This is a genomic window from Streptacidiphilus fuscans (assembly GCF_015690355.1).
Classification (GTDB): domain Bacteria; phylum Actinomycetota; class Actinomycetes; order Streptomycetales; family Streptomycetaceae; genus Streptacidiphilus; species Streptacidiphilus fuscans.
Map to the genome: position 1 here is coordinate 1 of NZ_JADPRT010000011.1, position 56,174 is coordinate 56,174.

Below are 56,174 nucleotides of genomic sequence, written 5' to 3' on the forward strand. Positions count from 1 at the left end.
GTCGGTGACGCGGAAGGTTCATCGTCGGCTCCCGCTCTGTGTCGTCGAGGGCGTCGAGGGCGTCGAGGGGCTCGCGGTCGAGGTCGTCGGAGTCGCACCGGCCTTGGGCGGCATGCAGCCGGTGGCGCGTTACGCCGGCACGCTCGCCACGCCCGGGGCGAGGAAGCGCTTGCCGTTGACCCGCTCGGAGACGCCCGCGCGGTCCAGGTACGGGGTGATCCCGCCCAGGTGGAAGGGCCAGCCCGCGCCGGTGATCAGGCACAGGTCGATGTCCTGGGCCTCGGCGACGACGCCCTCGTCCAGCATCAGCTGGATCTCCTGCGCCACCGCGTCGAGCGCGCGGTCGCGGACCTGCTCCTCGGTGAGGACCTTGTCGCCGACCTGCAGCAGCGCCTCGACCTCGGGGTCGAGCTCCTGCTGGCCGGAGGCCCACGTGTAGAAGCCGCGCTTGCCGGCCTTGACCACGCGGCCCAGGTTCTCGGAGACGAAGAACCGCTCCGGGAACGCGGCGTGCAGAGTCTCCGACACGTGCAGGGCGATGGCCGGGCCGACCAGCTCCAGCAGCACGATCGGGGACATCGGCAGGCCGAGCGGCTCGACGCCCTTCTCGGCGACGGCGATCGGCGTGCCCTCGTCGATGATCTGCTGGATCTCGCCCATGAAGCGGGTGAGGATCCGGTTCACGACGAACGCCGGGGCGTCCTTGACCAGGACGGCGGTCTTCTTCAGCTTCTTCGCGACACCGAACGCGGTGGCCAGCGACGCGTCGTCGGTCTGCTCGCCGCGGACGATCTCCAGCAGCGGCAGGACCGCGACCGGGTTGAAGAAGTGGAAGCCGACGACCCGCTCCGGGTGCGAAAGCTTCGACGCCATCTCGCTGACGGACAGCGAGGAGGTGTTGGTCGCCAGGATGCAGGTCGGCGAGACGACCGCCTCGACCTCGGCGAAGACCTGCTGCTTGACGCCCATCTCCTCGAAGACGGCCTCGATGACGAAGTCCGCGTCGCCGAAGGCGGCGGCCTTGTCGAGCGAGCCGGTCACGAGCGCCTTGAGGCGGTTCGCGTTGTCGCCGTTGATGCGGCCCTTGGCGAGCAGCTTGTCGATCTCGCCGTGGACGTAGCCGACGCCCTTGTCGATGCGCTCCTGGTCGATGTCCGTGAGGACGACCGGCACCTGGAGGCGGCGGGCGAAGAGCAGCGCCAGCTGAGAGGCCATCAGACCGGCGCCGACGACGCCGACCTTGGTGACCGGGCGGGCCAGCGACTTGTCCGGCGCGCCGAACGGGCGCTTGCCGCGCTTCTGGACCAGGTTGAAGGCGTAGATGCCGGAGCGCAGCTCGCCGCCCATGATCAGGTCGGCCAGCGCGGCGTCCTCGGCGTCGAAGCCCTTCTGCAGGTCGCCGTCCTTGGCCGCGGCGATGATGTCCAGCGCCCGGTACGGGGCCGGAGCGGCGCCGTGGACCTTGCCGTCGGCGACGGCGCGGCCCCAGGCGACGGCGTCGTCCCAGGCCTGGCCGCGGTCGATCTCCGGACGCTCGACGGTCACGGCGCCGGTGAGGACCTTGGCGGTCCACAGCAGCGACTGCTCGACGAAGTCGGCCGGCTCGAAGATCGCGTCGGCGATGCCGAGCTCGAAGACCTGCTTGCCCTTGAGCTGCTTGTTCTGGGCGAGCGAGTTCTCGATGATGACCTGGACGGCCTTGCCCGCGCCGATCAGGTTCGGCAGCAGCGTGCAGCCGCCCCAGCCCGGCACGAGGCCCAGGAAGCACTCCGGCAGCGAGAAGGCGGGGACGCCGGTGCTGACGGTGCGGTAGGTGCAGTGCAGGCCGACCTCGACGCCGCCGCCCATCGCCGCGCCGTTGTAGAAGGCGAAGGACGGGACGGGCAGGGCCGCGATCCGCTTGAAGACGTCGTGGCCGCCCTTGCCGATGGCCAGCGCGTCGCTGTGCTCCTTGAGCACCTCGACGCCCTTGAGGTCGGCGCCCACGGCGAAGATGAACGGCTTGCCGGTGATGCCGACGGCGACGATCTCGCCGGCCGCGGCCTCGCGCTCGACCTGGTCCAGCGCCTCGTTCAGCTTGGCCAGCGAGCCCGGGCCGAAGGTGGTCGGCTTGGTGTGGTCGAAGCCGTTGTCCAGGGTGATCAGCGCGAAGCGGCCGGCACCCAGGGGCAGGTCGAGGTGACGCACGTGAGCGGTCGTCACGACCTCGTCCGGGAACAGCTCGTGAGCCTTGAGCAGCTGCTCGGTGGTGGTGGTCATCACTTGGCCTCGTTACCGTCGAAGTGCGGGTTCTCCCAGATGACCGTCGCGCCCATGCCCATGCCGATGCACATGGCGGTGAGGCCGTAACGGACGTCCGGACGCTGCTCGAAGCGGCGGGCCAGCTGCGTCATCAGACGCACGCCGGAGGAGGCCAGCGGGTGGCCGAAGGCGATCGCGCCACCGAACGGGTTGACCCGCTCGTCGTCGTCGGCGAGGCCGAAGTGGTCGAGCATGGCCAGCACCTGGATGGCGAAGGCCTCGTTGATCTCGAACGCGCCGATGTCGGCGATGGTCAGACCGGCCTTGGCCAGCGCCTTCTCCGTCGCCGGGATCGGGCCGACGCCCATGACCTCGGGCTCGACGCCGACGTAGGCGTAGGAGACCATGCGCATCTTGACCGGCAGGCCCAGCTCGCGCGCGACGTCCTCGGCGGCGATGAGCGACGCGGTGGCGCCGTCGTTCAGACCGGCCGCGTTACCGGCGGTGATCCGGCCGTGCGGGCGGAACGGGGTCTTGAGGTTCGCCAGCGACTCCAGCGTGGTGCCCGGGCGCATCGGCTCGTCGGCCGTGGCCAGGCCCCAGCCGGTCTCGCCGCCCGCCGGGTTGGTGCGGCGGATGGCCACCGGCACCAGGTCGGGCTGGATGTTGTCGTCGGCGTAGGCCTTGGCGGCCTTCTCCTGGCTGCGGACGGCGTAGGCGTCGCAGCGCTCCTTGGTCAGGTGCGGGAACCGGTCGTGCAGGTTCTCCGCGGTCATGCCCATGAACAGGGCGGACTCGTCGACCAGCTTCTCGGAGAGGAAGCGCGGGTTCGGGTCGACGCCCTCACCCATGGGGTGGCGGCCCATGTGCTCGACGCCACCGGCCAGGGCGACGTCCAGGGCGCCCATGGCGATGCCACCGGCGACGGACGTCACGGCGGTCATCGCGCCGGCGCACATACGGTCGATGGAGTAGCCCGGAACGGACTTCGGCAGACCCGCAAGCAGCGAGGCGGAGCGGCCCAGGGTCAGGCCCTGGTCGCCGATCTGGGTGGTGGCGGCGATCGCGACCTCGTCCACGAGGGCCGGGTCCAGGTTCGGGTTCCGGCGCAGCAGCTCCCGGATCGCCTTGATCACCAGGTCGTCGGCGCGGGTCTCGGCGTAGATGCCCTTGGGGCCGGCCTTGCCGAAGGGGGTGCGGACGCCGTCGACGAAGACGACGTCCCTCGTGGTACGAGGCACGGTGGCTCTCCTCCCAAGCGCCCGTTCGGAGCGGGCACGGTGCGGTCACAGAGGAACGGTGACAGCCGACGGCGAAAGCGGCTCGCTCGCGACTCGCGACTGAACGTCCCGACAGTGATGCTACCCGCCGGTAACCAACTGGCCAAGGAGGGGTGGAGTGAGCTCTGGGTCACTCCCCGAGCCGGGGCACACCGTTCTTGGGTGCGGCGGCGCCGTCGGTGGCCGTTTCCTGGGCGGGCTTCGTGCCCTTTCCGGGGACGACGGCGGGCCGGGGTTCGGCCTTCGCGCCCGCGTAGGCCTGGGCGATGACGGGGGCGACCAGCTCGACCTGCCAGTCGCGCGCACCGAGCGTGTGCAGCGCGTCCGCGACGGTGAGGGGGGTGGCGTACTTGGGCGGCGCCCAGGAGACGCGGCGCACCAGCTCGGGCGTGATCAGGTTCTCCTGCGGCAGGTGCAGCTGCTCCGCGAGCGCGGTGACCGCGGCGCGTGCGGCGGAGAGGCGGGCGGCGGCCAGCGGGTCCTTGTCGGCCCAGGCGCGGGGCGGCGGCGGTCCGTCGTGCGGCGCGGTGGCGGGCGGCAGCTGGTGCTCGGGAAGCGTGCGGGCGATCTCGATCGCCGCTATCCACTGCTCCAGCGCCCGCCGGTGCACGCGCGGGCCGAAGCCCGGCACCGCCTGCAGCGCGGGGATCGACGTCGGCATCACCAGCGCGGCGGCCACGATCGCGGAGTCCGGCAGCACCCGTCCGGGGGAGACGTCACGCTCCCGCGCCAGCTGGTCACGCGCCAGCCAGAGCTCCCGCACGGCGGCGAGCTGACGCCGACGGCGCACCTTGTGCACGCCCGACGTCCGCCGCCACGGATCCGTACGCGGCCCCGCCGGGGGAGCGGCGACGATCGCCGCGAACTCCTGCAGACCCCAGTCCAGCTTGTTCTGCGACGCCAACTCCTGCTCCAGCGAGTCGCGCAGCTGCACCAGCACCTCGACGTCCAGCGCGGCGTAGCGCAGCCACGGCTCGGGCAGCGGACGCGTCGACCAGTCGACGGCGGAGTGCCCCTTCTCCAGGGTCAGCCCGAGCACGTTCTCGACCATCGGCCCGAGCCCGACCCGGGGGAACCCGGCGAGCCGCCCGGCCAGCTCGGTGTCGAACAGTCGCGTCGGCTTCATGCCGAGCTCGGCGAGGCAGGGGAGGTCCTGCGTGGCGGCGTGCAGCACCCACTCGGTCTCGGCCAGCACGGCCCCGAGGGAGGAGAGGTCCGGGCAGGCGACCGGGTCGATCAACGTGCTGCCGGCGCCTTCGCGCCGCAGCTGCACCAGGTACGCGCGCTGCCCGTAGCGGTAGCCGGACGCCCGCTCGGCGTCGATCGCGACGGGGCCGTGACCGGCGGCGAAACGTTGCACTATCGCGGCGAGCGAGTCCGCGTCGGCGACGACGGGTGGGATGCCCTCACGCGGTTCGAGCAGGGGAACCGCCTGCACCGCCTGCCCGTGGGCGGTTTCGCTGGCGCTGTCGATGGCATCTTCACGGGCGTCGGTCACGCCCACAAGCGTACGCCCGGAGCGCGATCCCGCTCCCGCTGACGGAAGTGATGGGCAAGCGGGGACCGTGCACCTTCAGGGGCGCGGGGCTGTGCTGATGCGCGGCTCCTCCCCCTGCCTTCGGCGGGGGGACCCCCAGCGTGGGCGCGACAAGGTGGGGCGCGCTGCCGCAGGTGGTTGCACTACCTCAGGGGCGCGGGGAACTGCGCGAGAAACCACCGTGTGCGGATGGCCCTGACCGTTCGGCCTGCCAGCCGCGTCGGTGGCTTGTCGCGCAGTTCCCCGCGCCCCTGAGGTACCTGCATGGTTCCTCGATTGCCACTGGCGTACGTCTCGGCCCCGCTTGCCGGGGAACGGGGAAAGAAACGTTCCCTCGCAAGCGGGGCCGGGAGTCGGGCTAGTGGATGATGCCGGTCCGCAGTGCGACCGCGACCATCCCCGCGCGGTCGCCCGTGCCGAGCTTGCGAGCGATGCGAGCCAGGTGGGACTTGACCGTCAGGGCGGACAGGCCCATGGCGACACCGATCGCCTTGTTCGACTGGCCCTCCGCGACCAGGCGCAGGACCTCGACCTCACGGCCGGAGAGCTCGCGGTAGGCCTGCGGCGGAGCCGCCTGCGGAGCACCGGGCGCGCCGTTCGGAGCGCCGGGTGTGCCCGCGCCGACCGGCGCGCCCGGCATGCCGGGACGGCGGACGTGGCCGGGGAGGCCGGGCCGGAGCCCGCCCGAGCCGGGCATGCCCGGACGCTGCGGCATGCCACTGCCGACGCGGGTTCCGGTGACGACGTAGCCCTTCACGCCGCTGGCCAGCGCGCTGCGCACCGCGCCGATGTCGTCGGCTGCGGAGAGGGCCAGGCCGTTCGGCCAGCCCGCAGCACGGGTCTCGGCCAGGATCGCCAGTCCGGAGCCGTCGGGGAGGTGGACATCGGCCACGCAGATGTCGCGCGGGGTTCCGACGCGTGGACGCGCCTCGGCGAGCGAGGACGCCTCGATCACGTCGCGCACGCCGAGGGCCCAGAGGTGCCGGGTGACCGTACTGCGGACGCGTGGGTCGGCGATGACCACCATGGCGGTGGGCTTCGTCGGACGGTAGGCGACCAGGTTTGCGGGGTGCTCAAGGAGAACGGACACCAGGCCTCCTGATTGAGGTGCCGGGAAAGGGTCACTGTCTGCTTCGGCACCATCGGTGCCCGGCTTTAGCGAATGATCACGATTGAGTGAGGGGCAATTCGGGCAGTTCGGATATTTTGTTCAACCCGATTGAGCCTAAGTCACCCGTAAGTGATCAAAAGCGGTCGACACGCCGAACGTCTGACCGAAATGTCCGAAATGACAACCCAAGCGTACGCCGAAGCTGACGATCCTTCACCTGATCGCGCAGCGACCGGTTCACGCGCTCCCGCGCGGCTGTCGCCGCGTCGGCATCGGCACGACGCTGCTGACCTGGCCCGATCCCTCGCCCACGACGGGCGTGGCCGGATACGGCACCGTGAGCGGCGGCAGGCCGGCGCACTGGCACAGCAGCTCGCACCACGCACGCAGGTGCGTGCCCAGCCCGAGCCCGGTGACGGCGGCTCCGCTCCCGGTCACGGACGGCATCGACGGCACGGACGGCAGTGACGGCAGCGAGGGGATCGCGGAGTGCGCGGGCGGCACCGGCGTCCACGACGCGCGGATCTCGATCTCGGTGCTGGACGGACGTTCCGACATCGAGCCGAAGTACTGGGAGTAGGCGCGTGAGACCGTGCCGCCGGGCTCGACGTAGGCGCAGCCGAACTGCTCCAGCGCGTCCATCAGCCACGACCAGCCGACCTCGGCCAGCATCGGGTCGTCCGCGATCTCCCGCTCCAGGTCCGCCTGCGTCAGTGAGACCAGCCGGAACTGACCCTGCCAGGCCTCGTGCCCGGACGGGTCGTGCAGCAGGACGAGCCGGCCGTCGGCCAGCTCCTCGCCGTCGACCTCGACGGTGGCGGTCAGGGCGTAGGCGTACGGCGCGAGTCGGCGCGGCGCGGGGGTGTCGTCGATGCGCACTTCGGGACGCACCCGTGTGCTCTTCAACTCGGCCACCGCGGCCCGGAATGCGGCGGGTGCGGTCTCCGCTCCCGTGGTCCCTTCGCCGAATGCGGAACCACCCTCGTACATCGGCCTCCCGCCGTTCACCGCAGCCATGCCGGAAGACTATGCGCCCGGCCAGCCCGCTGAGTGCCGACACCACGAAGGACCCGTGGTCCGGCGTGCGAAGATTTCAGCGTGACCGAGAGCCAGAGCACCCGCCCCGAGAACCTGCCGACGTACGACTCCGCGTTCCTGCGCGCCTGTCGTGGGGAGGAGGTGCCGCACACGCCGGTCTGGTTCATGCGCCAGGCGGGCCGCTCACTGCCGGAGTTCCGCAAGGTCCGCGAGGGCATCGCGATGCTCGACTCGTGCATGATGCCGGAGCTGGTCAAGGAGATCACGCTCCAGCCGGTCCGCCGCCACGACGTGGACGCGGCCGTCTACTACAGCGACATCGTGGTCCCGCTCAAGGCGATCGGCGTCGACCTCGACATCAAGCCCGGCGTGGGCCCGGTCATCGCGCACCCCGTGCGCGAGTGGGCGGACCTTACCCAGCTGCGTCCGCTGGAGCCGTCCGACGTCCCGTACGTGACCGAGGCGATCGGCCTGCTCGTCGCCGAGCTCGGCTCGACCCCGCTGATCGGCTTCGCCGGTGCGCCGTACACGCTGGCCAGCTACCTCGTCGAGGGCGGCCCGTCGCGGACGTACGAGAACACCAAGGCCATGATGTACGGCGCGCCCGACCTCTGGTCCGCGCTGGTCGACCGGCTCGCGGTGATCACGGCCGAGTTCCTCAAGGTGCAGATCGAGGCCGGAGCCTCGGCCGTGCAGCTCTTCGACTCCTGGGCGGGCGGCCTGGCCCCCGACGACTACCGCCGCTCGGTCATGCCGGCCTCGCAGAAGGTCTTCGCCGAGGTCGCCTCGTACGGCGTCCCGCGGGTCCACTTCGGCGTCGGCACGGGTGAGCTGCTCGGCCTGATGGGCGAGGCGGGCGCGGACGTCGTCGGCGTCGACTGGCGCGTCCCGCTGGAGGAGGCCGCCCGCCGCGTGGGTGGCGGCAAGGCGCTTCAGGGCAACCTGGACCCGACGGTCCTCTTCGCCCCCGACTCGGCGGTCCGCGAGAAGGCCGACGAGGTACTCGCCTCGGCGAAGGCCTCCGGCCGCGGCCACGTCTTCAACCTCGGCCACGGCGTCCATCCGACCACCGACCCGGACGCCCTGACGAAGCTCGTCGCCCACGTCCACGAGCGCACGGCGCGCTAGCGCCACCAGGCGCGCGGGGCTCTGACGTGCGGCAACTCCCCCTGTTTCCCGACAAGTTGTCGACAACAGGCCGGAGGCTGCCGCGCTTTCGGGTGCCCGAACGTGGTGTGCGAGAGTGGGCGCATGAACAGCACGACGCCCGCCGCTGAGGCCCCTTCCCTCCCGCACGTCCTCGTGGTCGGCGGCGGAATCGCCGGCCTCGCGGCGGCCGCTCGGCTGGCCGGGGCGGACGGCAGCGCCGCCCGTGCGCGGGTGACGTTGCTGGAGGCCGGGCCGACGCTCGGCGGCAAGCTGCGGACCGGTGAGGTCGGCGGGGTCGCCGTCGACCTCGGCGCGGAGTCCATGCTGGCCAGGCGGCCCGAGGCGGTCACGCTTGCTCGCGCCGTCGGCCTGGCTGACGCCCTGGAGCCGCCGACCACGGCGAAGGCTGCGATCTGGACGCGCGGCGCGCTGCGGCCGATGCCGACCGGGCATCTCATGGGCGTACCCGGGGACCTGGACGCGCTCGCCGCCTCCGGCGTGCTCTCGCCCGAGGGTCTGGCCCGCGCGGCGGAGGACGAGACACTGCCGCGCACCGAGGTCGGCCAGGACATCGCCGTCGGCGAGTACGTCGCAGCGCGCCTCGGTCGGGAAGTGGTCGATCGACTGGTCGAACCGCTGCTGGGTGGCGTCTACGCCGGTAACGCTGATCGAATTTCGCTCAGTGCCGCTGTTCCGCAATTGCTTGCGATCGCTCAGCGCGATCGATCGGCGATCGAAGGTGTGCGGGCGGCACTGTCTGCAGCCGCGAAGGCTGCGTCATCCAAGAGCGCCAACCCGGCCCCGGTCTTCATGGGGATCGACGGCGGTATTGGCCGACTCCCCGTCGCGGTGGCTGAGGCCTGCGGCAAGGCGGGTGTCACCGTTCGCACCGACACCCCGGTCGGCTCGCTCCGCCGCACCGCCGACGGCTGGACCGCGTCGCTCCCTGGAGGAGAGGCGCTGGCCGCCGACGCCGTCGTGCTCGCCGTCCCCGCGAACGTCGCCGCCCGCCTGCTCGCCCCCCACGCGCCGCGCGCAGCGGCCGAGTTGGGGGAGGTCGAGTACGCGGGGATGGCCCTGGTCACGCTGGCGTTCCGCCGCTCCGACGTCGGCGCGCTCCAGGGGAGCGGCTTCCTGGTGCCGCCGGTCGACGGTCGGTCGATCAAGGCGTCGACCTTCTCCAGCAACAAGTGGGGTTGGCTCGACCGGTCCGCCCCGGACACCTTCGTCCTCCGCACCTCGCTCGGCCGTCACGGCGAGGAGGCCGTGCTCGATCACGACGACGCGGATCTGATCGAACGATCGCTGATCGATCTCCGTGCGGCCGCCGGGATCACCGCGCGACCGTACGCGCATACGGTCACTCGCTGGCGTGGCGGCCTTCCGCAGTACCCGGTGGGCCACCCGGAGCGCGTCGCCCGGATCGAGGCGGAGGTCGCCGCGCTGCCGGGCCTGGCGCTGTGCGGCGCGGCGTACCACGGCGTGGGCATTCCCGCGTGCATCGGCAGCGCGTGGCGTGCGGTGGACCTGGTGACAGAAGCACTCCGAGCAGGGGAGACAATGAGCGCATGAGTGAGCACAGCGAGCAGAACGCGCACGAGGCGCAGGGCAGCGAGAAGTCGCAGAAGCCGAAGGCGCGTGAGCTGAACGACGTCATCCGCTACACCCTCTGGTCGGTGTTCCGGCTCAAGGACGTGCTGCCCGAGGACCGTGCGGCCCTGGGCGACGAGGTCGAGGAGCTGTTCGCGCAGCTCGCCGAGAAGGACGTCACGGTGCGCGGCACCTACGACGTGTCCGGCCTGCGCGCCGACGCCGACGTGATGATCTGGTGGCACTCCGGCGACAGCGACAACCTGCAGGAGGCCTACAACCGCTTCCGCCGCACGCGGCTCGGCCGCGCGCTGGAGCCGGTCTGGTCGAACATGGCGCTGCACCGCCCGGCCGAGTTCAACAAGTCCCACATCCCGGCGTTCCTCGCGGACGAGACCCCGCGCGACTACGTCTGCGTCTACCCGTTCGTCCGCTCCTACGAGTGGTACCTGCTGGAGGACGCCGAGCGGCGCGAGCTGCTGGCCGAGCACGGCAAGATGGCGCGCGGCTACCCGGACGTCCGCGCCAACACCGTCGCGTCCTTCGCCCTCGGCGACTACGAGTGGCTCCTCGCCTTCGAGGCGGACGAGCTGCACCGCATCGTCGACCTCATGCGCCACCTGCGCGCGAGCCGCGCGCGTCTGCACGTGCGCGAGGAGGTCCCGTTCTACACGGGCCGCAGGAAGCCGGTCGGCGAGCTGCTCGCCGGCTTGGCATGACGAGGTAGTTGCACCACCTGGGGCGCGGGGCTCTGCTGACGTGCGGCTCCGCCGCGTGGGCGCGACAAGCCACCCTGTGTGGTGAGTCGCTCAGCGAGCAGGGCCATCCGCCCTGGGTGGTTTCTCGCGCAGTTCCCCGCGCCCCTTGGTAGTGCAACTACAGCGACTGCGGTGGGCGCAGCGCTGCGCGGAGGTACGGCTCCCGGAGCGCGCTCGGGCCGCGGAGGATCAGGGTCAGGGTCTGGTCCGCGCCGCGGAAGCCGCCGGCGCGGGCGCGACGCGCTCCCGCGCGCAGGCCGCGGAGGAGGTCCTGGCCCGGGGGAGCCGCCCAGGGGGTGACCGGGTAGACCTCGATGCGCGCCATCAGCAGGGTGCCTGCGCTCAGCACCAGCGGCAGGGTGAACCACGCCGCCAGCGCGGCCAAGCCGATCCTCGCGCCGGTGAGGTCACGCGCGCCCGCCGCGCCCAGCGCGGCGGCGAAGAGGCCGAGGGTGGCCACCAGGGACCAGCGGACGCCCGCGACGGCCTGTGCCAGCGTGTCGCGCGTGCCGGGGGCGACCGCGAGGCCCCAGCGGGTGAGCCGGTCGGCGATCTCGAGGACCGCCGCGCCGTGGGCGACCTCACGGCGCAACTCCTCGGTGCGGCACTGGCCTTCGGGGCCGATCGCGGTGAGGACCGCCGCCTCCAGCTCGTTCTGCGGGTGCGGGCGCGCCACGGAGGTCCAGCCGGTGTGGGCGAGGTGGAGCACGCCCTTGGCCACCATCCGGACCAGGGTCAGGTCGACCACCCGCTCTGGCCCGCCGGCCAGGTACGCCGCGTCGAAGAGGTCGGGCTCGCGCTCCGCGAAACCGTCCTCAGGCGACCTGCCCCGCACGGGCGTGCCGCTGATCGTCGGGTCGATCGCCGCAACCAGACGGCACAGCCTCAGGGCGGAGAGCATCGCCAGCAGGCACGCGGGGACGAGGAACACGTACGCCATGAGCCATAACCAACCTCACGACTGACCGCTGCTCAAGATCCGTGTGCGGACGGATATCCAACCGTGATCGGCGGCCACTGCGACAGCGCAGGCCGATGACCAGGACCGGCAGGGCCGTCGCAGGGAGTGACAGGAAGGCCAGCAGTGGTGGCGGCCAGAACGAGGCGTCTCCGGTCGCGCCCCCGGTGATCGTCGCGTCGGACCAGCGGAAGGTCGCCACCGCCGCCAGGACGAGAGCGAAGATCAGTGCGCCGAGCAGCAGCCGGATCGCGCTCCGGACGGTACGCTTCCCGTCCGTGCTGACGCCGTGGCCCGGCCTTCTCGGCGCGGCGCGCAGTGCCGTCCAGAGCACCCGGGCACCGGCGAGGCCGACCGCCGCGGCGGACGTCAGGAACAGCGGATCGATGAATGGATCGAGGCTCATCGGGACACCCCTCCCAAGAAAGGGAGGAGCCAGGTCCCCCGCACCTGGCTCCATGGGGAGAGCATGTCGGCTGGCTGCGAGCCAAGGAAGACGGCGGCCGCATTCTCAGAGCTAGATTTGAGCTTTCTTTGGCATGTTTCGCGGGTCGCCGCGTCGGCCGGCGCTCACCGTGGGCCGAGGAGGTCCTCCGGGCCTGCGCTGATGCGGTGCAGGCGGCGTCCGGCCCCGGTCATCGCCAGCAGCAGGCGGTGGCCCTCGGCGGCGTCGACGAGCTGCTCCAGGACCGCGGCGCGGACCAGGTCGAAGGTCTCCAGGGTGGTGATCCCGCGTCTGCGAGCGTACCGGGCGGCGTCGCGGTCGTCGGAGATCCAGACGGCGTGGCGGAAGTCGCGGCGGCGGGTGATCAGGGTCAGCGTCTCGGCCTCGCCCAGGTGTTGGGTCGGGCGACGGCGGTCGCCGCCGAAGACCGCGCGGCGCAGGCGTTCGACCTCGGTGCGTTCGGCGGGGTCGCTGATCTCGATCGGCTCGCCGAGACTGCCGCGTTCGGTCAGCCCGGCCAGCGGCGGCAGGTGCCGGGTGGAGAGCCGGGCCTCCCGGGCGACCGCCTCGGACCAGCGACCCCGGCCGTCGAGCACCTTTTCGAGTAACGCGACCCGGTCGACGGCGGCGAAGTTGCACAGGACGGTGTTGTCGGGGAACCACCACTCGGTCATGGCTGGTAGACCAGCTCCCCGCCGTCCCGCTCGACAGCGCCGTCCTGTGGTCGGTCGTCCTGCAGCAGCTCGTCCTCCAACTCCTCCGGTTCGACGCCGAGGAGCGCGGCGAGCGGACGCAGGGTCATCTCACCGGAGCGGAACGCCAGGTAGAGGCCCTCGGCCAGCCGCGCGGGCGGACGCTCGGCCTCGGCGAGGGCGGCCTCGCGCAGGTAGGCGTCCATGGCGCCGACCGCGAGATGGCACTCCGCCGTTGTCCGGCGCCGCAGTCGTGCCTGCTCGGACGCGTCGATCAGGCCGAGCCGCCGTAGCCGGGCCGCGAGCGCGCTGGGGGAGACCCGGAACTCCACCACCAGCGCGGCGAAGTCGACGCCAGGACCGGAGCCAGAGCCAGAGCCGGAGTCAGAGCCGGAGTCGGAGGCGGTTCCCGAGCCGGCCTCGGAGACGAACCGGCGGATGTCGGCCTCGGGCATGAGCAGCGCAGCGGCGAAGGCGTTGGCGCGGACCTCGTCAGGTTCGGCCTGGCGGCCCGGCGCGACCGGGGACTCGGTGAGCGGCTCGGCCGCGTCCCCAGCCAGGAGATGGCCGAGCTCGTGGGCGAGCGTGAACCGCTGTCGGGTCCAGCGGTCGTCCCTGCGGGCCAGGGCGAGGCGCGGCCCGCCCTCCTGCTGCCAGGAGAACCCGTCGACCGGGCCCGGGAGTTCGACGACGGCGAAGTCCACGCCGAACGCCCGCTCGATGACGGAGAGCAGTTCGCCGGTGGGCAGCAGCGCGAGATCGGTGGCCGGCGGCTCGCCTGGGCTCCGCTCCAGCCAGGCCCGTACGGTGGCGGCGAGTTGCTCGCCCTGGTCGTCCGGGTCGCCCGGGCCGAGCTCCGGAAGTGTGGGCATCTCCGGTGCACGGCCGAGGAGTTCGAGGACCTCGTAGGCGGTGGTGAACCGCTCCGCGATGTCGTTCAGGCTGCTGCTGTGCGCGGCGGCGTCCCCACGTCCGGCCACGCCGGCGCGGCTGGGCTGACGGCCTGTCAGCAGCCAGTCCACGGTGACCGATCCGGCCTCGGCGATGACCGCGAGGTCGGTGGAGCTGAAGCGGCGGACCCCGTTGAGGGACTTGGAGAGCTTGTCGGGCGTGATCCCTACGCGTGCGGCGAAGGCGGCGTGGCTCAGCCGGGCCGCCGTGATCACCGTGCGCACCCGCCCGGAGACGGATTCGTCCATGAGTCGACAGTACGACTCGGTTGCGAGAATCGCAATGGGCGAGGTCGGCCATGGGAGGCAAGGCGCAGGACGGTCGCCCGAAGCGTGAAAGGATCAGCGCGTGGCGATGGCGAAGCCGGCAAGGTACCGGGAACTGGCGGCGGCCCTGCGCGCGGGCGTGCTGAGTGGCGAGTACGGCGCGGGCGGACGCCTGCCCAGCGAGGAGGCGTTGGCGGCGGCGAACGGCGTCTCACGCGGCACCGTCCGCCAGGCGCTGGCTCTGCTGCGCACGGAGGGCGTGGTGACCTCCCGTCGGGGCACCCGGCGCGTGGTGCTGGAGCAGCCGCGGCTGCAGAGCTTCACCGAACTGCTGAGCTTCACCCGGTGGGCCCGTTCCATCGGCGAGGAGCCGGGCGGCTCGGTGGACGCCCTGGAGTGGCGTGGTGCGGACGCGACGGAGGCGGCGCAACTGCGGCTGGCCGAGGGTGACCGGGTCCTGGCCGTGCGCCGCTGTCGCACGCTCGGCGGACGCCCGGTGATGGTCGAACGCACCGTCTACACGGAGCCGGTCGGCGCGCTGGTCGCCGAGATGCCGACCGACGCCGTCTCGGTCACCGAGCTGCTCGAATCCCACGGCCTGGTCCTCGCCGACGCCGACCACACCGTCGACCTGACGCTCGCGGACGCCGACGACGTCGCCCTGCTCGGTTGCGAGCCCGGCGGTCCGCTGCTCCGCGAGCGCCGCCGGACCACGGATCCGACGGGCCTGCCCGTCGAGTGGTCCGAGGACCGCTACCTGCCCGACACGGTCGCCTTCACCGTCCACAACTCCCTTGCGGCGACGTCGCTTGCGCGCCTGCGCGAAGCAGTCGGACCGAAGGTCACCGAAGGGCCTGCAGCACCAGCGTCTTGAGCTGCTGCCAGTCACCGCGGACGATCCCCAGCACCGCGCCCGGCATCCGTCGCGCGGCGATCTCGGCCTCGACGAACGCGTCCACGCGGGCGAGGCGGTCGGCGTGGAACCCCGCTGCGCCGGGGTCGACTCGAACGGTCATCCGGCCATTCAACTACCTGCTGGTCGCCAACTCGACCAGCAACTCCCGGAAGTGGTCGAAGGACGGCGTGGGGGCGTCCGGGTCCTTGGCGTCGTCGTCCCAGCGGCGCAGGCGTACCGCGTCGGCGGCGTAGGGGAGCCCGGCGAAGGACGCCGCCTCCGCCGGGTCCATCGGACCGCCCTGGAGCGAGAGCGTGTGCACGGACGCCTCGGAGAGCCTGTCGAGGTACGCGGGCTCGACCGCGCACAGGTAGCGCTTGGCCGCGACGTGGAGGCGGACGGGTTCGGTCACCGCCGGGCCGAACCAGGGCGTGAGCCAGTCGGCGCCCTGGTGGCTGTGGCGGTTGTCGGCGGTCCCGGCCATCAGTTCGCGGCCGTGGATCGCGCCGCGGAAGTGGCCGACGTCGTGCAGCAGCGCGGCGGCGACCAGTGCGGGCGCGGCTCCTTCGGCCTCGGCCAGGGCGGCGGCCTGGAGCATGTGCTCGGCCTGGGTGACCTCCTCGCCGAGGTAGTCCGACGCGCCCTCTCCGGCGAACAGTTCGCCGATGGCGGTGACGATCTGATCTGGCGTCATCTCGGTGGTCCTCATCTCAGTTCTGCTCCTCGTGCGTGCGGCGCAGCACCGCGACGGTGCTCAGCAGCGCGTCCAGATCCGCGTAACAGCCCTGGAGATGCCGGGCGCCGCCGCGCTCGAACGCCGTACGGGCGTGCAGCAGACGGGTGTTGTCGAAGATCAGGCAGTCGCCGGGGCCGAGCCGGAACTCCAGCTGCGCCTCCGGTGCGAGCAGCAACTCGGCGAAGGCGCGGTACGCCCGGTAGAAGGCGTCGGTCCGCGCCGCGGGGAGCCGGAGCGTGCCGAGGGAGCGGTTGTTGAAGCGCACCTCGCGGATCCGGCCCTCGGCGTCCACGTCGATCAGCGGTCGGTGCGCGCTCAGTTCCGTCACCGCGTCGCGGAAGGCGAACTCGACCGGGGTGGTGGTCAGTACGGCGAACGCCTCCGGGTCCTGCTCCCGCAGCCGGGCGGCGACGGCGAATCCGTCGACCAGGCCGGAGTCGCCGCCGAGCGCGTCGTTGACCAGGCAGTGCAGCAACTGCAGCGTCGGCACCGGGTCGCGGTACGGGTTGTCGGTGTGCGGGGTGATCGCGACATTGGTGAAGGCCAGGTTGTTGGGCTGCTCCTCGACGCGGACCTCGAACTGGAGGCCGTAGTTGGTCTCCCGGACGAAGCCGAAGCTCAGGGCCACCTGCTGCACCTGGCCGTCCTCCAGCGGTACGCCGCGCAGCAGGCAGAACCCGAGGCTGCGGACGGCGTCCAGCATCCGCAGCCGCTCGCGGTCGTCGCTGCGGTACGCGTCCCAGGACGTCTCCGGGAGCCGGCCGTCCAGGTCCTCGGCGAACGGCCAGAGCTCCTTGCCGTCCTCGGCGCGAGGGTCGGGCTGGGCTGCGGCGGCGAGCCAGGCCGCGTCGTAGTGCGAACGGTGGCCGTCGGGGGACCAGACGACGTCCCAGCCTTCCGAGCTGTCTGAGCCGTCCCCGCTGCCTGAGCCGTCGCGTCCGGCCTCGGTCCGCTGCTCGGCGGAGGCGATGGCGAGCGAGTCCGGCAGGTCGGTGATCTGGAACAGCTTCTGGCCCGTGCCGGGGTCGCGGCACTCGGCGCAGCCGCAGTTGTCGCGCAGCCACACCGCCGACAGTGCGGTGGGCCGGGGTGTGCGCGTGCGGCCCGTGCCTGCGGCGGCGGTCTCGGCGGCCGTCTCGGTGGCGGTCATTCGGTTCGACCCTCTCTCCAAAGTTGTATAGCCAACTTTGGCCAACGTCCGTCGCGATCGCCAAGAGGGCTCCAGGTGAACGGAGGCTGAACGACCGGAGTCGGGCCACGAGGGGTAGGGTTCGGGCCGGTCCGTCACGTCGTGGACGGTCCGGAGGCAGCTACGGGGAAGGCAGGGGGAACCACATGAGCACGCCCGGCTATCAGCAGGTTCAGGTCTCGGAGATCGCGCGCGGACGTCTGGACGGGTCGCGGCAGGGACGGCCCTGCTTCACCTCGGACCTCTCGGTCAACGAGTTCGTCCTGGTCACCGAGTCGGGCTTCGAGCCGCTCGGCATGGTGATGGGCACCAGCGTCTACCACGTCGGCGTCCAGTACGGCGGCTGGAAGACCAGCCAGGAGCTGGGCATTCTCACCCAGGCCATGTACAACGTCCGCGAGCTGGCCATGAGCCGGATGGAGGCGGAGGCCGCGGAGCTCGGCGCGGACGGCATCGTCGGGGTGACCCTGCGGCCGGTGAACTACGCCTTCATGTCGGACGTCATCGAGTTCTTCGCCACCGGCACCGCCGTCAAGGCCACCGACGGCACCAACTACCGTGCGCCCAACGGCAAGCCGTTCACCACCAGCCTCAACGGCCAGGACTTCTGGACGCTCTGGCAGCACGGGTGGCTGCCGCGCCGCCTGGTCCTCGGCAACTGCGTCTACCACGTCGCGCACCAGACGATGCGTCAGATGCTGTCCCAGGTGGGCCAGAACGCGGAGATGCCGCAGTTCACCCAGGCCCTCTACGACGCCCGCGAGCTGGCGATGGCCCGGATGCAGTACGAGGGCCAGCAGCTCGGCGCGGACGGCATCGTCGGCACCTTCGTCAACGACCACCGCTTCTGGGGCGAGCACGCGGTCGAGTTCTTCTCGATGGGCACGGCCGTCAGCCGCGTCCGGCCGGACGTCAACCCGGTCAAGCCCACCATGACGATGCCGCTCAACCGCTGACGCACCGTCAAAAGTCCAGCTGGACAATACGGCTGCTCTCCCGGATCCGCGATCCGGGAGAGCAGTCGAACGTCACAGCGCCTTGCGCGCCCGGGTGACCCGGACCTCCTCGACCCCCAGCAGGCCGAGCAGCGGGACCTTGGCGCGGCGCTGGTCCGGGTCGACCGTCAGCCCGTCCGTACGGAGCCGGTCGAGCAGCAGCTCCGCCAGCGGCATCACCATGTGCCGCCCCCAGCACCGTTCGGAGACGTGCCCGAAGGGGAGGTAGCCGGGCGTGTGGTCGGGGTCGAGCTCGTCCCAGCGCTCGGGGCGGAACTCGTTCGGGTCCTCCCACAGCGCCGGGTCGCGGTGCGAGAGCAGCGGCAGCACCAGCACGTCGTCGGCCGGGCCGATCCGCGGATCGATCTCCGGGTACTCGGGCGAGGCGCGGCGCAGGATGTTCCAGGACGGCGGCAGCAGCCGCAGCGACTCCAGGACGATGTTGCGGTTCGAGGCCTCGTCGTCGAACGGCGCGCCCAGCCAGAGCGCGTTGGCCACCAGCGTCGAGACGGTGAAGCAGACCGGCGCGGCGGCCCGCCGGTAGATGCCCATCGCGTAGCGGCGGTCCTGGTAGCTGCCCGCCTGCGCGGTCAGCTCGGCGAGGTTGCTGGCGGCCGAGGTGGCCGGGATGCGGAGCGGCAGGGCCGCACCCGCGGCGATCACCGTCCAGGTGAGGATCGGGGTCAGCTCAAGATTGCGGCTCATCAGCATCTTGAGCCGGCCGGGGTCGCCGCCGAGCACCATGTCGCGCAGCAGCATGTGGCCGGTGAGCGGCCATGGGCCGGAGAGGTCCGCGCCCGCCGGGATCGGGTGCGTAAGGGCCTTCCGCACGTCACGGCCGACGGTCTGGGTCACCGAGGACGCCTCGGGACGGGAGATGGACCGGCCGTGCAGCGGCTTGAAGGTCGGCCGCTCGGTCTCGGTGGCGCGCCGTGCGGCGAGGATCCGGTCCGTCAGCTCGTGGCCGGCGACGCCCATGGTGTCGGGTTCCAGCCGGAAGGCGTCCTTGCCGAGGTGGTCGTCGAGCAGGGCGGCCAGGCGCGGCGAGAGGACCGTGGTCCGTCCGGTGGTCAGGGTGGGGGCAGCGGGCATCACGGGTCTCCGGAATTCCGGGAGTTCAGCAGTGCGGGAGTGGCGGTGCGGGTGTGAAGGGCAGGGCCCGCCCCCGGCCTGTCGAGGGGATCGACGGCGCCGGGCGCGGGCCCCGTGGTGCATCACCTCGCAGGGCGTGGGGATGCGATCCGTCGGCTCAGTACCACAGGTACCAGACGCTGGCCTTGAGGCTCTTCTGGGCGAAGACGGCGTTGCGAACGGCGAACAGGACCTTCATCTCTGTCCCCTCTCCCTGGTTGAAACGGGGTGATGCACATTCCGCTTGTGGCGGTGTGTGTGCCTGACGGGGAGACAGGCTGCCCGACCGTGTTCAACAGCCGATCTACGTGCGCGTAGATCGGCCGTAGACGCCTCCTGGGCATGCTCACGTTCAGAACTGGGCAGGGGGCACGGTAGGAACGCCCGGGAAGGAACGGCACACCATGAGCGTCGGCACGCAGGACTGGAACACCATCGTCACCGGAGGCAGCGCCGGTCCTCGGTGAACGGCGGCTCGGCCCGAACAGGCCCCGGAACCCGCGCAGGGACGCGTGCCGCGCGCGTGCGGTCGAGGAGTTGGCGGGCGCTGCGGCGGTCGGCCGCGCTGCCGGAGTTCTCGAACTCGTCGAGTGCTGCCTCGGCATGGGCTCGCGCCCGGTCCGACTCGCCGTCGCGGTAGAGGAGTTCGGCCAGCCGCTGGTGGGCGTGCGCGGCACGGCCGGGCAACGGGGCCGCGGTCCACGCCTCGGCCGCAGCGGTCAGGTGTGCGACGGCATCGGCCGGGTGGTCCAGCGCGTCGTACGCGAGGCCGAGGACGAACAAGGTGTGGGCGGTCCCGGCACAGTCCTCCTCCGCGCGCAGCCGGGCCAGCAGCGGGCGGCACTGCTCCAGCACCTCGTGGGCGCGCCCGGTGCGGATCCGGGCCACGGCGGCGTTGAGCAGGGAGGCCGTCTCCCCGCTCCGGTGGCCGAGGATCCGGGCCAGCGCCGTCGCCTCGCCGAACCGCAGCACGGCCTCCTCGTCCCGGCCCTGCGCGTGGGCGATCACACCGAGGTCGTTGAGCGCCTGACGCAGGATCACCAGGTCGCCGCCGCCCTTGCCGCCGTCGCCGTCGTAGCCGCCCTCGCCGTGATCCCGGGCGTCCTGGGCGTCCTGGGCGTCCCGGCACAGTTCCACCGCGCGCACGGTCTCCGGCTCGGCTTCGGACCAACGGCCGGCGCCTACGGCGATGTTGCCCGCCAGGAACCGCGCCCGCCCCTCCGTGTGCCGGTCCCCGTGTCGGGCCGCTGCCCGAGCCAGCGCGTCGACGGTCTCGGCGAGTTGGCGGCGTCGCACACAAGGCCCGAACGGGCTGAGAGCGATCAGCAGGTTGACGGCTCGGGGGAGCAGCGCCGCGTAGCCGTGGTCGTCGCAGGGGTGAGGGGGGCTCTCGTCGAGCGACTCCCGTGCGACCCGGGCGGCCAGGTCCAGTGCGCCCGGACCCTCGGTCTGCGCCCACGTGCGCGCCTCCGCCGCGCTGCGGAACGACGCGCCGGAACCCGAGCCCGGCAGCGTCACTGCTCCGAGCGCGTCCCGGACAGGATCCCCGGGAACGGCCTGCTCGAACGCCGCACACGCCCTGGACAGCAGGGAGTCCAGCAGCCGCGCCCGCGCCGCGCGCTCCTCGCCCGGAGCGGTGCGCGCGGAGACGCGGCGGGCGAAGTCGCGGAGCAGGCCGTGGTGCCGATAGCGGTTCTCGGCCGGGGACTCCAGCATTGCGACGTCGACCAGGGACTCCAGCAGCTCCTCGGCGTGGGTCGGGTCGTTGTCCAGCAGCGCCGCGGCCGAGGCCAGCCCCAACTCGGCCGCGTCGACGGCTCCGAGCAGGCGGAACGCTGCCGCCTGCGCCTCGGTGAGCTGGCCGTAGCCGAGCTCGAAGGCCGCCGCGACCGCCAGCTCGCCGATCCGCAGCTCGTCGATCCGGCGACGCTCGTCCGTCAGCCGCTCGACCAGCGCCCGCACCGTCCAGGACGGCCGCGCGGCCAGGCGGGTGGCCACGATGCGCACGGCCAGCGGCAGTCGGCCGCAGGCCTGGACCAGCTCGACCGCCGCCTCGCCCTCGGCGTCGACGCGGGCGTCACCGGCCACCGCCCGCAGCAGCCGCAGCGCCTCGTCGGGCTCGAAGACGCCCAGGTCCGGCTGGGCGGTGATGGGCAGCCCGGCCAGCCGCATCCTGCTGGTCAGCACCACCGCGCAGGCGGCCGCCCCCGGCAGCAGCGGGCGGACCTGGGCCGCGCCCGCCGCGTTGTCGAGCACGATCAGCAGCCGCCGCCCGTCCGCCGTGGACCGGAACAGCGCGGAGCGGGCCGTGACTCCGTCCGGCACCTCGTCCGGGGCCAGCCCCAGGGCGCCGAGGAAGTGGCCGAGCACCTCCTCCGGGTCGGCGGCGCTGCCCGTGTTGCCGCGCAGATCGACGTAGAGCTGACCGTCGGGGAAGGCCGCCCGGCTGCGGTGGGCCAGGTGCAGCGCCAGCGCGGTCTTGCCGACGCCGCCCATCCCGGACAGCGCCAGCACCGGCGGCGCGGTCCGCTCCGGTCCGGCCAACGCCGCGCACAGGTCCTCGACCAGCCCGGCGCGGCCGACGAAGTCCGGCTCCTGCGGCGGCAGTTGTGCCGGTACCGGCGGTCGCCTGCGTGCGGTCCGCAGCGCGCCGCCGTCCGGCCGCTCGTCGGTCTCGGCCGTCGCGACCGGGCCCGCCACCTCCCGGGGCGCTCCCGAAACGGACGCGGATGGCGCCGACACGGCTGCGGCTTCGGCTGCTGCGGCAGCTGCTGCAACGGGACAACGGCCGTCCAGGACGGTGGCGTGGATGGAGGTCAGCTCGTGGCCCGGATCGACGCCCAACTCCCGGGCAAGTCGCCGACGTACGTCCTGATAGAGCGTCAGCGCGTCGCTCTGGCGGCCGACCTGGGCCAGCGCCCGCATCAGCAGGCCGTGCATCCGTTCGCGCAGCGGGTGTTCGGCCGTCAGCGCGGTCAGCTCCGGTATGCACGCCGCCGCGCGTCCCAGGGTCACGTCCAGCCCGATCCGCTGCTCGATCAGGCACAGCCGCAGCTCGGCGTAGCGGTGCCGCTGCCGCTCGGCGAAGGGGCCGGGGACTCCGGCCAACGGCTCGCCCTGCCACAGCGCGACCGCCTCGCGCAGCAGGTCCGCCGCCTCGTGCAGGCGCTCGGCGGCCCGCGCCTGTTCGGCGCGGGCGGCGAGCAGTTCGGCCTGTGCGGCGTCGACGGCCTGCTCCGGCAGGTCCACCCGGTAGCCGCCGGAGACGGAGAGCAGGATCCCCGGCCCGCCGTCGGCGGCGCTGTCGCAGCTCAGCGCCTTGCGCCAGCGCCAGGCGTAGGTGCGCAGGATCGACTTGGCCCGGCAGGGCGAGCGGTCGCCCCACAACGCCTCGATCAGCTCGTCCGCCCCGGCCGAGCGGCCGGGACGCAGCAGCAGGGTGGCCAGCATCGCCTGCTGCTGCGGCGTGCCCATCGCCAACGCCGAGGAGCCGCACCGGCCCCGCATCGGACCGAGCACCTGGAACTCGATGGCAGGCACGACCTCGTCCACCTGTCCTCTGCAAGTTGTGCGAGTGAGCAGGGGGTCAGGCTAGTCGAGTTCTGATCAGGTTTCCTTACTGGAATTCGGACAACTACTTCTCGTGAGGGCGCAACTTCAGCGAGATGCTGTTGATGCAGTACCGCTGGTCGGTCGGCGTCGGGTAGCCTTCGCCCTCGAAGACGTGCCCGAGGTGCGAACCGCACTTGGCGCAGCGGACCTCGACCCGGACCATGCCGTGCGTGCGGTCCTCGATCAACTCCACCGCGGACGAGTCGCGCGGGTCGTAGAAGCTCGGCCAGCCGCAGTGCGACTCGAACTTGGTGCCCGAGGTGAACAGCTCGTTGCCGCAGGCACGGCAGGAGTAGACGCCCTCCGTCTTGGTGTCCGTGTACTCGCCGACGAACGGACGCTCGGTGCCCGCCTCACGCAGCACCGCGTACTCGGCGGGCGTCAGCTCCTCACGCCACTCGGCGTCGGTCTTCTCGATGTCGTAGGCCATGATCGCGCGCTCCTTCGGTCAGCCGAGGGTGTCCAGGCGGGACAGGATCTCCGGGCCGAGGAAGGTGACGTCCCCGGCGCCCATGGTGAGAACGAGATCACCGGGCTTCGCGATTCCCGCGACCAGCTCCGGAACGGCCGCCAGCGAGTGGACGCCCTGGACGTCGGTGCCCTTGGCGCGGGCCGACTCGATGACGATCTCGCTGGTGACGCCCGGGATCGGGTCCTCGCGCGCCGGGTAGATGTCCAGCACCAGGACCTGGTCGGCCAGCGCGAGCGCCTCGCCCATCTCCAGGCCCAGCTCGCGGGTCCGGCTGAACAGGTGCGGCTGGAAGACCACGACCACGCGCCCCTCGCCCGCCGCCTCGCGGATGGCCTGGAGGTCCGCGGCGATCTCGGTCGGGTGGTGCGCGTAGGAGTCGATCACCTGGACGCCCGCCGACTCGCCCTTGAGCTGCAGCCGACGCCGCACGCCCTGGTAGCTGCTGAGCGCGGGTGCGAGCTCCGCCGCCGGAATGCCGAGCTTCACGCCTGCGGCGAGGGCGGCCACGGCGTTGTGCGCGTAGTGGCGGCCGGGGACGTTGACGGTGAAGGTCAGCTCCTCGCCCTCTGGGAGTGCGACGGTCACGTCGCTCGTCATACCACGCGGCACGATCTTCAGGATCCGCACGTCGGCGCGCTCGCCCTCGCCGACGGTCACGATCTCGAACTGCCGCCCGGCGACCCGGGAGGCCAGCTCCGCCGCACCCGCGTGGTCGATGTCGACGACCAGAGCACCACCGGGCGTGATCCGGTCGCAGAACGCCTCGAAGGACTCGTAGATCTCGTCCATGGACGCGTAGTTGGCGTGATGGTCCAGCTCCACGTTGAGGACGATGGCGACCTCGGGCGTGTACTTCTGGAAGCTGCGGTCGCTCTCGTCCGCCTCCGCGACGAAGATCTCGCCGGTGCCGTGGTGGGCGTTGCTGCCCGGCTCGTTGAGGTCGCCGCCGATGGCGAAGGACGGGTCCACGCCGAGTGCGGTCAGGCTGACCGCCAGCATGCTCGTCGTGGTGGTCTTGCCGTGCGTGCCCGCGACGGCCAGCGCCCGGCGGCCCGCCATCAACGCGGCCAGCGCGTCGGAACGGTGGATGATCGGCAGGCCGCGCCGCCGCGCCTCGACGATCTCCGGGTTGTCCTCGCGGATCGCGCTGGAGACGACGATGCAGCTGGCCTCCGCCGGGACGTGCTCGGCGGCGTGGCCGACATGGACGTCCGCGCCCAGCTGCCGCAGGGCGAGGACGACCGTGGACTCCTTGGCGTCGCTGCCCGAGACCTGGGCGCCGCGCAGCGCGAGGATCTTGGCCAGCCCGGACATGCCGGCGCCCCCGATGCCGATGAAGTGCGGGGCGGACAGGGGCGCGGACGTTGCTGACGTGGCTGCCGGGGCGGCGGTCATGGTGTCGGGCTCCGAGGGTCGTACCAACCCGGCGGGCCGGGCGTGCGGTCGCCTCGATTCTGCCGTATCGCGCGCGCCACGCGTCGCAGCCACCGCGCGACCTGCGCCGGCGGGGCAGTTGCACTACCTAGGGGCGCGGGGAACTGCGCGACAAGCCACCCACACCGGTAAAGCCCCGAACGTGCAGCGCCATCCGCTCATCGGTGGTTTCTCGTCCCCTAAGGAAGTGCAACGTCCCGTCGTCGGGTCAAGCCTGCTGCGCGAAGAGCTGAAGCACCGGGACCCCGACCTTGTGCCGAGCCTGCGAGGCCCAGTCGCGGTGGAAGAGGCCCTCGACCCAGTGCGGTGCGGCAAGAACGATGACCTCGTCCGCCTCGACCTCCTTGACCAGGTCCTTCAGACCGTCCAGCGGGTTGTGGTCCACCACCGCGCCCTCCGCCTGCGCCGCTCCGTGCTCGCGCAGCAGCCGCAGCGTCTGCTGGAGGGAGGCGTCGGCGGCCGAGAGCGCGTCCTGGCCGTGCGGCTCGTCCCGCTCCTTCGCGGCCTGCTCCAGATAACCGAAGGCGACGTCGTCGATCGCGCGCAGCAGCTCGTCCTGCTTGCCGCGCGGCTGCATGACGACGTGGAACGAGACGGGCTCCTCGCCGTGCAGGGTGGTCACCATGTCGGCGTCGGCATCGGAGAGGGCCTTCTCGATCAACAGTACGGTGGTGAACACGTGCGTCCTTTCGGTTGTCCTTGCCATCGTTCGCGATCCGTCGAACCCGTGGTTCTCCGACCCGTCGTGCATCCTCTCGCAATAAGCGGAGTCTCTTGCTCCGTTATTGCGCAATCTTCACGCTACGGGCGTAGCGAGCAAAGAGGAAACCTTTCTCCTCCAGCAAGCCGAGCAGCTCCATGCGCTCTGCCACGGAGGTCGCGCCGTGCGCGATCCGCGGCGCGTCGCCGGCTGCGATTAGGGGTGCCAGGGTGAGGCAGAGCTCGTCCAGCCGCCCGGCTTCCGCCAGTTGCCCGAGCAGGCGCGGCCCGCCCTCGGTCAGCTGACGCAGCAGTCCACGCTCCGCCAGGGCCGTCGCGGCGCGGGCCAGGTCGACCTCCTGCTCGCCCGCCAGCACGACGTCGGCGACCTGCCGCGCCTTTACCAAACGGTCCGCCGGAGCGTGCTCGGCGGTGACCACGATCGTCCGCACCAGCGGCTCGGTGAAGAGCGGCAGTGTGAAGTCCAGGTCCAGGCTCGCCGTCACCACGGCGATCACCGGCGCGGGGCTCTGTCCGCGCGCCGCGCGGTCGGCGGCGAAGTGCTCCCGGGCGCGGGCCGGACGGTAGCCCTCCGCCCGCACGGTCTGCGCGCCGACGATCACCACGTCGGCGAGCGCCCGCAGGACCCCGAAGATCCGCTTGTCGGCAGGCGAGGAGAGACCCTCGGACAGGCCGTCCAGCCGGGCGGCGCCGTCCAGGCTGCTGACCATGTTGCCGCGCAGCCACGGCCGTCCCGCGCCCACGACCTCGGCGGGATACGCGTAGGCGGCGGCGAGTTGGTCCAGGCTCCACTCGACGTCAGCGGCCCCCGCGCCGGCCTCGGTGTCCCCGGGCGTCTGCGGGGTGAGGTCGGTCACATCGGGGGCGTAAGGAAGCAGTCTGCGCACATGGGGCAGTCTTCCACGCCCCCGCGGACCGTACCCTTGGGACTCGTGTCGCCTATAGCCCTGTCCGAGCGCCGGCCCGTCGTTGCAGCCGAGCGGCTGATCGCCGAGATGGTCCCGCCGCCGCGCTTCCAGGGAGCGCGCTTCGCCACGTACATCCCTGACCCGCAGCAGCCGAGCCAGAGCGAGGCCGTGCGGATCCTGGAGGCGTTCGCGTCCGGCCTGTCGTCGCGCGGCGCCGCACCTGCGGCGAAGAAGCGCTGGTTCGGCCGTTCGACGCAGCCCGCGACCCCGGCCGGTCCCGGCGGCATCTACCTCGACGGCGGCTACGGCGTCGGCAAGACCCACCTGCTCGCCTCGCTCTGGCACGCGACGCCCGGCTCCAAGGCCTTCGGCACCTTCGTCGAGCTGACCAACCTGGTCGGCGCGCTCGGCTTCCAGCAGGCGGTCCAGGCGCTGTCCGGGCACACCCTGCTCTGCATCGACGAGTTCGAACTGGACGACCCGGGCGACACCGTCCTGGTCTCCACCCTGCTGACCCGCCTCGCCGAGGCGGGCGTGAAGCTGGCCGCCACCTCCAACACCCTGCCCGGCAAGCTGGGCGAGGGCCGTTTCGCGGCGTCCGACTTCATGCGCGAGATCCAGGGGCTGGCCTCGCGGTTCCGCAGCGTCCGCATCGACGGCCAGGACTACCGCCACCGCGGCCTCCCCGAGGCCCCGCCGCCGTACGTCGACGCCGAGGTCGCCCAACTCGCCGCGTCCTACGGCGAGGGCGCGTCCCTGGACGACTTCGACGCGCTCCTCGACCACCTCTCCGAGGTCCACCCCAGCCGCTACGGCGCCCTGTTGGACGGCGTGGACGCCGTCTTCCTGCGCGGCGTCACCCCCGTCGCGGACCAGAGCACGGCGCTGCGCCTCGTCGTCCTGGCGGACCGGATGTACGACCGCGAACTGCCGATCGTCGCCTCCGGCGCGGGCTTCGACTCCATCTTCAGCGAGGAGATGCTGGCCGGCGGCTACAAGAAGAAGTACTTCCGCGCGATATCCCGCCTGGTCGCACTGGCCCGCGACAGCAAGCAGATAGCCGCGACCTCCTGAGTCTGCCCGCGGGGCGGATCAGGGGTTCGGGCTCACCGAATGGACGAGCACCAGCTCAAGGCGCGGAATGATCCCGTAGGTGAACATCCCGCCCTTGACCGCGACGGTCTCCAGAGACAGCGGTCCACCGGTGTAGGCCGTCCCGTCCAGGTAGACCGCCTCTGCCATCCTGACCACCTCGGCGACCTTCTCCTCGACTGCTGCCAGGAACGCGAGTGGCGCGCCCCCTGCGACGTGGGTCTTGTCAGGGTTGTAGTCCCAGGCCCAGGTCACTTGCTGACCGCCGCGAAGCAGGTGCGCCAGATGTCGCCGACGATGCTGGCGTACTTGCGGCACTCGTCGACGGTCGTGGCGTTGTGGGCCTCGTACTCGGCCTGGTGATAGGACCTGGCCCGGTCGGGGAAACGCTCGATTTCCACTACGGTCGCCCAGTGCATCAGGAACGCCCGGACATGCGTCGTGTCGTCCGTGCGGAACGTCTCGGTAACGGCCTTGGCCTCGTCCTCGAGCATCCGGGGGAGCTGGTTGGGTGACACGATCGCGAGCGCTGCTTTGAGCGCGGCCGCGCTCAACTCCGGCCGCGAGATGAGCGCGCCTCCATCGGGCGTGGGCACAGTGGTCATGCGTCGCTCCCTGATGTTGTGCCCCAGTGGCACACGGTGGGCCCAGCCTAGTGCTCACCGCTGACATCTCGTGGGTGCGTTCTCCCGTCCGGGAGGGGTTTGTCAGTGGGGGGTCGTACGGTTGGTGCCGTGAGACCCATCACCGATCTTCAGCGGTCCGTGGCGCCTTTCGAGGTCGTCAGTCCCTACCAGCCCAACGGCGACCAGCCCGCCGCCATCGCGGAGCTCGAGCGTCGTGTCCGCGCGGGCGAGAAGGACGTGGTCCTGCTCGGCGCCACCGGCACCGGCAAGTCCGCGACCACGGCGTGGATGATCGAGAAGCTCCAGCGCCCGACGCTGGTCATGGCGCCGAACAAGACGCTGGCCGCCCAGCTGGCCAACGAGTTCCGCGAGCTGCTGCCGAACAACGCCGTCGAGTACTTCGTCTCGTACTACGACTACTACCAGCCCGAGGCGTACATCGCGCAGACGGACACCTACATCGAGAAGGACTCCTCGATCAACGAGGAGGTCGAGCGGCTGCGCCACTCGGCCACCAACTCGCTGCTGACCCGGCGCGACGTCGTGGTGGTCGCCTCCGTCTCCTGCATCTACGGCCTGGGAACGCCGCAGGAGTACGTGGACCGCATGGTCCAGCTCAAGGTCGGCGACGAGATCGACCGCGACCAGCTGCTGCGCCGTTTCGTCGAGATCCAGTACAACCGGAACGACGTCGCCTTCACCCGCGGCACCTTCCGGGTGCGCGGCGACACCATCGAGATCTTCCCGGTCTACGAGGAGCTCGCGGTCCGGATCGAGATGTTCGGCGACGAGATCGAGGCGCTCAGCACGCTGCACCCGCTCACCGGCGAGGTGATCAGCGAGGACCAGACGCTCCACGTCTTCCCGGCCTCCCACTACGTGGCCGGTCCGGAGCGGATGGAGCACGCCATCTCCGGCATCGAGACCGAGCTGGAGCAGACCCTCGCCAAGATGGAGAAGCAGGGCAAGCTGCTGGAGGCCCAGCGGCTGCGCATGCGCACGACGTACGACATCGAGATGATGCGTCAGATCGGCACCTGCTCCGGCATCGAGAACTACTCCCGGCACATCGACGGCCGTGATCCGGGCAGCGCGCCCAACACCCTGATGGACTTCTTCCCGGAGGACTTCCTCCTGGTCATCGACGAGTCGCACGTCACCGTGCCGCAGATCGGCGCGATGTACGAGGGCGACGCCTCGCGCAAGCGGGCGCTGGTCGAGCACGGCTTCCGGCTGCCCTCGGCGATGGACAACCGCCCGCTCAAGTGGGAGGAGTTCGTCGAGCGCATTGGTCAGACGGTCTACCTCTCGGCCACCCCGGGCGACTACGAGCTCTCCCGCGGCGACGGCGCGGTCGAGCAGATCATCCGCCCGACCGGCCTGATCGACCCGGAGATCGTGGTCAAGCCGACGGAGGGTCAGATCGACGACCTGGTCCACGAGATCCGGCTGCGCACCGAGAAGGACGAGCGCGTCCTGGTCACCACCCTGACCAAGAAGATGTCCGAGGACCTCACCGACTACATGCTCGAACTCGGCATCCGGGTCCGGTACCTGCACAGCGACATCGACACCCTGCGCCGGGTCGAGCTGCTGCGCCAGCTGCGCGCGGGCGAGTACGACGTGCTGGTCGGCATCAACCTGCTCCGTGAGGGCCTCGACCTGCCCGAGGTCTCGCTGGTGGCGATCCTGGACGCGGACAAGGAGGGCTTCCTGCGCTCGCCCCGGTCGCTGATCCAGACGATCGGCCGTGCGGCCCGTAACGTCTCCGGCCAGGTCCACATGTATGCGGACCGGATCACCCCCGCCATGGAGCGGGCGATCGATGAGACCAACCGGCGACGCGAGATCCAGCAGGCCTACAACCGCGAGCACGGCATCGACCCGCAGCCGCTGCGCAAGAAGATCGGCGACATCCTCGACTCGCTCGCCCGCGAGGACATGGACACCGCCGAGCTGCTCAGCACCGGCTACCGCCAGGGCGGTGGCGGCGGACGCGGCCAGAAGGCCCCGGTCCCGGCGCTCGGCGCCAAGGCCGCGGCCGCCGCGGGCTCGAAGGACGCCAAGGGCCTGCCCGCGGCCGAACTGGCCGAGTTGATCGGCGAGCTGACCGACCGGATGCACGCCGCCGCGGCCGAGCTGCAGTTCGAGGTCGCCGCGCGGCTCCGTGACGAGGTGAACGAACTGAAGAAGGAGTTGCGCCAGATGCGCGAAGCGGGCCTCGCCTGAGTGCACCGCCTGAGTGATCGTCGGGACTCTCGGGGAACCCGCAGGCCCGTTCGGGTCGTATGGTGCTGTGAGGGCTGCATCGGAGCCGGACGGGCGGCGGTTCCGAGGCTGCGGTTCGCGAACGAGTTCGGGAGGGGCGTGCCGTGTCGGTGAACCTGAGCAAGGGTCAGAGCGTAAGTCTGGAGAAGGACGGCGGAGCCTCGCTGTCCCTGGTGCGTATGGGCCTGGGGTGGCAGGCGGCGCCGCGCAAGGGCCTGTTCGGCACCCGTCGTCGCGAGATCGACCTGGACGCCTCGGCGGTGCTCTACTCCCACGGCTCGCTGGCGGACGTGGTCTTCTTCCAGCACCTGGTGAGCAACGACGGTTCGGTGCGCCACACCGGCGACAACCTGGTCGGCGGCAAGGGCGGTGAGGACGACGAGTCGATCCTGGTCGACCTGCGCCGGGTTCCCGACCGGATCACCCAGATCGTCTTCACGGTCAACTCGTACAACGGCCAGAGCTTCCAGGAGGTGCAGCGCGCCCACTGCCGTCTGGTCGACGAGGCCACCGGCGACGAGCTGGCCCGCTACACGCTCAGCGGCGGGGGCCCGCACACCGGCCAGGTGATGGCCAAGGTCTACCGGGACGCGGTCGGCGGCTGGCAGATGGCGGCCATCGGCATCCCGGCGCAGGGCCGCACCTTCCAGGAGATGCTCCCGGCGATCGAGCAGGCGCTCTGATCAGGCGGTCGGTGCGGGCGTCTGAGCAGGCCCGTTCTCCGGATGTAAAGGATCTGTGAGATAGCCCTCAATACCTCGCGAGAGCTTGGGGTGCGCCGACCTCATCTGCCTAACCTGCCCGAGTCCGTCTGCCACAGACGGACACCGTGCGCCGGTACGCCTTGTCCTGCCCGTCGACGCCGGATCGCACGAGTACCACGGGCCGGAGCGGGGGAACCAGGTAAGCGCCCCGCTGTGCCCTGCGCGCCCACGCGCAGGGGAGGCCGGGGCTTGGGGTGAAGCCGCCGCCGCGCGGCCGGGCCAGCCTTCCGGCCCGAACCCGACAGCTCACCTCGCAGGCGTCGGAGAGGCGCCATGCGACCCACCCTGTCCACCCCTGCCCGAATACTGGCCTTCACCGCCGCGCCCGCCCTGCTGCTCGGCGGCGCCGTCGTGAGCACCCAGGCCGATGCGGCCACGCCGAGCGTCAGCGAGACCGGCCTGACCGCGCCCACCAGCGGCGACACCGCGAGTGCCACCCTCACGGTCCGCTCCACCGCGTGCACCACCGTGCGCAGCATCGGTGTCGCGGTCCGTGACGCCTCCGGCAACAACGTCGACTTCCCGCAGTGGGACAGCAACGCGCGGATCTGCCCGACCGGGCTCACCTTCCACGCCGGCAGCCGCACCTTCGCGCCGGGCCGCTACACGATGATGGGCGCGTACCTGGACGCCGCCGGCTGGCACAACCTGGCCGCCAAGACCCTGACCATCGGCTCCGGCACCACCACGGGCACCCCGACCCCGGCCCCCACGTCGACCCCGACCCCGAAGCCGACGTCGACGCCCACCCCGGCCCCGACCCCCTCGACGCCCGCCCCGAGCAGCAGCCTGCCCGCCGGCGTGGCCACCTCCACCACCCCGGTCTGGGACGAGGAGTTCACCAACCCGATCACCTGGGGCCAGCGCTGGGTCGGCACCACGACCACGTCCTACCAGTACGGCAACCACAACCCGAGCGACAACAAGCTCGACTGGCTCGACCCGAACGACGTCTCCGTCGCCAACGGCGTCGCCACCTTCACCGCCCAGCCGAGCACGCACACCCTGGAGAACGGCCAGCAGGCCTGGACCACCGGTCTGCTCACCACCGAGGGTTCGCAGGAGGGCTTCCAGGTCAAGACCGGCGACTACGTCGAGGCCCGCGTCAAGCTCCCGACCCAGCAGGGCGCCTGGCCCGCACTGTGGACCTGGAAGAACGGCAACGGCGAGATTGACTCGTTCGAGTACCACCCGGACAACCCGAACCTGCTGGAACTGTCCAACCACGTCAACGCGGCGCACGACTACTACACCGACGCGAACGCGATCAAGCCCGGTCAGTGGGTCACCATCGGCACCAAGTACGGTGCCAACTCGGTGGACTGGTACATCAACGGCGTCAAGGTCTACTCCGACAACACCGGCGTGGGCGCCAACTGGTCCGCGTACCTGATCCTCAACCTGTCGCTCAGCGCGGGTCAGTACCACCCGGCCCCGAGCGGCAGCACGCCGATCACCTTCTCCGTGGACTACCTCCGCGTCTACAACTGACCCGAGCCTCCACAACCGACGGAGACACGGGGCAGGCGGCGAACATCGTGGGCGTCGCGTCGGGGACCATGGAGACATGAGTGACGCTCAGCGGCCGGACCGGCGCGCGGGATCGCCCGCCGCCGGGAAGGCCGCCTCCAAACGCACCGGGCGCAGGCCCGGCGGCGCGGACACCCGTGGTGTGGTGCTGGACGCCGCGCGCGCCGAGTTCGCCGCGCGCGGCTACGAGAAGGCCAGCATGCGCGGCATCGCCCGGGTGGCCGGGGTCGATCCCGCGCTGCTGCACCACTACTTCGGCAGCAAGGAGCAACTCTTCCTGGCCGCACTGGACTTCCCGATCGACCCGGCCACCGTCGCGGCGGTGATCCTGGACGGGGACCGGGCCGAGATGGGGGAGCGGGTCGCCCGCTTCGTGGTGGCGCTGTGGGAGCAGCCGGAGGTGCTCGCCCGGCTTCTGGCCGTGGTGCGCACGGTCGTCGCCAGCGAGGCCATCGCCGAACTGCTGCGCGACTTCATGCTCCGCGAGCTGGTCGGCCGCCTCGCGCAGGGCCTCGGCGTCGACCGGCCGGAGCTGCGGGTCGAGTTGGTGATCTCGCAGATCATCGGCCTGGCCATGGCCCGCTACATCCTCGCCGCCGAGCCGATCGCCTCGGCGGACCCGGAGGAGCTGGTCTCCCTGCTGGCGCCGACGATCCAGCGCTACCTCACGGACTGACGCGCGGCGTCCGTCAGTACCTCCGTTCCTTCCCCCAGGTGCTTGACGAGCGGCTCGGCGTGGAGCAAAACTCATCACATGATGAATTCTAGCGCCGCGGCCGACGCCGTCGAGGTCAGCGGCCTGACGGTGGTGCGCGGCGGACGGCCGGTGCTGCACGGAATCGACCTCGACGTCGCGACGGGCTCGGTCACCGGCCTGCTCGGTCCCAGCGGTTGTGGCAAGACGACGCTGCTGCGCTCGATCGTCGGCGTGCAGAAGATCCAGGCCGGCACGGTCACCGTCCTCGGCCGCCCCGCCGGAAGCCCGGAGCTGCGCGACCGCGTCGGCTATGTCACCCAGGCCCCGTCCGTCTACGCGGACCTCGGCATCGGGGCCAACCTCCGCTACTTCGCCGAGGTGCTCGGCGCACCCCGGAGCGATCCGGCGCGGGTGCTGGAACAGGTCGGCCTGGCCGGTAGGGAGAAGGACCTGGTCGGGCAGCTCTCCGGCGGTCAGCGGGCACGCGTCTCGCTGGCGGCCGCACTGCTCGGCTCGCCCCGGCTGCTCGTCCTGGACGAGCCCACGGTCGGGTTGGACCCGGTGCTGCGGCAGGACCTGTGGCAGCTGTTCCACCGGCTCGCGGACGACGGCGTCACGCTGCTGGTCTCCAGCCACGTCATGGACGAGGCCGCCCGCTGCACCCGGCTGCTGCTGATGCGCGACGGCCGGATGCTGGCCGACGACACCCCGGCCGCCCTGCTTGCCGCGACCGGCGCGCCCGACATCGAGTCGGCCTTCCTCGCGCTGGTGTCGGGCGCTGACCGCCAAGACGCCGGGGAGGCCCGATGAACGTCCGCCGTACCCTCGCCACCGCCCGCCGTGTGCTGCTGCAACTGCGCAACGACCCACGGACCGTGGCGATGCTGCTGGTCGTCCCGTGCGTGCTGATCCTGCTGCTCAAGTACGTCTTCGACGGCTCGCCGCAGGTCTTCGACAGCGTCGGCGCGCCGATGCTCGGGATCTTCCCGATGATCGTGATGTTCCTGGTCACCGCCGTGGCCACGCTCCGCGAGCGGACCAGCGGCACACTGGAGCGGCTGCTGACCATGCCGCTGGGCAAGCTCGACCTGCTGCTCGGCTACGCCCTCGCGTTCGGCCTGGTGGCGCTGGTCCAGGGGGTGCTGGCCTTCGGGCTGACGGTGGGTCTGCTCGGGCTCGGCGTAGCCGGGCCGAGCTGGGCGCTGCTGGCCGTCGCCGTGGCGGACGGGCTGCTGGGCATGGCGCTCGGCCTCTTCGTCTCGGCCTTCGCGGCGACCGAGTTCCAGGCCGTCCAGTTCATGCCGGCCTTCCTGCTGCCGCAGCTCCTGCTCTGTGGTCTCTTCTCCCCGCGCGCGGAGATGGGGACGGTGTTGCGCTGGATCTCCGACGTGCTGCCGCTCTCCTACGCGGTGGACGCGATGGACAAGCTGACGCGGCAGTCCGGCTTCGGTGCGGGGGTGGCGGTGGATCTGGCTGTGGTCCTGGGCTGCACGCTCCTGGCGCTGGCCCTCGGCGCGGCAACCCTGCGCCGCCGCACGGCCTGAGGCGGTTTGAGTTGGCCTGAGACGGTCGGGGACGGCCGGAGGCCACGGAGGGCGGAAGGTGACACGCCCGAAACGCACCTGAATCGCAGGTATGACCGAATTGTTCTAGGGTCGGGTCAAGGCGAGGAAAGGGGCACACCATGATGATCCTGGCGATGATCGGCTTCTCCATCGCAGTGATCGTCATCTGCGCGGGCCTGCTGGCCTTCCTGATGGGTGGGTTCAAGTTCCGCGACGAGGGTCGGCCCCGTCGTCGGCGGAACCCCGCATAGGCGGGTTCCGGGACTCGCGGAGAGCCCGGAATGCGCGAGCGCCCCGTCCGGCCGAGCCGGACGGGGCGCCCCTTCACCGCTTCTGACGCACGATGCGGACGAACCGCGATCGGATCAGATCAGGCGACGATGGTGATGTTCTCCGCCTGCGGGCCCTTCTGGCCCTGGGTGACGTCGAACTCGACCTTCTGGCCCTCGAAGAGCTCGCGGAAGCCCTGCGAGTTGATGTTCGAGTAGTGAGCGAAGACGTCGGCGCCGCCGCCGTCCTGCTCGATGAAGCCGAAGCCCTTCTCGGCGTTGAACCACTTCACGGTACCGGTGGCCATAGGTTTCTCCTTTTTCCAGAGTTGATCAGTGACTGCGGAAGCCCGCGGTCACCATGTCGCCGGAATGATCGCCCTGGTCTGGAGAGACCTCAGAAAGCACGAACGCCCGTGATCGCGATCACGGGCGGTGAAGCTTAGGGAACCACGACTGCAACTGCGGGCCAGCCTACAGGATTGAGTACTGCGTCACTCATCGGCGTGGCGTACAGCGCGCTTCGTGGTCGAGTGATCGCCTAGCGTGTACGGTCTTGGCTTGCACGTCCGCAAGAAACAGAAGAGGCAAAGATTATGGCGACCGGTACCGTCAAGTGGTTCAACGCCGAGAAGGGCTTCGGCTTCATCGAGCAGGACGGCGGCGGCGCCGACGTCTTCGCCCACTACTCGAACATCAACGCCCAGGGCTTCCGTGAGCTTCAGGAAGGCCAGAAGGTCGAGTTCGACGTCACCCAGGGCCAGAAGGGCCCGCAGGCGGAGAACATCATCATCATCAACGCCTGATCCCTCGGCCTGCTTCAGGCCGCAGCGTGATGCACGAACGCCCCGTCCCGGCTCCGCCGGGCGGGGCGTTCTGCCTGTGGCAACGCCGCGTTGCTCAGCCCGCGAAGCGCAGGAATCCGTTGGTGGCCAGGCGGGTGCCGTCGGGGAGGATCGCCAGCGCCTCCAGGTCGGGCTGCCGCTCGGCCCAGGCCAGTCCGCGTTCCGGGCCCATGGCGAAGGCGGCCGTGGCCCAGGCGTCGGTGCGGGCCAGTCGGCCGGGGCCGCTGGTGACCAGCGTCAGCGAGAGCAGATCGGTGGCCGCCTCGCCCGAGTGCGGGTCGACGACGTGCGCCCCGCGCTCCGCCGTCCCGGAGGTGGCGACGACCAGATCCCGCCCGGCCAGCACCGCCGCCAGCTCGCCGGACCGTGCCGGATCCGCGATGCCGATCCGCCAGGGGCCGCCGACCGACTGGATGTCTCCGCCGCCGTTGACGCAGTGCTCGGTCGAACCGGCCTGGCAGAGCAGCGCGCAGGCCTCGGTGACGGCCCAGCCCTTGACCCACCCGCTCGGGTCCAGTCGACCGCCCGGGTACGGGGTGAACCAGCCGTCGGTCTCCGTCGCCACCTCGCGGCAGCGCTCCAGCACCTCGGTCAGCTGCGGGTCCGCGTCCGCGAGCGCGAGCTCGCCCCGGGCGACCCGGCTCACCTCGCTCTCCTCGCGGTACGGCGAGAACAGCGCGTCGATCGCGTGCAGCCGCGCCACGGCCTCGCGCAGCGCCTCGCCGACGGCGGGGGAGGGATCGCGCACGGCGAAGGAGAACACCGTCCCCATGACGTGCTCGGCATGGGTGAGCGCGGGGCGAGGACCAGGAGGACCGGACGGCGTGTCCACCGCGGTCACTTGATCCCGGCGGCGTCGAGTGCGCTCTGGAGCGACTGGGCGTAGCCGTTGCTCGTGTACGTCGCACCCGAGACCATGTCGATCTGCGCGCTCTGCTGGGACAGCACTTCCTGGTTGAGGGTCGGGAGCGCGTAGCTGTTGATGTCCATGTCGCGCTGGCTCTCGTTCGGGTACTGCAGCACGTTGACGTTGCTGATCTTCCCGCCGCTGACCACCAGCTGGACCTGGACCGGACCGTAGCGGGTGTCCGCCGCCTGGCCGGTGAAGGTGCCGGACTTGGCGCCGGACGACGAGGAGGAGCCCGACGTGCCCTTCGTCGAGCCGCTCGAACCTGTCGAGCTGCCCGAACCGGTGGATCCGGTCGAGCCGGTCGACCCGGACGACGAGCCCGTGGCGGGGGTGGAGGCCGAGCCGTTCGGCTGGCCGCCGGTGCTCGCCGCGGTCCCGGAGCCGGAGCTGATGACGGGTGCCCCGGCCGCCGACGCCGCCCCGTGCGGCTTGAGCGAGAGCAGCAGGACGACGCCGGCCGCGGTGGCGGTGGTGGTGACGATGGCGCGGCGCACGGCAGCTCCTTGATCAGGTCGGTGGGATCTCGTGGGCGGACTAGAAGCTGAACGACTCGTGGTGGATGCGTCGTCGGGGAACCCCGGCGGCGGTGAGTGCGGCCACGGCGCTCTCCATCATCGGGTCCGGCCCGCAGAGGAAGACGTCGTGCCGGGCGAGTCCGGGCACCAGCCGGTTGAGCGTGGCCGGTTCCAGCGGATCGCCGACCTCCGAGCGCGGGCCGACCAGGAACTGCAGCCGCGCGCCGCGTGACTGGGCGATCGCCACCAGCTCGCGGTGGAACAGGACGTCCTCCTCGCGGCTGGCCCGGTAGAGCAGGGTCAGCTCGCCCGGTCGGGCCGGAAGCGTCTCGAAGAGCGCCCGCAGCGGCGTGATGCCCACGCCCGCCGCCAGCAGCAGCACCTGCCGTGACCGGCGCCGCCGCTCGGTGAACGCGCCGTACGGGCCTTCCGCGCGCACCTTGGTGCCGGACTTGAGATGGGCCACGGCGGCGCTGTGTCCGCCCAGGTCCTTGACCGTGAACCGCAGGTACTGGGCGGTCGGCGGGGCCGAGAGCGAGTACGGGTTGGCGGCGAACCGCAGCCCGGGGGCGAGGAACTGGAGCCGGAAGAACTGCCCGGCCTCCGCGCCCAGTTCGTCGAGGTGGCGGCCGGTGAGGAAGAGCGAGACCGTCCCCGGCCCCTCCGGGCGGACCTCGGCGACCCGCAGTTGGTGCCTGCGATCCTGCAGCGCGGGCCGCAGCAGCCGGAACCAGCCCAGCACCCCGGCGGTGCCGACGTAGAGCGCGTACCAGAACAGCCGCCCGATGCCCGAGCCCAGGTCGGCGCCGTTGGTCAGCTGGTGTTCAAAGCCCAGCGCGATGGCCAGGTAGGTGGCCAGGTGGAGGTAGTACCAGGTGTCGTAGCTCAGCTTCCGGCGTGCGGCGCGCGCGGAGAAGATGCCGGTGGCGAAGATGAGCACGGTCCCGATGCTCGCCTTGATCATGTCGGGGAACGTCAACACCATGGTGACGCCCTCACCCACCACGTTGGTGTGGTCGGTCAGCGCGTAGCCCCAGATGACGGACAGCACGTGCGCGGTGACCAGGCCGACCATGTAGCGACCGCCCATGGCGTGCCAGCGGGCCAGCCGGTCCGACCCGATCTCGTGCTCCAGCAGCGGGATGCGGGCCATCAGCAGCAGCAGGACCGGCGCGGTGTATCCCGCCAGCAGGCCGGTTATCCGTCCGGCGTTCGTCAGCCACTGGTCCGTGCCGACGATGCCGAGGGTGTTCTTCCACCAGATGCCGATCACGACCAGCGCGCCGAAGACGATCGCGGCCAGTGCCGCCCGGGCGACGGTGTCCACCGGGAGCGCGCCGCCGCTCGGCCGGCTCGCATGGGCGCGGCGGGAGTGCGTACCCCGCTGTTGGGTCGCCGTTGCCACCTGTGCCTCCGTTCTTCGTGCTCCGGACCGGTCTCGCCGCTGGGCGCTCGCCGCGCTGCTCGTCGGCGACCACTCGCCGTGCTGGTGGGGCCACTCTGCACCGGGGCGCTGTGGCGACCCTGTGAGGCCTGCTCGTACGCGTGCGGCCGTACCGATCCTGGGGCAACCGTGACAGCGCAGATTCTCAGTTGGCTATGAGTGCGATCACGGCAAAAGGGCGAACGACCTGGCGTTTTCCCAGCTCAGGACGGATGCGAACAAGGCGCTCCGGACGCTTCTCGTGGGCGGGATCTCATGGCATTCTCATGGCTGCACCACCCACCTGCCGCAGAATGGGCCCCATGTCGCACGCCAACGCCCCGGAGACCCCTGCCGTCGCGCCGCGCCGCATCCTCGTCGTCGACGACGAGCCCGACCTTGTCGAGGTCCTCTGCGGAGCCCTGCGCTACGAGGGCTGGGAGGCCCAGGGCGCGGCCAGCGGCCAGGAGGCGGTCCGCATCGCCGCGCAGTGGCGACCCGACGCGGTCGTGCTGGACATGATGCTGCCCGACTTCGACGGCCTCGAAGTGCTGCGCAGGATCCACGCTGAGCGCCCCGAGGTGCGGGTGCTCTTCCTCACCGCGCGGGACGCCGTCGAGGACCGGATCGGCGGGATCGCCGCAGGCGGGGACGACTACGTGACCAAGCCGTTCAGCCTGGCCGAGGTCGTGGTCCGGCTGCGTGGCCTGCTCCGTCGCGCCGAGCCGCAACCGGTCGTCGCCGACGAGGGGACGCTCTCGCTGGCCGACCTGATCCTGGACGAGCGCTCGCACGAGGTCAGCCGGGGCGGCGAGCTGGTCGAGCTCAGCCCCACCGAGTACGCGCTGCTGCGCTACTTGCTCAAGCACCCGCGTCGCGTGCTGAGCAAGGCTCAGATCCTGGACGCGGTCTGGTCCTACGACTTCGGCGGGCAGGCCCACGTGGTCGAGCTCTACATCAGCTACCTCCGGAAGAAGATCGACCACGGCCGCGAGCCGCTGATCCACACGGTCCGCGGCGCGGGGTACCTGATCAAGGCTCCCGCGTGAGGCTGCGCCGCCCACACCTCCCGCGCACCCTGCGTGGACGGTTGATCGCCGGACTGCTCGCGCTGCTGGTGGTCACCTGCGCGGGCGTCGGGTTGGCGACCACCGCCGAACTGCACCGCTTCCTGGTCGCCAAGGTCGACCAGCAACTCGTCGACACCGGTGGCCGCTACGCCGCCAGCTTCGAGCACGAGAGCCACGGCGACACCCGCGCCCAGTCCGTCGGGACGTTCGGCGCGCGACTTGTGGACGACAAGGTCATCGCGTGCGGTGTGGTCGACGGCGACGCCGACGACCTCGTCGGCGGCGACCCCGACGACCATCCGAAGCTCGACGCCCACGACCAGGGGCGCCTGGCCGCGCTTCCGGTGGGTGGCCCGCCGCACGAGGTGCGGTTGGACGGCCTCGGCGACTTCCGGATGATGGCCCAGCGCGGTGGCGAGGGCGACGTCCTGGTCACCGGCCTGCCGCTGAGTCAGGTCGAGGGCACCGTCCGGCAGTTGATCCTGGTCGAGGTGCTGGTCTTCTCGGTCGCGTTGGCGATCACCGCGGTGGCCGGGACGCTCTGGGTGCGGCTGGCGCTGCGCCCGCTGGACCGGGTGGCGGGCACCGCCGAGCGGGTCAGTGGCCTGCCGCTGGCCAGCGGCGAGGTCGCGCTGCGCGAGCGCGTCCCCGACCAGGACCCGGAGACCGAGGTCGGCCGGGTCGGCGTCGCGCTCAACCGGATGCTCGGCCATGTCGAGGACGCGCTGGCCCAACGCCAGTCCGTCGAGGAGCGGTTGCGTGGCTTCGCGGCCGACGCCAGCCACGAGCTGCGCACCCCGGTCGCCTCCATCCGCGGCCACGCGGAGCTCGCGCTCCGACATCCGACGCCCACCCCGGACCCGGTCCGCCACTCGCTCCAGCGGATCGAGGCGGAGTCGCTGCGGATGGGCGCGATCGTCGAGGACCTGCTGCTCCTGGCCCGCCTCGACGCGGGCCGTCCCCTGGCCTCGACCGAGGTCGACCTCACCCGCCTCGCCCTCGACTGCACCTCGGACGCGCGGGCGGCCGGCCCGGAGCACCGGTGGCGGCTGAAGCTCCCGGAGGAGCCGGTCCTCATCGTGGGCGACCCGGACCGCCTCCGCCAGGTCGTCGCCAACCTGCTGGCCAACGCCCGCACCCACACCCCAGCGGGCACCGAGGTCACCCTCGCCCTCTCCCGCCTGGAGCCGGCCCCTGATCCTGTCTCGGCTTCGGCTTCGACCCCGGATTCGACCCCGGCTTCGGCCTCGACCTCGGCCTCCGACCCGGGCACGGTCCTGCTCACCGTCACCGACACCGGCCCGGGCATCCCGCCCGACCTCCTGCCGCACGTCTTCGAACGCTTCGTCCGCGGCGACCGCGCCCGCACCCGCGCCACCGGCTCCACCGGCCTCGGCCTCGCCATCGTCCACGCCGTCGCCACCGCCCACGGCGGCTCCGTCCACGTCGACTCCCACCCGGGCCGGACGGTGTTCGAGGTCCGCCTGCGGGGTGAGGGGCAGGTCCGCGCTCAGTCGGACGCGGGCTCGGACCTCTGCTCGAAGCCGGGGCAGGTCAGGACGGGGAGCCGCGGGTAGCGCGGGAGCTGCGCGTCCCAGGTGGCGCGGGTGCAGCGCAGGTAGGCCGTCCCCCGGCGGGTCTCGTTCAGGTGCACGTGCGCGCAGGTTGCACAGAGCCCGGGCTCCGCGCCGAGCTTGGCCACAACGCTCACGTCCGGGGCCAGGCTCCGGCCGTCGGTCGCGGGGGTCGGATCGGTCGACATGGGGACGACCCTACGCCGCCACTGCTTCAGGGACGGTGACCGGGACACGCGGGCGCCTGCGCCGGAATCCGGCGGGCAACCGGTACCTGCAGCGAGACCTCAACCTCGTCGGAGCCCCCGTCCGGTCGGCCGGTCGGGGGCTGTCCGGTCCTGCTCGGGATGCGCGCTCGCGGCTCCACGCCGATTGTTGAGCCATGCGAGTCGTCACGTGGATAGAGCAGGGCCTGGACCCAGCCTCCGGCGGTCCGGTCCGCTGGCGCGTCTTCCACGCGGCCGACGGTCCTCAGTGGACTCTGTGCGAGAAGAGCACCAGCGCGCTGCATCCGGTCCCTGCCGCCTTCGGATCATGGCCCCCGACTCCCAAGGACCACGACAGCATCTGCCCCACGTGCGAGGCGCGAGCCGACGAGCCGCTGGCCTTCTGAGGTCAGCCCCAGCCCGGCACCGAGGCAGTGCGCACCCGACGCATCGTCACCGCTCTTGCCGGCCGAGTTCGCGCAGACTGCCGGTCTGTCACCAGCCCCGGGACTCCCACTCCGCCAGGTGCGGGCGCTCCGTGCCGAGCGTGGTGTCGTCGCCGTGGCCCGGGTAGACCCAGGTCTCGTCTGGGAGCGGGGCGAAGAGCTTGGTGCTCACGTCGTGGAAGAGGCTGCGGAACGCCGCCGGGTCGCCCCAGGTGTTGCCGACGCCGCCCGGGAAGAGGCAGTCGCCGGTGAACAGGTGCGGATGCCCCTGCGGGTCGTCGTAGAGCAGGACGATCGCGCCCGGGGTGTGGCCGACCAGGTGGCGGACCGTCAGCTGGACCTGGCCGACGTTGACGGTGTCGCCGTCGTCGAGCAGGACGTCCGTCGGGACGGGGATGCCGTCCGCGTCGATCCGCCCGGCCGCCGTCCGCGCTCCGGTGGCGCGGACGACGTCGGCGAGGGCGTTCCAGTGGTCCTGGTGCCGGTGCGTGGTCACCACGGTGGCGAGGCTGTCGCCGACGGACTCCAGGAGGATGTGCGCGTCGGCGGCGGCGTCGATCAGCAACTGCTCGTCCGTCGCGCGGCAGCGCAGCAGATAGGCGTTGTTGTTCATGGGGCCCACGGCGATCTTGGTGATCACCAGATGCGCCAACTCCCGGACGTCCGGGGCCCCGCCGACCTTCACCGCTCCGTGGTACGTCATGGGATCAGCCTAGCGGCGGCAGCACCGGGAGGCTGAGCGTCCCCTCCCCGCCCGTGACGGAACCCTCGCCCGTGACGGAACCCTCGCCCGCGACGGAACCGCGCACGGTGAGCGTCGAGCCGTCGGACCGGCCGGTCAGCCAGGCCAGCAGCGCGTGGCCGGGGCCGGAGACGGTCAGCTCCGCCGTGTCCGCCGAGCGGCCCGTGGTGAGGGCCTCGCCGCCCTCGGGCACGAGCGCGATCGACGGGACCTCCGCCCTTCCGGAGAACTGCGCCGCGACGTGCGACAGTTGCGTCGCCACCCAGCTTGCGGGCCAGTCGGCGGGGGAGTACAGGGCCGGAAGACCCAGGTCGACGTGGTGGTACTCGACCTCCTGGCGCCGCTTCGCCGGGACCTGGGCGACCGGGAGCGGGCCGAGGCGGTGCGCCGCTGTGCGCGACCAGGCGTCGTCCGTCATCGCGGCGACGCCCGCGTCGAAGCGGGCCGCGCTCGCGCGCAGGTCGTCGAGCTGCTCCGCGAGGGAGCTCTTGGCGCCGTTCTCGATCTCCTGGTTGCGGGCCTCGACGCTCGCGTACATCGGGATCGTCTCGCCGGCCCGCGCGCCGGTCAGCAGGTTGAGCAGGGCGTCGGCGTTGCGCGCGATGTGGGCCAGGACGTGGCCGCGGGTCCAGCCGGGCAGCAGCGACGCCTCGCCGAGCTGCGCCGCGTCCATCGCCTCGACCGTGGCCAGCAGCCGGGCGGTCGACTCGGCCAGGGCGGGAATGTCAGTGGTGGGTGCGATGCTCAATCTATGTCCCTCATCTCGGCTTGCATCCATCATTGCCGCGCTGTCGGTGCCGTAGCAGGCACCGGTCGTGTCCCGGAGCACTTCCGCATCGTTCCCACGAGTGGAGGCCCCACGCGTTAGCGTTTCATCCGTTCGGGCGAACACTGTCGATTGCCTCAAAAATCGAACACGTGCTCCCATTACTCTGGAATGGTTCTCCGTACCCACCGAGCTCCCGACTGGGCTGCTCGACGAGCCCTTGGCACACCCGTGGGTACATCCCCGTACACCCCCGCTTTTGAAGGGCGCAGTAGCGTGGCAGACCGCCTCATCGTCCGCGGTGCTCGCGAGCACAACCTCAAGAACGTCTCGCTCGACCTGCCGCGCGACTCCCTGATCGTCTTCACCGGTCTCTCGGGCTCAGGCAAGTCGTCCCTGGCCTTCGACACGATCTTCGCCGAGGGCCAGCGTCGCTACGTCGAGTCGCTGTCCTCCTACGCCAGGCAGTTCCTCGGCCAGATGGACAAGCCCGACGTCGACTTCATCGAGGGCCTGTCGCCGGCCGTCTCCATCGACCAGAAGTCCACCTCCCGCAACCCGCGGTCGACGGTGGGCACGATCACCGAGGTCTACGACTACCTCCGGCTGCTCTTCGCGCGGATCGGCCACCCGCACTGTCCCGAGTGCGGCCGCCCGATCGCCCGGCAGTCGCCGCAGCAGATCGTCGACAAGGTGCTTGAGCTGCCCGAGGGCACCCGGTTCCAGCTGCTCAGCCCGCTGGTCAAGGGCCGCAAGGGCGAGTTCGTCGACCTCTTCGCCGACCTGCAGACCAAGGGCTACTCCCGCGCCCGCGTCGACGGCTCGACGATCCAGCTGAGCGAGCCGCCCACGCTGAAGAAGCAGGAGAAGCACACCATCGAGGTGGTCGTCGACCGCCTCACGGTCAAGAAGAGCGCCCAGCGGCGCCTGACCGACTCGGTGGAGACGGCCCTCGGCCTCTCCGGCGGCACGGTCGTGCTCGACTTCGTCGACCTCCCCGAGGACGACCCGGAGCGCGAGCGCATGTACTCCGAGCACCTCTACTGCACCTACGACGACCTGTCGTTCGAGGAGCTGGAGCCGCGCTCGTTCTCCTTCAACTCGCCCTTCGGCGCCTGTCCGGAGTGCACCGGCATCGGCACCCGCATGGAGGTCGACCCGGAGCTGATCGTCCCCGACGAGGAGAAGTCCCTCGACGAGGGCGCGATCCACCCCTGGTCGCACGGCCACATCAAGGACTACCACCTGCGGCTGATCAAGGCGCTCGGCAAGGAGTTGGGCTTCCGCACCGACATCCCCTGGGCGGGCCTGCCGGCGCGCGCCAAGAAGGCGCTGCTCTACGGCCACAAGACCGAGATCGAGGTCAAGTTCACCAACCGCTACGGCCGTGAGCGCTCCTACATCACCGGCTTCGAGGGTGCGGTCCCGTTCGTCCAGCGCCGTCACGCCGACGCGGAGAGCGACAGCGCGCGCGAGCGCTTCGAGGGCTACATGCGCGAGACCGCCTGCCCGGCGTGCCATGGCGCGCGCCTCAAGCCGGTGGTGCTCGCCGTGAAGATGGCGGGCCGCTCGATCTCCGACGTCTCCTCGATGTCGATCAGCGACTGCGCCGAGTTCCTCGGTGAGATGAAGCTGACGGCACGTGAGAAGACGATCGCCGAGCGGGTGTTGAAGGAGGTCAACGAGCGGCTGAAGTTCCTGGTCGACGTCGGCCTGGACTACCTCTCGCTCGACCGTGCCGCCGGCACCCTCTCCGGTGGCGAGGCGCAGCGCATCCGTCTGGCGACGCAGATCGGCTCCGGCCTGGTCGGCGTGCTCTACGTGCTGGACGAGCCGTCCATCGGCCTGCACCAGCGCGACAACCACCGCCTGATCGAGACCCTGGTCCGGCTACGCGACCTCGGCAACACGCTGATCGTCGTCGAGCACGACGAGGACACCATCCGCACCGCCGACTGGGTCGTCGACATCGGCCCCGGCGCGGGCGAGCACGGCGGGCACGTGGTCCACTCCGGCTCCCGCGAGGGCCTGTTGGCCAACAAGAAGTCGCTCACCGGCGCGTACCTCTCCGGCCGCAAGGCGATCCCGATCCCGGAGATGCGCCGCCCGCTCGACCCGAAGCGCAAGATCACCGTCCACGGCGCGCGCGAGCACAACCTGCGCGACGTCGACGTCGCCTTCCCGCTGGGTCTCTTCACGGCGGTGACGGGTGTCTCCGGCTCGGGCAAGTCGACGCTGGTCAACGACATCCTCTACACCCACCTGGCGCGCGAGCTGAACGGCGCGCGCAGCGTCCCGGGCCGCCACACCCGGGTGACGGGCACGGACCTGGTCGACAAGGTCGTCCACGTCGACCAGTCGCCGATCGGCCGCACCCCGCGGTCCAACCCGGCCACGTACACCGGCGTCTTCGACCACGTGCGCAAGCTGTTCGCGGAGACGACGGAGGCGAAGGTCCGCGGCTACCTGCCGGGCCGCTTCTCCTTCAACGTCAAGGGCGGCCGCTGCGAGAACTGCGCGGGCGACGGCACGATCAAGATCGAGATGAACTTCCTGCCGGACGTCTACGTCCCGTGCGAGGTCTGCCATGGCGCCCGCTACAACCGGGAGACGCTCGACGTCCACTACAAGGGCAAGTCCATCGCCGAGGTCCTGGACATGCCGATCGAGGAGGGGCTCGAGTTCTTCGAGGCGGTCCCCGCGATCGCGCGGTACCTGCGCACCCTGGTCGACGTCGGCCTCGGCTACGTCCGGCTGGGCCAGTCCGCGACGACCCTGTCGGGCGGCGAGGCGCAGCGCGTCAAGCTCGCGTCGGAGCTGCAGAAGCGCAGCAACGGTCGGACGATCTACGTCCTGGACGAGCCGACGACGGGCCTGCACTTCGAGGACATCAGCAAGCTGATCAAGATGCTGACGGGCCTGGTGGACAAGGGCAACTCGGTGATCGTCATCGAGCACAACCTCGACGTCATCAAGACCGCGGACTGGGTCATCGACATGGGCCCGGAGGGCGGCGCGGGCGGCGGCATGGTCGTCGCCGAGGGCACCCCGGAGCAGGTCGCCGCGGTCGGCGAGAGCCACACCGGCAAGTTCCTGCGCGACATCCTGGGTGAGGACCGCGTCTTCGACGAGGCGGCGGCGCCGGCGAAGCCCAAGAAGACGGTGAGGAAGAAGGCGGCAGCGAAGAAGTAGGTGCACGTGCACCCAGGGGCGCGCGCCCCTGGGTGCACGTGCAACCACGTGCGGAGTGAAAGCAGACGCTCGCCTCAAGGTAAGGGCAGATCCCCCACCAACGTTCCTCACAGCTGCGCGGCTTATCGTGGCTCTCGATGCCTCTGTGACCGCGGGGGCCCGGATTCCGTTGGAGCGCGTGCAGCGATGAGCACCGAGATGACCACCCCCGCCGACCCTGCCGCTGCCCCCGCCGCTGCCGCCGTGCCCGCGTCCGAGGGCTGCTGCAGGCGACAGCTGCTCCGCGGCGCCGCCGCAGTGGGGCTCGCGGGTGTCGGAGTGGTCGCGCTGTCGGCCTGCTCCGCGGGGGCGCCCGCGCCCAAGGGGCCGGTGACGCTCGGTGCGGCCACCGACGTGCCGGTGGGCGGCGGCAAGCTCTACAGCGCGCAGCAGTGCGTCGTGACCCAGCCGACCGCCGGCACGTACAAGGCGTTCAGCGCCGTCTGCACCCACGCGGGCTGCCTGGTCGACGGCGTCTCCAACGGCGTGATCTCCTGCCCGTGCCACGGCAGCGAGTTCAAGACCACCGACGGTTCCGTCGTCCAGGGCCCGGCCTCCGCGCCGCTGCCGTCCATCCCGCTCGCGGTCACGAACGGCAAGCTCGTCGCCACCTTCAGCTGAGGACGCGCCGCCGCTCGACGGTGGACGCGCTCGCGTGAGCGGATGATCGCCCGGACCTGGGAACAGGCGCGGATCTGACAGACCTGCGCGCTAGGGTCGTAGATGTCGCTGTGGGGCCTCCCGCAGCGGTGTCCACGCATGTCACGACCGCGCGGGAGTGGGTCGGTGGCAGTCCGTACGCATGGGGGAAGTGATGGCCGACCCGTCCACCTACCGGCCCGCGCCGGGGCAGATTCCGGACTCGCCCGGGGTGTACAAGTTCCGGGACGCCGACGGGCGGGTGATCTACGTCGGCAAGGCGAAGAGCCTGCGCCAGCGGCTGGCCAACTACTTCCAGGACCTGGCGGGCCTGCACCCGCGTACGCGCACGATGGTGACCACGGCCGCCTCGGTCGAGTGGACGGTCGTCGGCACCGAGGTCGAGGCGCTCCAGCTGGAGTACAGCTGGATCAAGGAGTTCGACCCGCGCTTCAACGTCAAGTACCGGGACGACAAGAGCTATCCCTCCCTCGCGGTCACGCTGAACGAGGAGTTCCCGCGCGTCCAGGTGATGCGTGGGCCGAAGAAGCGCGGCGTGCGGTACTTCGGTCCCTACGGCCACGCCTGGGCGATCCGGGAGACGGTCGACCTGATGCTGCGCGTCTTCCCGGTGCGCACTTGCTCGGCCGGGGTGTTCAAGCGGGCGGAGCAGATCGGGCGGCCCTGCCTGCTCGGGTACATCGGCAAGTGCTCCGCGCCCTGCGTCGGGCGGATCTCCGCCGAGGACCACCGCGAACTGGCCGAGGAGTTCTGCGACTTCATGTCCGGCCACGCCGCGGGCTACCTGCGGCGGCTGGAGACGCAGATGCGCGAGGCCGCCGCCGAGATGGAGTACGAGAAGGCCGGGCGGCTGCGCGACGACATCGAGGCGCTGCGCCGGGCGATGGAGAAGAACGCCGTCGTGCTCGCCGACGGCACCGACGCCGACCTGCTCGCCCTGGCCCAGGACGAGTTGGAGGCCGCGGTGCAGATCTTCCATGTGCGCGGCGGCCGGGTCCGCGGCCAGCGCGGTTGGGTCACCGACAAGGTCGAGCAGGTCGACGCCGCCGGGCTGGTCGAGCACGCCCTGCTCCAGCTCTACGGCGAGGAGCGCGGCGAGGGCGTCCCGCGCGAGGTGCTGGTGCCCGCGCTGCCGGAACCGGTCGAGCCGGTGCTGGCCTGGCTGTCCGAGCGTCGGGGCGCCAAGGTCGACCTGCGTGTCCCGCAGCGCGGTGACAAGCGCGAGCTGATGACCACGGTGGAGCGCAACGCCACCCAGGCGCTGGCCCTGCACAAGACCAAGCGGGCCGCCGACCTCACCACCCGCAGTGTCGCCCTCCAGGAGATCGCCGACGCGCTCGGGTTGGACACCGCGCCGCTGCGGATCGAGTGCTACGACATCTCCCACCTCCAGGGCCAGGACGTGGTCGCGTCCATGGTCGTCTTCGAGGACGGTCTGGCGCGCAAGAGCGAGTACCGCCGCTTTGCGATCAAGAGCTTCGAGGGGCAGGACGACGTCCGGTCCATGCACGAGGTGATCACCCGGCGGTTCAAGCACCAGGAGCAGGCCCCGGCCAAGGACGAAGAGACGGGCAAGGCCCGCCGCTTCGCCTACCCGCCGCAGCTGATCGTCGTCGACGGCGGCCAGCCGCAGGTCGCCGCCGCCCAGCAGGCGCTGACCGAGCTCGGCGTCACTGACGTCGCCCTGTGCGGGCTGGCCAAGCGCCTGGAGGAGGTCTGGCTGCCGGACGAGGACGACCCTGTCGTCCTGCCGCGTTCCAGCGAGGGCCTCTACCTGCTCCAGCGCGTCCGCGACGAGGCGCACCGGTTCGCGATCACGTACCAGCGCCAGAAGCGCGCCAAGCGCGCCACCGCCAGCGGGCTGGACGCCGTGCCCGGCCTGGGGGAGGCCCGACGGCAGGCGCTGATCAAGCATTTCGGTTCGGTCAAGAAGCTCCGCGCCGCCACGATCGACGAGATCTGCGAGGTCCCCGGCGTCGGCCGCCGCACGGCCGAGGCCGTCGCCGCCGCCCTGGCCGCCGGCAAGCCGGCTGCACCTGCAGTCAACATGAGCACGGGGGAGATTTTGGAAGAGTCGCACGGAGAAAACGTCACCTGATCCCAGTAACGTCACTCCATGGAGTGACTAGGGGAAGCCGCAGACGACCGCAAGCGTTGTTTGTACTGATGCGACCGAAAGCGGGGAGATCGTAGTGAGTACGCCGGAGCCTCAACGGCAAGTGCAGACGCCGCCGGAGCTGCCTCTGGAGCCGCAGTCCGAAACGGGCGAGGCGGACAGTTCCGAGGTCCCGGAGCTGGTGATCATCTCCGGCATGTCGGGCGCCGGACGCAGCACCGCCGCCAAGTGCCTGGAGGACCTCGGCTGGTTCGTCGTCGACAACCTGCCGCCCGCCCTGATACCGACCATGGTCGACCTGGGCGCGCGCTCGCAGGGCGCCGTCGCCCGGATAAGCGCGGTCGTGGACGTCCGCGGCCGGAGCTTCTTCGACGACCTGCGCTCGGCGCTGGACGAGCTGGAGAAGGGCGGGGTCCGGCTTCGGGTGGTCTTCCTGGAGGCCTCCGAGGACGCCCTGGTCCGCCGGTTCGAGAACGTCCGCCGCCCGCACCCGCTCCAGGGTGACGGCCGGATCGTGGACGGCATCGAGCGCGAGCGCGAGCTGCTGCGCGAGCTGCGCGGCGAGGCCGACCTGGTCATCGACACCTCCAACCTCAACGTCCACGAGCTGCGCGCCAAGATGGACGCCCACTTCGCCGACGAGCAGGAGCCCGAACTCCGGGCCACGGTGATGTCGTTCGGGTTCAAGTACGGCCTGCCGGTTGACGCCGACCTGGTGGTCGACTGCCGGTTCCTGCCCAACCCGCACTGGGTCCCCGAGCTGCGCTCCCACACCGGCACCGACGAGGAGGTGGCCCGCTACGTCTTCGACCAGCCGGGCGCCAAGGAGTTCCTCAACGGCTATGTGGAACTGCTGCGGATCGTCACCGAGGGGTACCGCCGCGAGGGAAAGCGATATATGACGATTGCCGTAGGCTGCACCGGAGGAAAGCACCGCAGCGTGGCGATGTCGGAACGGCTGGCCAAGCGCCTCAGCGCCGACGGCCTGGAGACGGTGCTGGTCCACCGGGACATGGGGCGTGAGTGACGGTGCGCGGACGCGGTTGACGTACGCGCGCCTCGAAAAGTGATAGGGGCGCGGGTGGCGGGTAGCTTCAGCGGCAGCGGCGGTCCTCTCCGACAGATGCGGCGCGGCAGCCGCCGCGCCCCGAGAATCACCGCGCTCGGCGGTGGTCGGGGCCTGTCCGCCTCGCTCTCCGCGTTGCGCAGGCTCACCGGGGAGCTCACCGCGGTGGTCACCGTCGCCGACGACGGCGGCTCCAGCGGTCGGCTCCGCGACGAGCTCGGCGTGCTGCCACCCGGCGACCTGCGCAAGGCGCTGGCCGCGCTGTGCGGGGACGACGAGTGGGGCCGCACCTGGTCCGAGGTGATCCAGCACCGGTTCCAGAGCGACGGCGACCTGCACGGCCACGCGGTCGGCAACCTGCTGATCGTGGCCCTGTGGGAGAAGCTCGGCGACCCGGTCCTGGCGCTGGAGTGGGTCGGCCGGCTGCTGGGCGCGCACGGCCGGGTGCTGCCGATGTCGGCGGTGCCGCTGCACATCGAGGCCAGCGTCCGCGGCCTCGACCCTTCGCTGCCCGAGGAGCTCAGCACCGTCCGCGGCCAGGCGGAGGTCGCCGTCACGCCCGGTACCGTGGAGGCGATCCGGCTGCTCCCGGAGAACCCTCCGGCCGTCCCGGAGGCGGTCACCGCGGTCCGCGCCGCGGACTGGGTCGTCCTCGGCCCGGGCTCGTGGTTCACCAGCGTGCTGCCGCACCTCATGGTTCCCCAGCTGCGGGACGCCCTGGCGTCGACGCAGGCCCGCAAGGTCCTGGCGCTCAACCTGGTCGCCCAGCCCGGGGAGACCGAGGGCTTCTCGCCGCAGCGGCACCTGGAGGTGTTCCTGGAGCACGCCCGTGGCGTGGAGTTGGACTTCGTCCTCGCCGACCTCGACGCCGTCGGGGCCGTCGCGGACACCGAGGCGCTGCGCGACGCGGCCAAGCGCCTGGGCGCCGAACTGGTGCTGGCTCCCGTCGCCGCCGGTGACGGCGCGCGACACGACCCGGAGCTTCTGGCCGCAGCGTACGACCGGATCTTCAGAACGCATGGAAGGATCGCGCCATGGCGATGACGGCAGCTGTGAAGGACGAAATCAGTCGGCTTCCCGTCACCCGGGCTTGTTGCCGCAAGGCGGAGGTGTCGGCGATCCTGCGCTTCGCGGGCGGTCTGCACATTGTGAGCGGACGCATCGTGATCGAGGCGGAGCTGGACACCGGCGTCGCGGCGAGGCGGCTGCGCAAGGACCTGCTGGAGATCTTCGGACACTCCTCGGACCTGGTGGTGATGGCCCCCGGCGGGCTGCGCCGAGGCAGTCGGTACGTGGTGCGGGTGGTCAAGGACGGCGATCTGCTGGCCCGGCAGACGGGCTTGGTGGACGGGCGCGGACGCCCGATCCGGGGTCTTCCCCCGGCGGTGGTCTCCGGGGCCACCTGTGACGCGGAGGCGGCGTGGCGCGGGGCGTTCCTCGCGCACGGCTCGCTGACCGAGCCGGGCCGGTCCTCCTCGCTGGAGATCACCTGCCCCGGCTCGGAGGCCGCGCTCGCGCTGGTCGGCGCGGCGCGCAGGCTCGGCATCCCGGCGAAGGCCCGCGAGGTTCGCGGGGTTGACCGGGTGGTCATTCGTGACGGTGATGCGATTGGCGCGCTGTTGACGCGTCTCGGCGCGCACGAGTCGGTGCTGGCCTGGGAGGAGCGCCGGATGCGGCGCGAGGTCCGGGCGACGGCCAACCGCCTGGCCAACTTCGACGACGCGAACCTGCGCAGGTCCGCGCGAGCGGCGGTCGCGGCGGGCGCGCGGGTCCAGCGGGCGTTGGAGATCCTGGGCGACGAGGTCCCCGAGCACCTGGCGGCGGCGGGCCGCCTGCGCATGGAGCACAAGCAGGCCTCCCTGGAGGAGCTGGGCTCCCTCGCCGACCCGCCCCTGACGAAGGACGCGGTCGCGGGCCGGATCCGCCGCCTGCTGGCGATGGCCGACAAGCGCGCGATCGAACTGGGGCTGCCGAACACGGAGCAGAGCCTCACCGAGGAGATGGTCGCGGGCTGAGCGGTAGAGCCTCCGCTCCCACAGGTAGTTGCAACACCCAGGGGCGCGAGGCTCTGCTGACATGCGGCTCCGCCGCGTGGGCGCGACAAGCCACCGACATGCGGATGGTCCTCAATGTTCAGGGCCATCCGCACAGGGTGGTTGCTCGCGCAGTTCCCCGCGCCCCTTGACGTGCCGCGCACGTCGCGGCAGATGTGCTCAAGAACACCTTGCGGAGGTAGGGTCGTTACCGGTCGGGGACATCCCATTCCAGCTCGTCGGCCCCTCGGGCCGACTAACAGCGAGGAGATCGGTTCGTGACGATCCGGGTAGGCATCAACGGTTTTGGCCGTATCGGCCGTAACTACTTCCGTGCCATCGCATCCCAGGGCGCCGACATCGAGGTCGTCGGTGTCAATGACCTGACCGACACCAAGACCCTGGCGCACCTGCTCAAGTACGACTCGACCCTGGGCACCTTCCAGGCCGAGGTCACTCACACGGACGACACCATCACCGTCGATGGCAAGACCTTCAAGGTCACCGCGGAGCGCGACCCCGCCAAGCTCCCCTGGGGAGAGCTCGGCGCAGACATCGTGATCGAGTCCACCGGCATCTTCACCAACGCCGAGGGTGCGAAGAAGCACCTGGCCGCGGGCGCGAAGAAGGTCCTCATCTCGGCTCCGGCCAAGGACGAGGACATCACCATCGTCATGGGCGTCAACGACGACAAGCTCGATGTGACGAAGCAGAGCATCATCTCCAACGCCTCCTGCACCACCAACTGCGTGGCGCCGCTGGCGAAGGTCCTGAACGAGGCGTTCGGCATCGTCACCGGGTTCATGACGACCGTGCACGCCTACACCAACGACCAGGTCACCCTGGACTTCCCGCACAAGGACCTGCGTCGCGCCCGCGCCGCGGCCCTGAGCATCATCCCGACCTCCACCGGTGCCGCCAAGGCCACCGCGCTGGTGCTGCCGGAGCTCAAGGGCAAGCTGGACGGCACCTCGCTGCGCGTCCCGGTCCCCACCGGCTCGATCACCGACCTGGTGGCGACGCTGCAGCGCGAGGTCACCAAGGAGGAGGTCAACGCCGCCTACCAGAAGGCCTCCGAGAGCTCGCTCAAGGGCATCCTGGCGTACAACGAGGACCCGATCGTCTCCCGGGACATCGTCAACTCGCCGTACTCCTGCATCTTCGACGCGCCGCTGACCATGGTCCAGGGCAACCAGGTCAAGGTCTTCGGCTGGTACGACAACGAGTGGGGCTACTCCAACCGTCTGGTGGACCTGACCGCCCTTGTCGGCAGCCAGCTCTGACGGACAGACAGCTCACGGTGTGAGAGGACAGGGTCCGGGCAGTGCCTGCCCGGACCCTGTCCGCGTGCCGTCGGGCAGTAACCTCACTCCGACGACTCCCCAGCCGACCGCCCAGAAGAACAGGAAAACATCTCCACATGCAGACCATCGACGACCTGATCGCCGGGCCGGGTGTCGCCGGCAAGCGCGTCTTCGTCCGGGCCGACCTGAACGTGCCGATGTCCGACGGCCTGATCACCGACGACGGCCGGATCCGGGCCGTGCTGCCCACCATCAAGAAGCTCGTGGAGGCCGACGCCAAGGTCGTCGTCGCCTCGCACCTGGGCCGCCCCAAGGGCGCGCCGGACCCGGCGTTCTCGCTGCTCCAGGCGGCCGAGCGGCTCGCGGAGTTGCTCGGGCAGCCGGTCGCCTTCGCGCAGGACACCGTCGGTCCGGCCGCGCACGACGCCGTGAACGGCCTGGAGCCCGGCCAGGTGGCCGTGATCGAGAACCTGCGGTTCAACCCCGGCGAGACCAGCAAGGACGACGCCGAGCGCGGCGAGTTCGCCGACCAGCTGGCCGCCCTGGCCGACCTCTACGTCGGCGACGGCTTCGGCGCGGTGCACCGCAAGCACGCCTCCGTCTTCGACCTGCCGGCCCGGCTGCCGCACGCGGCCGGCCTGCTGATCGGCGCCGAGGTGGCCGTGCTCAAGCGCCTCACCGAGGACGTCAAGCGTCCGTACGCGGTCGTGCTGGGCGGGGCCAAGGTCTCCGACAAGCTCGCCGTGATCGACAACCTGCTGGGCAAGGCCGACCGGATCCTGGTCGGCGGCGGCATGATGTTCACCTTCCTCGCGGCCCAGGGCCACGAGGTCGGCACCTCGCTGCTGCAGGAGGACCAGATCCCGGCGGTCAAGGAGTACCTGGCCCGCGCCGAGCGCGAGGGCGTGGAGTTCGTGCTCCCCGTCGACGCGCGCGTCTCCGGGAGCTTCCCCGACCTGAAGACCAAGGCCCCGGTCGACGACATCGAGGTCGTCGACGTCAGCGCCATGCCCGCGGGCAAGATGGGCCTGGACATCGGCCCGAAGACCGAGGAGCTGTTCGCGGCCAAGCTGGCCGACGCGAAGACGGTGTTCTGGAACGGCCCGATGGGTGTCTTCGAGCACCCGGCCTTCGCCGACGGCACCCGCGCGGTCGCGCAGGGCCTGCTCGACTCGGAAGCCTTCACCGTCGTCGGCGGTGGCGACTCGGCCGCCGCGGTCCGGCTGCTCGGCTTCGACGAGTCGAAGTTCGGCCACATCTCGACGGGTGGCGGCGCCAGCCTCGAGTACCTGGAAGGCAAGACCCTCCCCGGTCTTGCCGCACTGGAGAAGTGAGCACCCCTGACATGACTGACGTCACCACCCGCAAGCCGCTGATGGCCGGCAACTGGAAGATGAACCTCAACCACCTCGAGGCCATCGCCCACACCCAGAAGCTCGCCTTCGCGCTCAACGACAAGGACTACAAGGCGGTCGAGGTCGCGGTCCTGACCCCGTTCACCGACCTGCGGTCGGTGCAGACCCTGGTCGACGGGGACAAGCTGAAGATCAAGTACGGCGCGCAGGACATCTCCGCGCACGACTCCGGCGCCTACACCGGCGAGATCTCCGGCCCGATGCTGGCCAAGCTCAAGTGCGCCTACGTTGTCATCGGCCACTCCGAGCGCCGCCAGTACCACGGCGAGAACGAGGAGATCGTCAACGGCAAGGTCAAGGCCGCGTTCCGGAACGGCGTCGTGCCGATCCTCTGCGTCGGCGAGGGCCTGGACGTCCGCAAGGCCGGCAACCAGGTCGCCTACACCCTGGCCCAGGTCGAGGGCGCGCTGGACGGCGTCCCGGCCGAGCAGGTCGAGCAAATCGTGATCGCCTACGAGCCGGTCTGGGCCATCGGCACCGGCGAGGTGGCGACCCCCGAGGACGCGCAGGAGGTCTGCGGCGCGATCCGGGTCCGCCTGGCGGAGCTGTACAGCCAGGCGGTGGCCGACAAGGTCCGCATCCTCTACGGCGGTTCGGTCAAGGGCTCCAACGCGGCCGGGATCATGGCCAAGCCGGACGTGGACGGCGCGCTGGTCGGCGGGGCCTCGCTGGACGCGGAGGAGTTCGTCCGTATCGTCCGCTACCGCGATCAGGCCGTCTCCTGAACGACCGGTCGAGCGACTGTTTAGTGAACGGGTTTCCCCGTAGGCTGTCGCATGCCTAAGGTGGTAGGTCCCGGCACTGTAGAGTGCCGGGCCTGCTACCAGCAGACACTCACCTGAAAGATTGGTCCGGCTGTGATCCTCGGCTTTTCGATTGCGTTGATCTTCTTCAGCGTGATGATGGTCATTCTGGTCCTGCTCCACAAGGGCA

General features: G+C 71.2%; 53 protein-coding genes, 1 pseudogene and 1 riboswitch (1 of these 55 running past the window's edge). Of the genes and pseudogenes, 26 read left to right on the forward strand and 28 right to left on the reverse strand.

From position 1 onward, the window contains the following. Positions 1-129: 129 nt before the first annotated feature. From I2501_RS24455 to I2501_RS24475, 5 genes are all read right to left on the reverse strand, one after another. Entirely contained in the window at positions 130-2,259 is a 2,130-nt protein-coding gene (locus I2501_RS24455) for a 3-hydroxyacyl-CoA dehydrogenase NAD-binding domain-containing protein (RefSeq protein WP_196196359.1), read from the reverse strand. Beyond that, positions 2,259-3,482: a thiolase family protein gene (locus I2501_RS24460; RefSeq protein ID WP_196196360.1), complete on the reverse strand. Its 1,224-nt coding sequence runs from the start codon at positions 3,480-3,482 to the stop codon at positions 2,259-2,261. Before I2501_RS24460 ends, I2501_RS24455 begins: the two co-directional genes overlap by 1 nt. A 169-nt stretch (positions 3,483-3,651) precedes the next feature. Continuing rightward, positions 3,652-5,019: an HRDC domain-containing protein gene (locus I2501_RS24465; protein WP_408022778.1), complete on the reverse strand. Its 1,368-nt coding sequence runs from the start codon at positions 5,017-5,019 to the stop codon at positions 3,652-3,654. Positions 5,020-5,416: 397 nt separating this feature from the next. Continuing rightward, the gene (locus I2501_RS24470; RefSeq protein WP_196196361.1) at positions 5,417-6,148 is read right to left on the reverse strand and encodes a LuxR C-terminal-related transcriptional regulator; all 732 of its coding nucleotides are present in this window, start codon (positions 6,146-6,148) and stop codon (positions 5,417-5,419) included. Positions 6,149-6,406: 258 nt separating this feature from the next. Further along, positions 6,407-7,186 carry a DUF3000 domain-containing protein gene (locus I2501_RS24475; protein ID WP_408022779.1) on the reverse strand — a complete coding sequence of 260 codons (780 nt, stop codon included), beginning with the start codon at positions 7,184-7,186 and terminating at the stop codon, positions 6,407-6,409. Positions 7,187-7,267: 81 nt separating this feature from the next. Here I2501_RS24475 and hemE point away from each other — a divergent pair, with 81 nt between their 5' ends. From hemE to hemQ, 3 genes are all read left to right on the forward strand, one after another. Continuing rightward, entirely contained in the window at positions 7,268-8,335 is a 1,068-nt protein-coding gene (gene hemE, locus I2501_RS24480) for a uroporphyrinogen decarboxylase (RefSeq protein ID WP_196196362.1), read from the forward strand. Positions 8,336-8,458: 123 nt separating this feature from the next. Next, positions 8,459-9,928: a protoporphyrinogen oxidase gene (hemG, locus tag I2501_RS24485; RefSeq protein WP_196196363.1), complete on the forward strand. Its 1,470-nt coding sequence runs from the start codon at positions 8,459-8,461 to the stop codon at positions 9,926-9,928. Further along, a complete protein-coding gene (gene hemQ / locus I2501_RS24490; protein WP_196196364.1) occupies positions 9,925-10,665 on the forward strand; it encodes a hydrogen peroxide-dependent heme synthase in 741 nt (246 codons plus the stop codon). The genes hemG and hemQ overlap by 4 nt, the downstream gene beginning before the upstream one ends. 157 nt (positions 10,666-10,822) lie before the next feature. Here the strand turns inward: hemQ and I2501_RS24495 are convergent, their stop codons facing one another. The 4 genes from I2501_RS24495 to I2501_RS24505 all read right to left on the reverse strand — a co-directional run bounded on the left by I2501_RS24495 (position 10,823) and on the right by I2501_RS24505 (position 13,998). Beyond that, the gene (locus I2501_RS24495; RefSeq protein WP_328806624.1) at positions 10,823-11,635 is read right to left on the reverse strand and encodes a TIGR04222 domain-containing membrane protein; all 813 of its coding nucleotides are present in this window, start codon (positions 11,633-11,635) and stop codon (positions 10,823-10,825) included. Then, a complete protein-coding gene (locus I2501_RS39660; RefSeq protein WP_236047138.1) occupies positions 11,520-12,068 on the reverse strand; it encodes a hypothetical protein in 549 nt (182 codons plus the stop codon). The genes I2501_RS24495 and I2501_RS39660 overlap by 116 nt, the downstream gene beginning before the upstream one ends. A gap of 164 nt (positions 12,069-12,232) precedes the next feature. After that, complete coding sequence (locus tag I2501_RS24500; RefSeq protein ID WP_196196366.1) at positions 12,233-12,781, reverse strand: hypothetical protein; 549 nt, start codon at positions 12,779-12,781, stop codon at positions 12,233-12,235. Continuing rightward, positions 12,778-13,998: a helix-turn-helix domain-containing protein gene (locus I2501_RS24505; protein ID WP_215909966.1), complete on the reverse strand. Its 1,221-nt coding sequence runs from the start codon at positions 13,996-13,998 to the stop codon at positions 12,778-12,780. Before I2501_RS24505 ends, I2501_RS24500 begins: the two co-directional genes overlap by 4 nt. A gap of 106 nt (positions 13,999-14,104) precedes the next feature. On the opposite strand from I2501_RS24505, the gene I2501_RS24510 reads away from it, so the two are divergent. Beyond that, positions 14,105-14,890: a GntR family transcriptional regulator gene (locus I2501_RS24510; protein ID WP_196196575.1), complete on the forward strand. Its 786-nt coding sequence runs from the start codon at positions 14,105-14,107 to the stop codon at positions 14,888-14,890. Here I2501_RS24510 and I2501_RS24515 read toward each other — a convergent pair. From I2501_RS24515 to tmpA, 3 genes are read right to left on the reverse strand one after another with little or no spacing between them, the layout of a single operon-like run. Further along, the gene (locus I2501_RS24515) at positions 14,859-15,032 is read right to left on the reverse strand and encodes a hypothetical protein (protein ID WP_196196367.1); all 174 of its coding nucleotides are present in this window, start codon (positions 15,030-15,032) and stop codon (positions 14,859-14,861) included. The two genes, I2501_RS24510 and I2501_RS24515, sit on opposite strands and share 32 nt — an antisense overlap. Before the next feature lie 12 nt (positions 15,033-15,044). Beyond that, positions 15,045-15,620, reverse strand: coding sequence for a phosphonate degradation HD-domain oxygenase (locus I2501_RS39665; protein ID WP_236047140.1), 576 nt, complete (start codon positions 15,618-15,620; stop codon positions 15,045-15,047). A 1-nt stretch (position 15,621) separates the two neighbouring features. Next, the gene (gene tmpA / locus I2501_RS24525; protein WP_196196368.1) at positions 15,622-16,797 is read right to left on the reverse strand and encodes a 2-trimethylaminoethylphosphonate dioxygenase; all 1,176 of its coding nucleotides are present in this window, start codon (positions 16,795-16,797) and stop codon (positions 15,622-15,624) included. Positions 16,798-16,982: 185 nt separating this feature from the next. On the opposite strand from tmpA, the gene I2501_RS24530 reads away from it, so the two are divergent. After that, positions 16,983-17,792, forward strand: coding sequence for a heavy metal-binding domain-containing protein (locus I2501_RS24530; RefSeq protein WP_196196369.1), 810 nt, complete (start codon positions 16,983-16,985; stop codon positions 17,790-17,792). Between the two features lie 72 nt (positions 17,793-17,864). Here I2501_RS24530 and I2501_RS24535 read toward each other — a convergent pair whose 3' ends face one another. From I2501_RS24535 to I2501_RS24560, 7 genes are all read right to left on the reverse strand, one after another. Continuing rightward, entirely contained in the window at positions 17,865-18,923 is a 1,059-nt protein-coding gene (locus tag I2501_RS24535) for a cytochrome P450 (RefSeq protein ID WP_196196370.1), read from the reverse strand. 157 nt (positions 18,924-19,080) lie between these two features. Further along, positions 19,081-19,161: a tryptorubin family RiPP precursor gene (locus tag I2501_RS40960; RefSeq protein WP_215909979.1), complete on the reverse strand. Its 81-nt coding sequence runs from the start codon at positions 19,159-19,161 to the stop codon at positions 19,081-19,083. A 239-nt stretch (positions 19,162-19,400) separates the two neighbouring features. Beyond that, entirely contained in the window at positions 19,401-22,502 is a 3,102-nt protein-coding gene (locus I2501_RS24540) for an AfsR/SARP family transcriptional regulator (RefSeq protein ID WP_196196371.1), read from the reverse strand. A gap of 94 nt (positions 22,503-22,596) precedes the next feature. Next, complete coding sequence (msrB, locus tag I2501_RS24545) at positions 22,597-23,004, reverse strand: peptide-methionine (R)-S-oxide reductase MsrB (protein WP_196196372.1); 408 nt, start codon at positions 23,002-23,004, stop codon at positions 22,597-22,599. 18 nt (positions 23,005-23,022) lie between these two features. Continuing rightward, entirely contained in the window at positions 23,023-24,441 is a 1,419-nt protein-coding gene (gene murC / locus I2501_RS24550; RefSeq protein ID WP_196196373.1) for a UDP-N-acetylmuramate--L-alanine ligase, read from the reverse strand. Positions 24,442-24,688: 247 nt separating this feature from the next. Then, positions 24,689-25,159: an indole-3-glycerol phosphate synthase gene (locus I2501_RS24555; RefSeq protein ID WP_196196374.1), complete on the reverse strand. Its 471-nt coding sequence runs from the start codon at positions 25,157-25,159 to the stop codon at positions 24,689-24,691. Positions 25,160-25,262: 103 nt separating this feature from the next. Further along, positions 25,263-26,087, reverse strand: coding sequence for a pyrimidine reductase family protein (locus tag I2501_RS24560; protein ID WP_408022780.1), 825 nt, complete (start codon positions 26,085-26,087; stop codon positions 25,263-25,265). Between I2501_RS24560 and zapE the strand changes: the two genes are divergently transcribed. Continuing rightward, complete coding sequence (gene zapE, locus I2501_RS24565) at positions 26,088-27,182, forward strand: cell division protein ZapE (protein WP_196196375.1); 1,095 nt, start codon at positions 26,088-26,090, stop codon at positions 27,180-27,182. An 18-nt stretch (positions 27,183-27,200) separates the two neighbouring features. Here the strand turns inward: zapE and I2501_RS24570 are convergent, their stop codons facing one another. Further along, the gene (locus I2501_RS24570) at positions 27,201-27,455 is read right to left on the reverse strand and encodes a hypothetical protein (protein ID WP_196196376.1); all 255 of its coding nucleotides are present in this window, start codon (positions 27,453-27,455) and stop codon (positions 27,201-27,203) included. Continuing rightward, positions 27,452-27,805: a hypothetical protein gene (locus I2501_RS24575; RefSeq protein WP_196196377.1), complete on the reverse strand. Its 354-nt coding sequence runs from the start codon at positions 27,803-27,805 to the stop codon at positions 27,452-27,454. Before I2501_RS24575 ends, I2501_RS24570 begins: the two co-directional genes overlap by 4 nt. A gap of 129 nt (positions 27,806-27,934) precedes the next feature. Here I2501_RS24575 and uvrB point away from each other — a divergent pair, with 129 nt between their 5' ends. The 7 genes from uvrB to I2501_RS40325 all read left to right on the forward strand — a co-directional run bounded on the left by uvrB (position 27,935) and on the right by I2501_RS40325 (position 34,901). Then, a complete protein-coding gene (uvrB, locus tag I2501_RS24580) occupies positions 27,935-30,055 on the forward strand; it encodes an excinuclease ABC subunit UvrB (protein WP_196196378.1) in 2,121 nt (706 codons plus the stop codon). A 143-nt stretch (positions 30,056-30,198) separates the two neighbouring features. Beyond that, positions 30,199-30,777 carry a TerD family protein gene (locus I2501_RS24585; protein ID WP_196196379.1) on the forward strand — a complete coding sequence of 193 codons (579 nt, stop codon included), beginning with the start codon at positions 30,199-30,201 and terminating at the stop codon, positions 30,775-30,777. Between the two features lie 167 nt (positions 30,778-30,944). Further along, a riboswitch (cyclic di-AMP (ydaO/yuaA leader) is annotated at positions 30,945-31,133 on the forward strand. Next, a complete protein-coding gene (locus I2501_RS24590) occupies positions 31,132-32,349 on the forward strand; it encodes a glycoside hydrolase family 16 protein (protein WP_196196380.1) in 1,218 nt (405 codons plus the stop codon). (Overlaps the previous riboswitch by 2 nt.) 76 nt (positions 32,350-32,425) lie before the next feature. Next, a complete protein-coding gene (locus tag I2501_RS24595) occupies positions 32,426-33,064 on the forward strand; it encodes a TetR/AcrR family transcriptional regulator (protein ID WP_196196381.1) in 639 nt (212 codons plus the stop codon). A gap of 81 nt (positions 33,065-33,145) precedes the next feature. Continuing rightward, positions 33,146-33,895, forward strand: coding sequence for an ABC transporter ATP-binding protein (locus I2501_RS24600; RefSeq protein ID WP_215909983.1), 750 nt, complete (start codon positions 33,146-33,148; stop codon positions 33,893-33,895). Then, positions 33,892-34,629 (forward strand): ABC transporter permease, encoded by a 738-nt coding sequence (locus tag I2501_RS24605; RefSeq protein ID WP_196196383.1) that lies wholly within the window; start codon positions 33,892-33,894, stop codon positions 34,627-34,629. The genes I2501_RS24600 and I2501_RS24605 overlap by 4 nt, the downstream gene beginning before the upstream one ends. 140 nt (positions 34,630-34,769) lie before the next feature. Then, positions 34,770-34,901, forward strand: a complete 132-nt coding sequence (locus I2501_RS40325; RefSeq protein ID WP_268926977.1) for a hypothetical protein — start codon at positions 34,770-34,772, stop codon at positions 34,899-34,901. Positions 34,902-35,020: 119 nt separating this feature from the next. On the opposite strand, the gene I2501_RS24610 is transcribed toward I2501_RS40325, so the two are convergent. After that, complete coding sequence (locus I2501_RS24610) at positions 35,021-35,227, reverse strand: cold-shock protein (RefSeq protein ID WP_196196384.1); 207 nt, start codon at positions 35,225-35,227, stop codon at positions 35,021-35,023. Positions 35,228-35,515: 288 nt separating this feature from the next. Between I2501_RS24610 and I2501_RS24615 the strand changes: the two genes are divergently transcribed. Next, positions 35,516-35,725 carry a cold-shock protein gene (locus I2501_RS24615; RefSeq protein ID WP_196196385.1) on the forward strand — a complete coding sequence of 70 codons (210 nt, stop codon included), beginning with the start codon at positions 35,516-35,518 and terminating at the stop codon, positions 35,723-35,725. Positions 35,726-35,819: 94 nt separating this feature from the next. Here the strand turns inward: I2501_RS24615 and I2501_RS24620 are convergent, their stop codons facing one another. Genes I2501_RS24620 through I2501_RS24630 form a run of 3 tightly spaced genes read right to left on the reverse strand, consistent with a single transcriptional unit; the run spans position 35,820 to position 38,594 of the window. Beyond that, the gene (locus I2501_RS24620) at positions 35,820-36,596 is read right to left on the reverse strand and encodes an FAD:protein FMN transferase (protein WP_328806593.1); all 777 of its coding nucleotides are present in this window, start codon (positions 36,594-36,596) and stop codon (positions 35,820-35,822) included. A 5-nt stretch (positions 36,597-36,601) separates the two neighbouring features. After that, positions 36,602-37,168, reverse strand: a complete 567-nt coding sequence (locus tag I2501_RS24625; RefSeq protein ID WP_196196386.1) for an FMN-binding protein — start codon at positions 37,166-37,168, stop codon at positions 36,602-36,604. Positions 37,169-37,208: 40 nt separating this feature from the next. Continuing rightward, on the reverse strand, positions 37,209-38,594 hold the full coding sequence (locus I2501_RS24630) for a ferredoxin reductase family protein (protein WP_196196387.1): 1,386 nt from the start codon (positions 38,592-38,594) through the stop codon (positions 37,209-37,211). A gap of 341 nt (positions 38,595-38,935) precedes the next feature. Between I2501_RS24630 and I2501_RS24635 the strand changes: the two genes are divergently transcribed. Continuing rightward, a complete protein-coding gene (locus tag I2501_RS24635) occupies positions 38,936-39,661 on the forward strand; it encodes a response regulator transcription factor (protein ID WP_196196388.1) in 726 nt (241 codons plus the stop codon). Continuing rightward, on the forward strand, positions 39,658-41,259 hold the full coding sequence (locus tag I2501_RS24640) for a sensor histidine kinase (protein WP_328806594.1): 1,602 nt from the start codon (positions 39,658-39,660) through the stop codon (positions 41,257-41,259). The genes I2501_RS24635 and I2501_RS24640 overlap by 4 nt, the downstream gene beginning before the upstream one ends. Here I2501_RS24640 and I2501_RS24645 read toward each other — a convergent pair. The 3 genes from I2501_RS24645 to I2501_RS24655 form a co-directional block, all read right to left on the reverse strand. Further along, positions 41,193-41,444, reverse strand: a complete 252-nt coding sequence (locus I2501_RS24645) for a hypothetical protein (RefSeq protein ID WP_196196389.1) — start codon at positions 41,442-41,444, stop codon at positions 41,193-41,195. The genes I2501_RS24640 and I2501_RS24645 overlap by 67 nt on opposite strands. 513 nt (positions 41,445-41,957) lie before the next feature. Further along, on the reverse strand, positions 41,958-42,611 hold the full coding sequence (locus I2501_RS24650) for an MBL fold metallo-hydrolase (protein WP_196196390.1): 654 nt from the start codon (positions 42,609-42,611) through the stop codon (positions 41,958-41,960). Between the two features lie 4 nt (positions 42,612-42,615). Continuing rightward, the gene (locus tag I2501_RS24655) at positions 42,616-43,398 is read right to left on the reverse strand and encodes a maleylpyruvate isomerase family mycothiol-dependent enzyme (RefSeq protein WP_236047142.1); all 783 of its coding nucleotides are present in this window, start codon (positions 43,396-43,398) and stop codon (positions 42,616-42,618) included. 294 nt (positions 43,399-43,692) lie between these two features. On the opposite strand from I2501_RS24655, the pseudogene uvrA reads away from it, so the two are divergent. The 10 genes and pseudogenes from uvrA to secG form a co-directional block, all read left to right on the forward strand. Further along, positions 43,693-46,605: pseudogene (gene uvrA / locus I2501_RS24660) on the forward strand (excinuclease ABC subunit UvrA); the annotation flags it as partial. A 201-nt stretch (positions 46,606-46,806) separates the two neighbouring features. Further along, positions 46,807-47,268, forward strand: a complete 462-nt coding sequence (locus tag I2501_RS24665; RefSeq protein WP_196196581.1) for a Rieske (2Fe-2S) protein — start codon at positions 46,807-46,809, stop codon at positions 47,266-47,268. A 193-nt stretch (positions 47,269-47,461) separates the two neighbouring features. Continuing rightward, the gene (gene uvrC, locus I2501_RS24670) at positions 47,462-49,405 is read left to right on the forward strand and encodes an excinuclease ABC subunit UvrC (RefSeq protein ID WP_196196392.1); all 1,944 of its coding nucleotides are present in this window, start codon (positions 47,462-47,464) and stop codon (positions 49,403-49,405) included. A 139-nt stretch (positions 49,406-49,544) separates the two neighbouring features. Beyond that, positions 49,545-50,450 carry an RNase adapter RapZ gene (gene rapZ / locus I2501_RS24675; RefSeq protein ID WP_215909986.1) on the forward strand — a complete coding sequence of 302 codons (906 nt, stop codon included), beginning with the start codon at positions 49,545-49,547 and terminating at the stop codon, positions 50,448-50,450. 96 nt (positions 50,451-50,546) lie between these two features. Then, positions 50,547-51,533 carry a gluconeogenesis factor YvcK family protein gene (locus tag I2501_RS24680; protein WP_196196393.1) on the forward strand — a complete coding sequence of 329 codons (987 nt, stop codon included), beginning with the start codon at positions 50,547-50,549 and terminating at the stop codon, positions 51,531-51,533. Beyond that, positions 51,524-52,504, forward strand: a complete 981-nt coding sequence (gene whiA / locus I2501_RS24685; RefSeq protein WP_196196394.1) for a DNA-binding protein WhiA — start codon at positions 51,524-51,526, stop codon at positions 52,502-52,504. The genes I2501_RS24680 and whiA overlap by 10 nt, the downstream gene beginning before the upstream one ends. Before the next feature lie 296 nt (positions 52,505-52,800). Further along, positions 52,801-53,805 (forward strand): type I glyceraldehyde-3-phosphate dehydrogenase, encoded by a 1,005-nt coding sequence (gene gap, locus I2501_RS24690; protein WP_196196395.1) that lies wholly within the window; start codon positions 52,801-52,803, stop codon positions 53,803-53,805. Positions 53,806-53,942: 137 nt separating this feature from the next. Continuing rightward, entirely contained in the window at positions 53,943-55,160 is a 1,218-nt protein-coding gene (locus I2501_RS24695; protein ID WP_196196396.1) for a phosphoglycerate kinase, read from the forward strand. Between the two features lie 11 nt (positions 55,161-55,171). Next, positions 55,172-55,966 (forward strand): triose-phosphate isomerase, encoded by a 795-nt coding sequence (gene tpiA, locus I2501_RS24700; protein ID WP_196196397.1) that lies wholly within the window; start codon positions 55,172-55,174, stop codon positions 55,964-55,966. A 132-nt stretch (positions 55,967-56,098) separates the two neighbouring features. Beyond that, positions 56,099-56,174: the 5' end (the start) of a preprotein translocase subunit SecG gene (secG, locus tag I2501_RS24705; protein ID WP_196196398.1), read on the forward strand. The gene runs 164 nt beyond the window's last position; 76 of the gene's 240 nt are visible here — the first part of the coding sequence; the start codon lies at positions 56,099-56,101; its stop codon lies beyond the right edge, outside the window.

What these genes read in the sequence shown, in the direction of transcription:
- I2501_RS24575 (WP_196196377.1), bottom strand. Translation starts at nt 27,805, where the DNA reads ATGACCACTGTGCCCACGCCCGATGGAGGCGCGCTCATCTCGCGGCCG.
- I2501_RS24475 (WP_408022779.1), bottom strand. Translation starts at nt 7,186, where the DNA reads ATGGCTGCGGTGAACGGCGGGAGGCCGATGTACGAGGGTGGTTCCGCA.
- I2501_RS24510 (WP_196196575.1), top strand. Translation starts at nt 14,105, where the DNA reads ATGGCGAAGCCGGCAAGGTACCGGGAACTGGCGGCGGCCCTGCGCGCG.
- I2501_RS24605 (WP_196196383.1), top strand. Translation starts at nt 33,892, where the DNA reads ATGAACGTCCGCCGTACCCTCGCCACCGCCCGCCGTGTGCTGCTGCAA.
- uvrC (WP_196196392.1), top strand. Translation starts at nt 47,462, where the DNA reads ATGGCCGACCCGTCCACCTACCGGCCCGCGCCGGGGCAGATTCCGGAC.
- I2501_RS24695 (WP_196196396.1), top strand. Translation starts at nt 53,943, where the DNA reads ATGCAGACCATCGACGACCTGATCGCCGGGCCGGGTGTCGCCGGCAAG.
- I2501_RS24650 (WP_196196390.1), bottom strand. Translation starts at nt 42,611, where the DNA reads ATGACGTACCACGGAGCGGTGAAGGTCGGCGGGGCCCCGGACGTCCGG.
- I2501_RS24665 (WP_196196581.1), top strand. Translation starts at nt 46,807, where the DNA reads ATGACCACCCCCGCCGACCCTGCCGCTGCCCCCGCCGCTGCCGCCGTG.
- I2501_RS24590 (WP_196196380.1), top strand. Translation starts at nt 31,132, where the DNA reads ATGCGACCCACCCTGTCCACCCCTGCCCGAATACTGGCCTTCACCGCC.
- hemQ (WP_196196364.1), top strand. Translation starts at nt 9,925, where the DNA reads ATGAGTGAGCACAGCGAGCAGAACGCGCACGAGGCGCAGGGCAGCGAG.
- I2501_RS24530 (WP_196196369.1), top strand. Translation starts at nt 16,983, where the DNA reads ATGAGCACGCCCGGCTATCAGCAGGTTCAGGTCTCGGAGATCGCGCGC.
- I2501_RS24635 (WP_196196388.1), top strand. Translation starts at nt 38,936, where the DNA reads ATGTCGCACGCCAACGCCCCGGAGACCCCTGCCGTCGCGCCGCGCCGC.
- I2501_RS24595 (WP_196196381.1), top strand. Translation starts at nt 32,426, where the DNA reads ATGAGTGACGCTCAGCGGCCGGACCGGCGCGCGGGATCGCCCGCCGCC.
- I2501_RS24515 (WP_196196367.1), bottom strand. Translation starts at nt 15,032, where the DNA reads ATGACCGTTCGAGTCGACCCCGGCGCAGCGGGGTTCCACGCCGACCGC.
- I2501_RS24615 (WP_196196385.1), top strand. Translation starts at nt 35,516, where the DNA reads ATGGCGACCGGTACCGTCAAGTGGTTCAACGCCGAGAAGGGCTTCGGC.
- I2501_RS40325 (WP_268926977.1), top strand. Translation starts at nt 34,770, where the DNA reads ATGATGATCCTGGCGATGATCGGCTTCTCCATCGCAGTGATCGTCATC.
- murC (WP_196196373.1), bottom strand. Translation starts at nt 24,441, where the DNA reads ATGACCGCCGCCCCGGCAGCCACGTCAGCAACGTCCGCGCCCCTGTCC.
- I2501_RS24610 (WP_196196384.1), bottom strand. Translation starts at nt 35,227, where the DNA reads ATGGCCACCGGTACCGTGAAGTGGTTCAACGCCGAGAAGGGCTTCGGC.
- tmpA (WP_196196368.1), bottom strand. Translation starts at nt 16,797, where the DNA reads ATGACCGCCACCGAGACGGCCGCCGAGACCGCCGCCGCAGGCACGGGC.
- I2501_RS24535 (WP_196196370.1), bottom strand. Translation starts at nt 18,923, where the DNA reads ATGCCCGCTGCCCCCACCCTGACCACCGGACGGACCACGGTCCTCTCG.
- I2501_RS24505 (WP_215909966.1), bottom strand. Translation starts at nt 13,998, where the DNA reads ATGGACGAATCCGTCTCCGGGCGGGTGCGCACGGTGATCACGGCGGCC.
- I2501_RS39660 (WP_236047138.1), bottom strand. Translation starts at nt 12,068, where the DNA reads ATGAGCCTCGATCCATTCATCGATCCGCTGTTCCTGACGTCCGCCGCG.
- tpiA (WP_196196397.1), top strand. Translation starts at nt 55,172, where the DNA reads ATGACTGACGTCACCACCCGCAAGCCGCTGATGGCCGGCAACTGGAAG.
- zapE (WP_196196375.1), top strand. Translation starts at nt 26,088, where the DNA reads ATGGGGCAGTCTTCCACGCCCCCGCGGACCGTACCCTTGGGACTCGTG.
- I2501_RS24680 (WP_196196393.1), top strand. Translation starts at nt 50,547, where the DNA reads ATGCGGCGCGGCAGCCGCCGCGCCCCGAGAATCACCGCGCTCGGCGGT.
- hemG (WP_196196363.1), top strand. Translation starts at nt 8,459, where the DNA reads ATGAACAGCACGACGCCCGCCGCTGAGGCCCCTTCCCTCCCGCACGTC.
- I2501_RS40960 (WP_215909979.1), bottom strand. Translation starts at nt 19,161, where the DNA reads ATGAAGGTCCTGTTCGCCGTTCGCAACGCCGTCTTCGCCCAGAAGAGC.
- I2501_RS24455 (WP_196196359.1), bottom strand. Translation starts at nt 2,259, where the DNA reads ATGACCACCACCACCGAGCAGCTGCTCAAGGCTCACGAGCTGTTCCCG.
- msrB (WP_196196372.1), bottom strand. Translation starts at nt 23,004, where the DNA reads ATGGCCTACGACATCGAGAAGACCGACGCCGAGTGGCGTGAGGAGCTG.
- whiA (WP_196196394.1), top strand. Translation starts at nt 51,524, where the DNA reads ATGGCGATGACGGCAGCTGTGAAGGACGAAATCAGTCGGCTTCCCGTC.
- I2501_RS24500 (WP_196196366.1), bottom strand. Translation starts at nt 12,781, where the DNA reads ATGACCGAGTGGTGGTTCCCCGACAACACCGTCCTGTGCAACTTCGCC.
- I2501_RS24645 (WP_196196389.1), bottom strand. Translation starts at nt 41,444, where the DNA reads ATGTCGACCGATCCGACCCCCGCGACCGACGGCCGGAGCCTGGCCCCG.
- I2501_RS24600 (WP_215909983.1), top strand. Translation starts at nt 33,146, where the DNA reads ATGAATTCTAGCGCCGCGGCCGACGCCGTCGAGGTCAGCGGCCTGACG.
- I2501_RS39665 (WP_236047140.1), bottom strand. Translation starts at nt 15,620, where the DNA reads ATGAGGACCACCGAGATGACGCCAGATCAGATCGTCACCGCCATCGGC.